56 protein-coding genes and 5 pseudogenes (2 of these 61 only partly in view) are annotated in these 56003 nt (G+C 56.5%); 20 read left to right on the top strand and 41 right to left on the bottom strand.

What is annotated here, in order from left to right; translation table 11 throughout:
* Positions 1-216: the start of a LacI family DNA-binding transcriptional regulator gene (locus ASF29_RS17095; protein ID WP_062451864.1), read on the bottom strand. The gene continues 840 nt to the left of window position 1, outside the view; 216 of the gene's 1056 nt are visible here — the first part of the coding sequence; its start codon is at positions 214-216; its stop codon lies off the left edge, out of view.
* 471 nt (positions 217-687) lie between these two features.
* On the opposite strand from ASF29_RS17095, the gene ASF29_RS17090 reads away from it, so the two are divergent.
* Positions 688-1275 (top strand): DUF6088 family protein, encoded by a 588-nt coding sequence (locus tag ASF29_RS17090; RefSeq protein WP_062451863.1) that lies wholly within the window; start codon positions 688-690, stop codon positions 1273-1275.
* On the top strand, positions 1265-2209 hold the full coding sequence (locus tag ASF29_RS17085) for a nucleotidyl transferase AbiEii/AbiGii toxin family protein (protein WP_062451862.1): 945 nt from the start codon (positions 1265-1267) through the stop codon (positions 2207-2209). The genes ASF29_RS17090 and ASF29_RS17085 overlap by 11 nt, the downstream gene beginning before the upstream one ends.
* A 373-nt stretch (positions 2210-2582) precedes the next feature.
* On the opposite strand, the gene ASF29_RS17080 is transcribed toward ASF29_RS17085, so the two are convergent.
* From ASF29_RS17080 to ASF29_RS17040, 9 genes are all read right to left on the bottom strand, one after another.
* Positions 2583-3344, bottom strand: a complete 762-nt coding sequence (locus ASF29_RS17080; protein WP_062451861.1) for an SDR family oxidoreductase — start codon at positions 3342-3344, stop codon at positions 2583-2585.
* Positions 3345-3348: 4 nt separating this feature from the next.
* Positions 3349-5031: an SMP-30/gluconolactonase/LRE family protein gene (locus ASF29_RS17075; RefSeq protein ID WP_062451860.1), complete on the bottom strand. Its 1683-nt coding sequence runs from the start codon at positions 5029-5031 to the stop codon at positions 3349-3351.
* The gene (locus ASF29_RS17070; protein WP_062451859.1) at positions 5028-6011 is read right to left on the bottom strand and encodes an NAD(P)-dependent oxidoreductase; all 984 of its coding nucleotides are present in this window, start codon (positions 6009-6011) and stop codon (positions 5028-5030) included. Before ASF29_RS17070 ends, ASF29_RS17075 begins: the two co-directional genes overlap by 4 nt.
* The gene (gene ugpC, locus ASF29_RS17065; protein ID WP_062451858.1) at positions 6008-7090 is read right to left on the bottom strand and encodes a sn-glycerol-3-phosphate ABC transporter ATP-binding protein UgpC; all 1083 of its coding nucleotides are present in this window, start codon (positions 7088-7090) and stop codon (positions 6008-6010) included. Before ugpC (ASF29_RS17065) ends, ASF29_RS17070 begins: the two co-directional genes overlap by 4 nt.
* A 2-nt stretch (positions 7091-7092) precedes the next feature.
* Positions 7093-7923 (bottom strand): carbohydrate ABC transporter permease, encoded by an 831-nt coding sequence (locus ASF29_RS17060; RefSeq protein WP_062451857.1) that lies wholly within the window; start codon positions 7921-7923, stop codon positions 7093-7095.
* Positions 7924-7933: 10 nt separating this feature from the next.
* The gene (locus ASF29_RS17055; protein WP_062451856.1) at positions 7934-8860 is read right to left on the bottom strand and encodes a sugar ABC transporter permease; all 927 of its coding nucleotides are present in this window, start codon (positions 8858-8860) and stop codon (positions 7934-7936) included.
* Between the two features lie 69 nt (positions 8861-8929).
* Positions 8930-10201, bottom strand: a complete 1272-nt coding sequence (locus tag ASF29_RS17050) for a sugar ABC transporter substrate-binding protein (RefSeq protein WP_062451855.1) — start codon at positions 10199-10201, stop codon at positions 8930-8932.
* A 24-nt stretch (positions 10202-10225) separates the two neighbouring features.
* The gene (locus ASF29_RS17045) at positions 10226-11392 is read right to left on the bottom strand and encodes a mandelate racemase/muconate lactonizing enzyme family protein (RefSeq protein WP_062451854.1); all 1167 of its coding nucleotides are present in this window, start codon (positions 11390-11392) and stop codon (positions 10226-10228) included.
* Positions 11389-12297, bottom strand: coding sequence for a dihydrodipicolinate synthase family protein (locus tag ASF29_RS17040; RefSeq protein ID WP_062451853.1), 909 nt, complete (start codon positions 12295-12297; stop codon positions 11389-11391). The genes ASF29_RS17045 and ASF29_RS17040 overlap by 4 nt, the downstream gene beginning before the upstream one ends.
* 113 nt (positions 12298-12410) lie before the next feature.
* On the opposite strand from ASF29_RS17040, the gene ASF29_RS17035 reads away from it, so the two are divergent.
* Positions 12411-13322 (top strand): 2-dehydro-3-deoxygalactonokinase, encoded by a 912-nt coding sequence (locus ASF29_RS17035; RefSeq protein ID WP_062451852.1) that lies wholly within the window; start codon positions 12411-12413, stop codon positions 13320-13322.
* A 66-nt stretch (positions 13323-13388) separates the two neighbouring features.
* Complete coding sequence (locus tag ASF29_RS17030) at positions 13389-14015, top strand: GDSL-type esterase/lipase family protein (protein WP_062451851.1); 627 nt, start codon at positions 13389-13391, stop codon at positions 14013-14015.
* Positions 14016-14166: 151 nt separating this feature from the next.
* Here the strand turns inward: ASF29_RS17030 and ASF29_RS17025 are convergent, their stop codons facing one another.
* From ASF29_RS17025 to ASF29_RS16980, 10 genes are all read right to left on the bottom strand, one after another.
* Entirely contained in the window at positions 14167-15198 is a 1032-nt protein-coding gene (locus ASF29_RS17025) for an L-idonate 5-dehydrogenase (protein WP_062451850.1), read from the bottom strand.
* A 10-nt stretch (positions 15199-15208) separates the two neighbouring features.
* Entirely contained in the window at positions 15209-16156 is a 948-nt protein-coding gene (locus tag ASF29_RS17020; RefSeq protein WP_062451938.1) for a 2-hydroxyacid dehydrogenase, read from the bottom strand.
* Entirely contained in the window at positions 16153-16677 is a 525-nt protein-coding gene (locus ASF29_RS17015) for a gluconokinase (protein ID WP_156462720.1), read from the bottom strand. Before ASF29_RS17015 ends, ASF29_RS17020 begins: the two co-directional genes overlap by 4 nt.
* Positions 16678-16708: 31 nt before the next feature.
* Positions 16709-17479: an SDR family oxidoreductase gene (locus ASF29_RS17010; protein ID WP_062451848.1), complete on the bottom strand. Its 771-nt coding sequence runs from the start codon at positions 17477-17479 to the stop codon at positions 16709-16711.
* A 114-nt stretch (positions 17480-17593) separates the two neighbouring features.
* Positions 17594-18268 (bottom strand): 4-carboxy-4-hydroxy-2-oxoadipate aldolase/oxaloacetate decarboxylase, encoded by a 675-nt coding sequence (locus ASF29_RS17005; protein WP_062451847.1) that lies wholly within the window; start codon positions 18266-18268, stop codon positions 17594-17596.
* A 101-nt stretch (positions 18269-18369) separates the two neighbouring features.
* Positions 18370-19206 (bottom strand): ABC transporter substrate-binding protein, encoded by an 837-nt coding sequence (locus ASF29_RS17000; RefSeq protein WP_062451846.1) that lies wholly within the window; start codon positions 19204-19206, stop codon positions 18370-18372.
* A gap of 32 nt (positions 19207-19238) precedes the next feature.
* Complete coding sequence (locus ASF29_RS16995) at positions 19239-19994, bottom strand: amino acid ABC transporter ATP-binding protein (RefSeq protein ID WP_062451845.1); 756 nt, start codon at positions 19992-19994, stop codon at positions 19239-19241.
* Entirely contained in the window at positions 19991-20749 is a 759-nt protein-coding gene (locus tag ASF29_RS16990) for an amino acid ABC transporter permease (protein ID WP_045232805.1), read from the bottom strand. The genes ASF29_RS16995 and ASF29_RS16990 overlap by 4 nt, the downstream gene beginning before the upstream one ends.
* Positions 20746-21453 carry an amino acid ABC transporter permease gene (locus ASF29_RS16985; protein WP_062451844.1) on the bottom strand — a complete coding sequence of 236 codons (708 nt, stop codon included), beginning with the start codon at positions 21451-21453 and terminating at the stop codon, positions 20746-20748. Before ASF29_RS16985 ends, ASF29_RS16990 begins: the two co-directional genes overlap by 4 nt.
* Positions 21450-22229 carry an SDR family oxidoreductase gene (locus tag ASF29_RS16980; protein WP_062451843.1) on the bottom strand — a complete coding sequence of 260 codons (780 nt, stop codon included), beginning with the start codon at positions 22227-22229 and terminating at the stop codon, positions 21450-21452. Before ASF29_RS16980 ends, ASF29_RS16985 begins: the two co-directional genes overlap by 4 nt.
* 226 nt (positions 22230-22455) lie before the next feature.
* On the opposite strand from ASF29_RS16980, the gene nac reads away from it, so the two are divergent.
* Positions 22456-23361: a nitrogen assimilation transcriptional regulator NAC gene (gene nac / locus ASF29_RS16975; protein WP_062451842.1), complete on the top strand. Its 906-nt coding sequence runs from the start codon at positions 22456-22458 to the stop codon at positions 23359-23361.
* Positions 23362-23403: 42 nt separating this feature from the next.
* On the opposite strand, the gene ASF29_RS16970 is transcribed toward nac, so the two are convergent.
* From ASF29_RS16970 to ASF29_RS16940, 7 genes are read right to left on the bottom strand one after another with little or no spacing between them, the layout of a single operon-like run.
* On the bottom strand, positions 23404-24609 hold the full coding sequence (locus ASF29_RS16970; RefSeq protein WP_062451841.1) for a pyridoxal phosphate-dependent aminotransferase: 1206 nt from the start codon (positions 24607-24609) through the stop codon (positions 23404-23406).
* A gap of 47 nt (positions 24610-24656) precedes the next feature.
* Positions 24657-25424 carry a 5-oxoprolinase subunit PxpA gene (locus tag ASF29_RS16965; protein WP_062451840.1) on the bottom strand — a complete coding sequence of 256 codons (768 nt, stop codon included), beginning with the start codon at positions 25422-25424 and terminating at the stop codon, positions 24657-24659.
* Positions 25425-25442: 18 nt separating this feature from the next.
* Positions 25443-26438, bottom strand: coding sequence for a biotin-dependent carboxyltransferase family protein (locus ASF29_RS16960; protein ID WP_062451839.1), 996 nt, complete (start codon positions 26436-26438; stop codon positions 25443-25445).
* Positions 26435-27142: a 5-oxoprolinase subunit PxpB gene (pxpB, locus tag ASF29_RS16955; RefSeq protein WP_062451838.1), complete on the bottom strand. Its 708-nt coding sequence runs from the start codon at positions 27140-27142 to the stop codon at positions 26435-26437. Before pxpB ends, ASF29_RS16960 begins: the two co-directional genes overlap by 4 nt.
* Positions 27139-27558 (bottom strand): acetyl-CoA carboxylase, encoded by a 420-nt coding sequence (locus ASF29_RS16950; protein ID WP_156462710.1) that lies wholly within the window; start codon positions 27556-27558, stop codon positions 27139-27141. The genes pxpB and ASF29_RS16950 overlap by 4 nt, the downstream gene beginning before the upstream one ends.
* Positions 27555-28940: an acetyl-CoA carboxylase biotin carboxylase subunit gene (locus ASF29_RS16945; RefSeq protein WP_062451836.1), complete on the bottom strand. Its 1386-nt coding sequence runs from the start codon at positions 28938-28940 to the stop codon at positions 27555-27557. Before ASF29_RS16945 ends, ASF29_RS16950 begins: the two co-directional genes overlap by 4 nt.
* On the bottom strand, positions 28937-29359 hold the full coding sequence (locus ASF29_RS16940) for an acetyl-CoA carboxylase biotin carboxyl carrier protein subunit (protein ID WP_062451835.1): 423 nt from the start codon (positions 29357-29359) through the stop codon (positions 28937-28939). The genes ASF29_RS16945 and ASF29_RS16940 overlap by 4 nt, the downstream gene beginning before the upstream one ends.
* Positions 29360-29488: 129 nt before the next feature.
* Here ASF29_RS16940 and ASF29_RS16935 point away from each other — a divergent pair, with 129 nt between their 5' ends.
* The 3 genes and pseudogenes from ASF29_RS16935 to ASF29_RS16925 form a co-directional block, all read left to right on the top strand.
* Positions 29489-29788 carry a hypothetical protein gene (locus ASF29_RS16935; RefSeq protein WP_062451834.1) on the top strand — a complete coding sequence of 100 codons (300 nt, stop codon included), beginning with the start codon at positions 29489-29491 and terminating at the stop codon, positions 29786-29788.
* Positions 29789-29997: 209 nt separating this feature from the next.
* Positions 29998-31008 (top strand): annotated as a pseudogene (locus ASF29_RS16930) (cytochrome ubiquinol oxidase subunit I); the annotation flags it as partial.
* Positions 31008-31211: pseudogene (locus ASF29_RS16925) on the top strand (aquaporin); the annotation flags it as partial. The pseudogenes ASF29_RS16930 and ASF29_RS16925, both read left to right, overlap by 1 nt.
* Before the next feature lie 171 nt (positions 31212-31382).
* On the opposite strand, the gene ASF29_RS16920 reads toward ASF29_RS16925, so the two are convergent.
* Complete coding sequence (locus tag ASF29_RS16920) at positions 31383-32588, bottom strand: diguanylate cyclase (protein WP_162237911.1); 1206 nt, start codon at positions 32586-32588, stop codon at positions 31383-31385.
* A gap of 109 nt (positions 32589-32697) precedes the next feature.
* Positions 32698-32985, bottom strand: a pseudogene (locus ASF29_RS16915) (DDE-type integrase/transposase/recombinase); the annotation flags it as partial.
* Between the two features lie 147 nt (positions 32986-33132).
* On the opposite strand from ASF29_RS16915, the pseudogene ASF29_RS16910 reads away from it, so the two are divergent.
* A pseudogene (locus ASF29_RS16910) lies at positions 33133-33867 on the top strand (NADP-dependent oxidoreductase); the annotation flags it as partial.
* 379 nt (positions 33868-34246) lie between these two features.
* Here ASF29_RS16910 and ASF29_RS16905 read toward each other — a convergent pair.
* The 3 genes from ASF29_RS16905 to ASF29_RS16895 form a co-directional block, all read right to left on the bottom strand.
* Positions 34247-35035 (bottom strand): ABC transporter permease subunit, encoded by a 789-nt coding sequence (locus tag ASF29_RS16905; protein ID WP_062451831.1) that lies wholly within the window; start codon positions 35033-35035, stop codon positions 34247-34249.
* Positions 35032-35811, bottom strand: a complete 780-nt coding sequence (locus ASF29_RS16900) for an ABC transporter permease subunit (RefSeq protein WP_244473581.1) — start codon at positions 35809-35811, stop codon at positions 35032-35034. Before ASF29_RS16900 ends, ASF29_RS16905 begins: the two co-directional genes overlap by 4 nt.
* Positions 35812-35968: 157 nt before the next feature.
* Positions 35969-36985: an ABC transporter substrate-binding protein gene (locus ASF29_RS16895; protein ID WP_244473580.1), complete on the bottom strand. Its 1017-nt coding sequence runs from the start codon at positions 36983-36985 to the stop codon at positions 35969-35971.
* A gap of 437 nt (positions 36986-37422) precedes the next feature.
* Between ASF29_RS16895 and ASF29_RS16890 the strand changes: the two genes are divergently transcribed.
* The 3 genes from ASF29_RS16890 to ASF29_RS24465 all read left to right on the top strand — a co-directional run bounded on the left by ASF29_RS16890 (position 37423) and on the right by ASF29_RS24465 (position 40345).
* Positions 37423-38214 (top strand): DeoR/GlpR family DNA-binding transcription regulator, encoded by a 792-nt coding sequence (locus ASF29_RS16890; protein ID WP_062451829.1) that lies wholly within the window; start codon positions 37423-37425, stop codon positions 38212-38214.
* On the top strand, positions 38204-39691 hold the full coding sequence (locus ASF29_RS16885) for an alkaline phosphatase family protein (protein WP_062451828.1): 1488 nt from the start codon (positions 38204-38206) through the stop codon (positions 39689-39691). The genes ASF29_RS16890 and ASF29_RS16885 overlap by 11 nt, the downstream gene beginning before the upstream one ends.
* A 342-nt stretch (positions 39692-40033) precedes the next feature.
* Entirely contained in the window at positions 40034-40345 is a 312-nt protein-coding gene (locus tag ASF29_RS24465) for a hypothetical protein (RefSeq protein ID WP_156462709.1), read from the top strand.
* 185 nt (positions 40346-40530) lie between these two features.
* On the opposite strand, the gene ASF29_RS16880 is transcribed toward ASF29_RS24465, so the two are convergent.
* From ASF29_RS16880 to ASF29_RS16850, 7 genes and pseudogenes are all read right to left on the bottom strand, one after another.
* The gene (locus ASF29_RS16880; RefSeq protein ID WP_062451827.1) at positions 40531-41328 is read right to left on the bottom strand and encodes a transporter substrate-binding domain-containing protein; all 798 of its coding nucleotides are present in this window, start codon (positions 41326-41328) and stop codon (positions 40531-40533) included.
* 59 nt (positions 41329-41387) lie between these two features.
* Positions 41388-42116, bottom strand: a complete 729-nt coding sequence (locus ASF29_RS16875) for an amino acid ABC transporter ATP-binding protein (protein ID WP_062451826.1) — start codon at positions 42114-42116, stop codon at positions 41388-41390.
* Positions 42100-42753, bottom strand: a complete 654-nt coding sequence (locus ASF29_RS16870) for an amino acid ABC transporter permease (protein ID WP_062451825.1) — start codon at positions 42751-42753, stop codon at positions 42100-42102. Before ASF29_RS16870 ends, ASF29_RS16875 begins: the two co-directional genes overlap by 17 nt.
* Positions 42754-42760: 7 nt before the next feature.
* The gene (locus ASF29_RS16865) at positions 42761-43444 is read right to left on the bottom strand and encodes an amino acid ABC transporter permease (RefSeq protein ID WP_062451824.1); all 684 of its coding nucleotides are present in this window, start codon (positions 43442-43444) and stop codon (positions 42761-42763) included.
* Positions 43445-43573: 129 nt separating this feature from the next.
* The gene (gene kduI / locus ASF29_RS16860; protein WP_062451823.1) at positions 43574-44410 is read right to left on the bottom strand and encodes a 5-dehydro-4-deoxy-D-glucuronate isomerase; all 837 of its coding nucleotides are present in this window, start codon (positions 44408-44410) and stop codon (positions 43574-43576) included.
* Complete coding sequence (locus ASF29_RS16855; RefSeq protein ID WP_062451822.1) at positions 44407-45177, bottom strand: GntR family transcriptional regulator; 771 nt, start codon at positions 45175-45177, stop codon at positions 44407-44409. Before ASF29_RS16855 ends, kduI begins: the two co-directional genes overlap by 4 nt.
* Positions 45178-45386: 209 nt before the next feature.
* A pseudogene (locus tag ASF29_RS16850) lies at positions 45387-46415 on the bottom strand (Tn3 family transposase); the annotation flags it as partial.
* Between ASF29_RS16850 and ugpC (ASF29_RS16845) the strand changes: the two are divergent.
* On the top strand, positions 46416-47480 hold the full coding sequence (gene ugpC, locus ASF29_RS16845) for a sn-glycerol-3-phosphate ABC transporter ATP-binding protein UgpC (protein WP_062451936.1): 1065 nt from the start codon (positions 46416-46418) through the stop codon (positions 47478-47480).
* 235 nt (positions 47481-47715) lie between these two features.
* Here the strand turns inward: ugpC (ASF29_RS16845) and ASF29_RS16840 are convergent, their stop codons facing one another.
* Positions 47716-48150 (bottom strand): hypothetical protein, encoded by a 435-nt coding sequence (locus ASF29_RS16840; protein ID WP_062451821.1) that lies wholly within the window; start codon positions 48148-48150, stop codon positions 47716-47718.
* Here ASF29_RS16840 and ASF29_RS16835 point away from each other — a divergent pair.
* The 6 genes from ASF29_RS16835 (at position 48149) to ASF29_RS16810 (ending at position 52506) form a co-directional block, all read left to right on the top strand.
* A complete protein-coding gene (locus ASF29_RS16835; RefSeq protein WP_081308676.1) occupies positions 48149-49135 on the top strand; it encodes an alpha/beta hydrolase in 987 nt (328 codons plus the stop codon). The genes ASF29_RS16840 and ASF29_RS16835 overlap by 2 nt on opposite strands.
* A gap of 358 nt (positions 49136-49493) precedes the next feature.
* Entirely contained in the window at positions 49494-50126 is a 633-nt protein-coding gene (locus tag ASF29_RS16830; protein WP_062451820.1) for a pyridoxamine 5'-phosphate oxidase family protein, read from the top strand.
* A 261-nt stretch (positions 50127-50387) separates the two neighbouring features.
* On the top strand, positions 50388-50969 hold the full coding sequence (locus tag ASF29_RS16825; protein WP_062451819.1) for an NAD(P)H-dependent oxidoreductase: 582 nt from the start codon (positions 50388-50390) through the stop codon (positions 50967-50969).
* Positions 50970-51097: 128 nt separating this feature from the next.
* Positions 51098-51517 (top strand): DUF983 domain-containing protein, encoded by a 420-nt coding sequence (locus tag ASF29_RS16820; protein ID WP_062451818.1) that lies wholly within the window; start codon positions 51098-51100, stop codon positions 51515-51517.
* Between the two features lie 288 nt (positions 51518-51805).
* On the top strand, positions 51806-52000 hold the full coding sequence (locus tag ASF29_RS16815; RefSeq protein ID WP_143238636.1) for a hypothetical protein: 195 nt from the start codon (positions 51806-51808) through the stop codon (positions 51998-52000).
* 50 nt (positions 52001-52050) lie between these two features.
* Positions 52051-52506, top strand: coding sequence for an SRPBCC family protein (locus ASF29_RS16810; protein WP_062451816.1), 456 nt, complete (start codon positions 52051-52053; stop codon positions 52504-52506).
* Positions 52507-53022: 516 nt separating this feature from the next.
* Here the strand turns inward: ASF29_RS16810 and ASF29_RS16805 are convergent.
* Entirely contained in the window at positions 53023-55326 is a 2304-nt protein-coding gene (locus tag ASF29_RS16805) for an FdhF/YdeP family oxidoreductase (RefSeq protein ID WP_062451815.1), read from the bottom strand.
* Positions 55327-55610: 284 nt separating this feature from the next.
* Here ASF29_RS16805 and ASF29_RS16800 point away from each other — a divergent pair, with 284 nt between their 5' ends.
* Positions 55611-56003: the 5' portion of an isochorismatase family protein gene (locus ASF29_RS16800; RefSeq protein WP_062451814.1), read on the top strand. The gene runs 228 nt beyond the window's last position; the window shows 393 of its 621 coding nt (coding positions 1-393); it begins with the start codon at positions 55611-55613; the stop codon falls past the right edge of the window.

Below are 56003 nucleotides of genomic sequence, written 5' to 3'. Positions count from 1 at the left end.
GCCAAGGATGCGGTTCAGGCCCTTGGCCATCCGCCGTGCAATAGGGTCTGCGACATAACCGGTGGTCCGGATGACCTTCTGGACCCGCTCGCGGGTTTCCGCCGGGATGCGGGCCACAGCCGTTGGCGCACCATTCAGGACAAGCGAAACGGTGGCCTGGCTGACGCCGGCGAGCTTCGCGATGTCGATCTGTGTCAGTCGCTTGGTTGCTGCCACGTTCTTGCTTCCATAAGCCGATAATTTGCTAATACGTATTAGCTGCTAATGCGTATTAGCAATTTTCGCACATTGTCTGTCAAGAGAAAAAATGAACGACGCGGCCAAGTTCGGCAACGACCAACCGCAGCTTGGAGTGAGAGGACGCTTTGAAGTGCGATAGAGATGCGCTGGGAAAGGCCTGCTTTGCAACGCGTCTGACGCTCCAGTCGCGGAAAGCCGCGAGAGCACGACGTTGACACGTCGAATTGCTTGGCAAGCAGACCGTCGACGGTCACTCGCAATCTTACGGAGGGCAAGTCAGTTTCGGGATTTTCGATATTCAAATAGTGGAGGTTGCCGGAAAGTTCCCTTATATAATTCCATGATTTCAGTAAGCTGGATGTTGAGTCGTCGCGAAAATTTGCATGAAATTTGGAAAAAATTGCATTCACGACCATATGTCTCTATAGTGAGTGCAGGAGCTAACCCATGACGAAGTTACAGGAATTGAAAAAGCATCTGCGGTCCGGCAAGGTCTACCGTCGGGAGGATCTCACCCAATGGTCGTCGTCTGTCGATCGGCATCTTCAGCAGCTGCTGGCAGAAGGATACCTGACCAAGCTATCGACCGGCGTCTATCACCGGCCGAAGCAGACCGCGTTCGGCAAAGCCCCCGCCGAGGATGACACGCTCGTCGAGGCTTTCCTAAAGGATGACCGTTACCTCGTCACCTCGCCCAATGCCTATAACAGCCTGGGTGTCGGCGCGACGCAGCTCTATAACAAGACCGTCGTCTATAACCATAAGCGCCACGGCAACTTCATGCTGGGCGGCCGAGAGTTCGAGTTCCGCAGAAAGCCAGCCTTCCCCAAAACCCTGACCAAAGAATTCCTGCTGGTCGACCTGGTCAACAATCTCGACCAGCTGGCCGAGGACCGCGATCAGGTGCTGGCCCGCGTGAAGGAACGTGCCCTGCAGGGCAATCGCACCGCCCTCACCCGTGCCGCCAAGGAATACGGCATGGTGCGCACGCGTAAATTCTTCAACACCCTCGCCGCCGACACGCATGCCAGCTGATTTCCTCCATAAGCACAAGGATTTTGCGTCCCTGCTGCGCATCGTCGCTGACCAGATGAAAGTGCAGCCGGTGCTGGTCGAAAAAGACTACTGGATCATGCATTGCCTGTACGGCCTGCAGCAGCTTGAGATGGCGTTCGAGCTGAAGGGAGGCACCTCGCTATCGAAAGGATACCGCATCATCAACCGCTTTTCGGAGGATATCGATATCCGTATCGAACCGCCGAAGGCAATGGAGGTAAAAACCGGCCCCAATCACGATAGGGCAGCGCATCGTGAAAGTCGCAAGGGCTTCTATGACTGGCTGGCGGAGACGATCACGATCGACGGCATCCAGAAGATTGAGCGCGATACCGAATTTGACAACGAGACGTATCGCAGCGGCGGCATCCGCCTCTACTACCCCGAGACGACCGGCACGAAATCGGATCTCAAGGACGGCGTGTTGCTCGAAGCCGGCTTTGACACGGTGGCTCCCAATATCAATAAGGATATCAGCTCCTGGGCCTATGATTACGCGGCATCGCGCGTCGAGCTGATCGATAATCGCGCACTTGCTGTTCCATGCTACGAGCCCGGCTACACGCTGGTCGAGAAGCTCCAGACCATCTCCACTAAATATCGCAAGCAGCGGGAATCCGGCCAGTTCCCCGCCAATTTTCTTCGGCATTATTACGACGTCTACTGCCTACTGGACCAGCCGGAAGTGCAAGACTTCATCGGTACGGAAGCCTATCTCGAGCACAAGGACCGACGTTTCCCAAAGGCTGACGATCAAAACATAAGCAGCAACCCCGCTTTCAGCCTTTCGGACCCCGGGACGTTCGGGCTTTACGAGCGCGCATATGAGCGGACCTCGGCTCTCTATTATCATGGCCGGCCCAGCCTGAAAGAAATCCTTGCCCGCATCACCATCTACGCGGAGCGTCTCTAACGAGTTCATGCCCCGGGTCCGCCGGCGAACGCAGTTTACAAACCAGGATCGACAACTTCGCAAATCGACTATCTTACCTCGCCTTGATGTGAATCGAACCGTCGACGACCACAAAACAACCTCTGCAAGCTTAGATCACTGATTGTTTGGCAGGATTTGACTCACTGGTGGTCCAAGTTATCGTCCGCACCCCCACTTTGCCAATCGCGCTGAACCGCGTAAAGCAGCTCAAGCTATTGGTCCGATGAATTACAATGTCGCGCCGAGATAATGATAAGAGCTGCGGCATTTACTATTCAGGCAATCAAGGCTGGAGCGTCAGCACCCCAATTCCAATAAAACCTCGTGCTTGCTAAGCGTTCGCAGCAACCCTTCAATATCCACCGGTCAAGAGAATGTTCTCTCCTGTCATGAAACTGCACGCCTGAGATGAAAGGAAGATGGCGGCCCCCACCATTTCTTCCGGCTGCCCGGCACGGCCCATCCAGTTTAGCGTACGGACGTAGTTGTCCCAGCCCTCGGGATCCTCGTCACGACGGTGGGCGTTGCGGTCGGTGTCTATGAGGCCGGGAGCGAGCGTATTGAGCAAGACATTGTCACGCGCATAATCCCGCGCCTGGCTCTGAATCAGATTATGCTGGGCAGCCTTGGTCGCGGCATAGGCGGTGACGATGCCCTTCGGTCGCAACTGATTGACCGAGCCGATAGAAACCACCCTGCCCCACTTGCGGGCCGCCATGCGCGGAAGAGCCGCTTGAAGCATATCCACGGTCGAGCCAAGATTGACCGCCAGCTGAAACGCCAGATCGTTCGGCGTCAGTTCTGACAGCACAGCGTTGATCTGTGCGCTGGCATTGATGACAAGAATATCGACCGGGGCAATTGTCTCGGCGCGCTCGATGAGATCGCGGCCGGCACCGGGCTCTGAAAGATCGCCCGCCAGTTCTTGCACTTTGCCACCGCTTGCGACGATCTGGCGCTGAACGGCTGCAGCGGCTCCAGGCTTCACGCCATGCAGAATAACACGGGCCCCTGCGCCCGCTAGCCCCTGCGCGATGGCGGCACCTATGCCGCGGCTGGAACCTGTGACGAGCGCAGTGCGGCCCGTCAGTCCAAACACACTTTCGAGACGCATGCGTTTATCCTTCAAACACAGAAATCCGCGCCCCGGCGGTTCCGGGACGGCAGGAAAACAGGCCGCCCGAGAGCGGCGCCTCGGCAAGCGTGGACGCCGGCAGGCGCGTCCGGGCGCTGGTGATGAACAGCGTCGAAAGATCCGGCCCGCCAAAGGCAATGCTGGACGGGCGCGGCACCGGCATGTCGATGACCTGGTCTAGCTTGCCGTCCGGAAGATAACGGCGCACGCACCAGCCGTCCCAGATTGCACACCAGACCCCTCCCTCCACATCCACGGCTAGGCCATCAGGCCGACCGTCAGCGACGGGAATGCGTGCGAACTCGCGCCGATTGGACAGCGTTCCATTGACAGTGTTGCAATCATAGGCGTGGATGAGACCAGGAACCGTGTCAACGAAGTAGAATGTTTTCCCATCGGGGCTCCAGCCGAGTCCATTGGAAACGATGATGCCACCCTCCTTGCGCTCGAAAGCGCCATTGGCATTGATCCGATAAAGCGCGCCTGTTGGCTTGGATGCATCAATTCTCATCGATCCAACCCATATCGCCCCGTCGGGCCCACATTTGGCATCGTTAAGGCGATTATCGGCGATGCCTGCCTCCGGGCTCACAAAGGGGGTGAGGCGTCCGGACGAAAAATCAAGCCATTCGATCCCATCCTGAGACGCGACGAGCAGACGTCCACCGCGAACCGGAATGACCGCACTGACCAACTTGCCGGTCTCGCAGGTCTCGTTACGCCCTGTCGCCGGATCAAAGCGATGAACGGCGGGGTGAAGGATGTCCACCCAGTAGAGAGCGTTCTCGCCGTCATGCCACACGGGGCTCTCGCCGAGCTGTGCACCCCATGGAAGGATACACGTCAAATCGGCGCTTGGTCGGCCCGTTGCCGATCGCGGCCTTGGTCTGGAGCTGATAGCGACGGCCCCGGCGGCACCAGTGATGCGACGCGCGGCGGCAATCAGTTCACGTCCGGCAGGATGAATGATGGAGGTATCAAGCCGTGATGAGGGTCCAAGCGCGACCAGCACGCCCATCGGCGTATTATCACGGCCTATTACAGGGGCCGCAACCGAATTCACGCCCGGCAGATGCTCCTCATAAGATATCGAATAACCACGCGCTCGCGTCAATGTAAGGTCAGCCTGGAGCGCATCGAGCGTCGTGATGGTTTTGGCTGTCTGCGGGTCGAGCGGCAGGCGATCCAGCAGGGCCCGACCGACGGCCGGGTCCTGAAAGGCGAGCAGCGCCTTGCCAGGTGCCGTGCAATGCAGGGGGACGCGGCGCCCTACCTCGACGCGCACGGAAAGACCATTCGGCGAACGCTCGGCCAGATATTGCGTCATCGTGCCGTCAAGCCGACACAGCGCAACTGTCTCGCCCAGCTCGGCCGCCAGCCGCTCGAGCTCCGGGGTCGCCGCCGAGAGGAGATCAAAACTCTCCCAGACCTTGTGGGACATTTCCAGAAAACGCTGGCCAAGAACATAAGTGCCACGGGCCGCATCCTGCCGGACAAGGCCGTAGGCGATAAGGGTGCGCAGGATGCGTGCAAAGGTCGGCTTCGGCAGTCCGGAAGCGCGCAATAACTCAGCAAAACGTGGCGGTTCGGGCGCATCGGCAACCATGTCGAGCAGGGTTAGCCCCTTGGCCAGCGCCGCCGTGCCGCCAGGCGTCTCAGGCTTCATCGCCTCTGCTCCTTCGCGCACCGCCCCCGCCTTGCGGCCGCCGCGTCGTTCAGCATCCGGTCCATCGTCCATTCTGCTTCAAACCCCAATTTGTTTCTGATCCGCTCGTTGGACGTATGGTAATAAACGCCATCGCCGGGAAAATCGACCGTGACGATGGGAAGGCCGGTCAGCGCTGCAATCTTCGGCAGAAGTGCGGCGAAATCGACTGGTTCGTCGGCACCTAGATTGAAGGTACCTCCAGCCGCCTCGGGGTGATCGAGAGCGAGCAGAATGCCTGCCACCATGTCGCGCGTATCGGTGATGTGCATACGGAACGGTCGGCCGTTTTCATTGCGCGCCAGAATGTGCGAGGGCTCATCAATGTCTTTGGACTGAAGCAGTTCGGCGATAGCCGTGTTTCCGAAATTCTGCTGCTGGCGAATGCGCGGCCGTAGGAAAAAGCGAGGACCGGAAAAGAAACTGTCTTCATCCAGAAGTTCCGCCGCATCCTGCGTATGTGAGAACCTCAGGATCACCGTTTCCATGGAGCTAGTCCGTTGATAAAATCCTACCAGCTCTTCGCCCAGCAGCTTCGTCAAACCATAGGGCGAATTGGGACGAAGCGGATGGTCTTCGGTGACCGGCAGGAACTCCGGGCGGTTTTCAGGATACACTTCACCAGAAGATGCAAAGACGAACCGGCGAACTCCAGCCGCCGAGGCCGCGTCCAAAAGCCGACGCGTGCCCTCGACATTGGCAGCGAACATGCGGTCGCGATCAGCGGGTACCCAGGACATGAAGGCTCCCAGATGCAGGACCGCACTCACGCCGACCATGGCTTTGGAAATGGCCTGGGCATCCTCCAGCGACCCGACAGTTTCCTCGCCACCGGTTCCTGACGGCTTCAGATCGAGGCCACGAACGGTGCGGCCACCAGCGCGCAACGCGGCAACCACGGCGCGGCCGACACGGCCTGCCGATCCGGTGACCAGGATCATAGCCGTGCTCCGGTCTTTGCATCAAAGAGATAGAGCTGAGCTGGATCGAAACCGAGCCGCAGCGCCTCATCGCCAGCAAGGCTGCCGGTATGGGAGACGCGGGCGATCAGCCCCTTGGACTTGCCCTCTTCGCCATCGGCCACCCTTGCGCCGCCATCATCGAAATAGACGTATTTCTCCGATCCCAGACTTTCCACCAGCGTCGGACGGACGTTGAACATCACGGGCGCATCGCCCAGCGTCAGATGCTCCGGTCGCAGGCCGACAACGAAATTTCCTTCATGGGCTCGGGCTTTAGGCATCGTTACCGTTTGGCCAAACAGTGTCAGCGCACCGTTGCGCAGTTCCGCATTGAGGAAATTCATGCCCGGCGAGCCGATGAAACCAGCAACGAAAAGATTGGCCGGATTATTGAAGAGCTCGTCCGGTGCAGCGATTTGCTGGATGACGCCACCCTGCATGATAACCACCCGGTCCGCCATGGTCATGGCTTCCACCTGGTCATGCGTTACATAAACGGTGGTGACACCGATACGTTTGTGCAGGGCGCCGATTTCGGCGCGCATATGGACACGCAGCTTGGCGTCGAGGTTGGAAAGCGGCTCATCCATCAGGAAGGCCTGCGGCTGGCGCACGATGGCGCGGCCCAGCGCGACGCGCTGCCGCTGGCCGCCCGACAGATCCTTGGGCTTGCGGTCGAGATAGGGTGTCACTTCTAGGATGCGCGCCGCATCGTTGACCCGGCGGTCGAGCTCGGCCTTGTCGGTGCCGCGCATCTTTAGGCCGAAGCCGATATTCTGGCGAACGGTCAGGTGCGGATAAAGCGCATAGTTCTGGAAGACCATGGCGATGTCGCGGTCACCCGGTGCCAGATCCGTGACCTCATTGTCGCCGATGAATATCTGCCCGTCGCTTGCCGGTTCGAGACCGGCAAGGATTTTCAACATCGTCGACTTGCCGCAGCCGGAAGGCCCGACCAGAACCACGAACTCGCCGTTCTCGATCTCAAGCGAAAAGGGCCTGAGTACATTGAGCGCGCCATAAGATTTGCTGACATTGCGAATGGATATATTGGCCATGCTTATTTCTCCGCGCCAGCGGTGAGGCCGCCGACCAAATAACGTTCCAGGAACAGGTAGATTGCGATGATCGGCAGCGCGATGAACACCGATGCGGCGGATATGTCATTCCAGTAGGTGACGTATTCGCCCTGCATCGTGGTGATGCCGAGATTGGCCGTCCAATTGTCCGGCGAGTTGACGAGGAAGGTGCGCGCATAGGCATAATCTGCCCAGCTGAGCACAAAGGCATAAAGGGCTGTGGCTGCAAGACCGGGTGTGGCGATCGGAAGCACGACGCGCACCATCGCGCCGATCGGCGAGCAACCGTCCACCATGGCGGCCTGTTCCAGTTCTTTGGGAATGGTGTCGAAATAGCCCTTTAGCATCCACGTGGCGAACGGAATGATCATCGTCGAATGCGCCAGCACCAGCGTCCACAGGCTGCCGATCAGGCCGAAGCTGGAAAAGATGGAAAACAGTGGAATGACCAGCAGCGTCGCAGGCAGCATCTTCGCCGTCAGTACGAAGAGACCCATGGTCGCGCCGCCCCTCATGGAGTAGCGCGAGAGCGCATAACCGGCGCTGACCGAAACCAGCATCGACAGCGCCACAGAACCGATGGCCGCCAGCATCGAATTCCAGAGCCAGAGCAGGATCGGTTTTGCCGCCCAGACGCGGGCGAAAATATCCCACTGCGCGTCTTCCGGCCAGAAGGTCGGCGGCAGCCGGTACAGCTCATCGGTGGTGGAAAGTGCTGTGACAAGAAGCCAGTAAACCGGGAAGAGGATCATCACCAGCGTGAAGATGACGGTCGCGTAAAGAGCAAGGCTCTGCAAAAATGTTCGCTTCATCAAAGCCTCCTCAATAGATCGATTTAGAACGCCGGCCGAGCATCAACAGGCTCGCGACGATGCAGATCGCCAGTGTCAGCACGCCGACGGCGGCGGCACGGCCGAAATTGTGGTACTGGAAGGCCTGGTCATAGGTCATGATCGACAATGTCTGGGTCGAACGCAGCGGCCCGCCGCCGGTCAAAACCTTGATGATCGAAAAGTCGCGGAACACCCAAAGCAGCGTCAGCACCAGCGTCACGCCCAGAACCGGCATCAACAGCGGCATAGTGATCCAGCGGAAACGCTGCCAGACACTTGCGCCATCCACCTTTGCGGCCGCGTAATAATCGGCGGGAATGGACTGCAGGCCGGCGAGACACATGATCGACACGAATGGAAAGCCCTTCCACACCATGGTGATGGCAACGGCCCAGAAGGCGGCCGTGGAACTGCTGACCCAGGGTATCATCTGGTCAGTGAAACCGAGCTGGATCGCCAGCCAGCCGAACAGGCCAAAGGAGGTGTCAAACATCCATGCAAAAATGACGACCGCGATGATTTCCGGGACAGCCCAGGGCAGCGCCATTCCCAGCCGCGCGACGGTGCGGCCCTTAAAGCGGTTGTTGGCGAGAAGCGCCGTGCTCAGACCAACGGCAACACTGCCGACGGTGACAACTATAACCAGCTTCAACGTCACCCAGCAGGCCAGCCAGAATTCCGGTGACGAAAACAGCCAGTTGTAATTGGCCAATGAGAATGGTCGGCTGGCGCCACCGAGCCTTGGAATCTTAACCTGCTGGAACGACAGGTCGATGGCCAAAACGAGCGGCCAGACGATGATGGCGGCAACCATCAGGACCGCGGGTGCGATCAGAATATAGCCGAGAAGATGTTGCCGGCTGGGACGCGCAAGATCGAAAAACTTGCGACGCCCAGCCCGAACGGATTCGGTCATGGATAGTCCTCCTGCCGGATGCGGATGATGGCCATGGCCCTTTAAGAGGGCCATGGCGAGACATTGGGATTAACCCTTGATGGCTTCCGCCTTTGCCTGCATGGTCTTCGCCACCTCTGCCGGATCGAGATCCTGTATGATCATCCGCTGGCTTTCTTCCATCACCATCTTGCTGAACTCATTGTAGAAGAGCTCAAGTCCGGTCGGAACGCGGTCGATACCCGCCTCGGATGCCGCCTTCATCGTGGCGATGAGTACGGGAAAATGCGGGATGGTCTTTTCGACACCCGAGACGTCGGCCTTCGGGCTTGGCGGAGTGTTGCCGCCAAGGGTGGCATAGCTGCGCTGGAATTCCGGCGACATCGTCAGCTTGATGAAATCCCAGACCAATGCCTTCTGGTCGTCGGGAATATCAGCCGGCATGGCCAGCACGTTGGACGATCCACCGAGCGGCGGATGAAACGGCGGTGCTGCGTAAACAATGTCATTCTTGGCCGAACCCTTTTCGGTTGTGCCGTACAGCCAGGGCCCATCGAAGCGCATCGCCATTTTGCCGTCGGCAAAGAGCTTGCGTACGTCGCTGGCGCTCATGTCAACCGGGCTGATGCCGCTTTTCATGACGGTTTTCCACCGGCTCAAGCCTTCCGCCATCTGCGGCGTATCGATGGTGATGTTGCCGTCCTTGTCGGTCCAGTAGGCGCCTGCATCAAGGATGTAGTTCAGCATTTCCGTCAGATATTGCCCCGGACCGCCTTTGGTTTCATGGCCGGTGCCAAACTGGTCGATGATGCCATCACCATTGAGATCCTTGGTCGTCGCCTTTGCTGCGGCCAAAAACTCGTCGTAGGTCTTCGGAACCGCGACGCCCGCTTCTTCCAAAATCTTCTTGTTATAGGCCATGACGAAGCCGAAATAGTTGGTCATGATGCAGACAGTTTCGCCGTTCCACTCGCATTTCTGCTGGCCGGCCCAACCGGTCATGTCGATGGTGTCTTTCTTGAGCCACGGGTCGAGAGGTTCGAGCCAGCCGCTATCTGCAAACATCTGAAATTCGAATGACGCCAAATGCACGATCTGCGGCGGCTGGTTGGCCGCGAAAAGCGTTGTCATCGTGTCGGCATAGGAACTACGCTCCGCTTTGGTGAATTCGATTTTCACGCCCGGATGCTGTTTTTCAAAGGTAGCAATGGCAGAGCGCCACCATTCGCCCGTGCCGGCATCGTCCGTTTGCCAGGAGATGAACTTCAGCACAGTATCGGCCATGGCGGGAGCAAATCCGCCCAGCGTCATCAACAATGCGGTCGCTGTGCCAAGCGCCAGAGTTCTCATTCTTTTGGTCATGGGTTCCTCCTCCAAAAAACCAATTCAGATACGTTCAAGAAGGGCGAGCGCCGCCTCCGACGGCTTGACGCCAAGTCCCGGGCCGGCCGGCAGGTAATATCTTCCTTCCCGGCAATCCATGTCACCGGTAAGCAGGCGACGGTTGGGCTCGAAAATCGAGTGCTGGAACTCGTGGCTGTTTAAAGTCGGCAATGTCGATGATGCCTGCAGGCTGGCGGCAAGGAAGATGCCGGCACCGACTGTCGCGTGCGGAATGACGTCAATGCCATGCTCGGCAGCAAGAACGCCGATGCGGATAAAATTGGTGATGCCTTTGTGCCCCATTTCCGGCTGCACGATCGCGATGCGGCAGCGCTCGACGCGGGCGCGCATGTCCCAATGGGTGCGCCATTCCTCGCCAACGGCGATCGGTATATCTGTTCCTTTCGATACCTTTTCCAATCCGGCAATATCCTCCGTCCAGACCGGCGCCTCAGCGAACCACGGATCGAACAATTTCATCTCGGCAATCAGTTCCAGCGCGCGTTCCGGCGTCTGGTTCCAGTGCATGTCGGCGGCAATTTTTGCCTGTGGGCCAAGGACGTGCCGAAGATTGGCGATTTCCGCCGCCGGGCCATCGTCAGCCACCGGCGTTGCGAATTTGAAGGCGTTGAAACCACGGTCCTGCCAGTATTTAGCCAACTCCCCCCGCTCTCTCAACGTCTTTTCCGGCAGCCCGGAAACATAGGCCGAGAAGCTGTCCAGGCCGCCGCCGAGAAGGTCGCGAACCGATTTTCCGGCTTCCTGGCCGGCGATATCCCAGAGCGCAATATCGAGTGCGGCGAGCGCATCAACGTAAAAGCCCCCGGTGTAACCGCGCACGCGCATCATGTCGTAAAGATCGTCATAGATCGCAGAGGGATCGGAGGCGTCGCGGCCGATCACGAACCCGGCCAGCAGATCGTTGATGATTGCCGCCACCGCACCGGGCGCGACGATACCATAGGTCTCGCCCCAGCCGACAACGCCGGCCTTGGTCGTCATCCGCACCAGCACGCTGCGGTCAAAGGTAGGATAGACCGTTCGATTGCCCTTGCGCACGATATAACCGTTTGGATTGACGACCTCGCCTTCCCTGAGTGCGCCAAGATACGGAACCTTACGTGGCTGTGTCAGCGTAAAGACCTCGACGGTTGCGACAGGGCTGTTCATGCGGCCTCCGGGGCCGCAAGGCCCAGCTCAACCAGATTGGCGTCGATATCGGCAATGGCCGCCGCATCAAGCTCGGGTGTCGGCGCTCGCACACTCACGCCTTCGATTACGCCACGACGCGCCAGCACATATTTGGTCAACCGCATGCGATAAACCGCCTGTAACACCAGAAGCGGCAAGGTGCGGACATAGATCTTGCGAGCCTCCTCCCGTCGCCCCGCGACAAGTGCCCGGTCGATGGCCACATGTTGCTCAGCGATCTCCAGCGCCGGCATGGCCGCCGTGGCACCACGTGCATATTCGTCGAGAATGTAGCGCGCGCCACCACCGCCGATGACGCCCTTCAGCGTCGCGGGCGCTTGGGCAATGATGTGGCTGATGGCGGGGCCAGCGGGGAGCGTCTCTTCCTTTACATAGGTGACCTTAGGCAAGGCACGCACGATCTCCACGATCGCCTGCGGCGAGAGGTCGGAGCCGCGCGGCGCAGGCGCGTTCTGCAGGATGATTTCAACTTCGGGAAGTGCTTCGACAACCCTGCCAAGGAATTCGGTCAGCGCCGGTACATCCGTGCCGACCGATTTGGGCGGCTGGACCATCAGGTGATGAATGCCAAGCGCCGATGCCGCCCGTCCATGCTCGACCACGTCACGCCAGTCGGCAGCACTGGCGCCGGCGACGACCGGCACCCGCCCAGCCGCAGCATCCACGACGATCTTCAGCAGGGTTGCGCGCTCGGCGGCGCTCAAAGTCTCCACTTCGCTAGCGAAACCGGGAAAGACGATTCCATCCACGCCCTTGTCGAGCGCAAAGACCACAAGCCGCTTCATGCCTGCTTCGTCAATGCCGCCATCAGCCAGAAACGGCGTGGGCAGAACGGGCAAAATCCCCCTGAGGTCAACCACCATCTTATCCTCCCAAATTAGTATCATATATTGACACCTTGAATTCACTAATTGACACTATCTAGTCTTCCGACTTATGACAAGCCCACAAATGAAATGAATGAGGAGGTCAAGACATGGCAGCACTGCCGACATCGATCATCGTTGACTGGGGTACGACATCACTACGAGCGACGCTGGCTGGTGAAGGCGGCGAAGAGCTCGATCATCTTGAAACTGCCGACGGCATTACAAGCCTTGATAAGGGTAAGCATGAGGCGGCGCTGATGGCTGCGCTTGCACCCTGGTTCTCACTTCACGGGGCCTTGCCCGTTGCCGCACTCGGTATGATCACTAGCCGCAATGGCTGGGTCGAGGTCGCTTATGTTCCGTGCCCGGCAGGCCCTGCAGAACTTGCCGCCGGCACGGTGCGAGGCTTGCTGCCGAACGGGTCCGATCTCGTTTTCCTGCCCGGTTTGAACGACCCCGCGCGCCAGCCCTTCCCGGACGTGATGCGCGGTGAGGAAACCCAGATCGTTGGCCACGGCCTTGGCGGAGACGCCACCCTTATCGTCCCCGGCACCCACAGCAAGTGGGCGCGCATTAAGGGGGGACGAATCGATGGCTTTCAGACATTCGTGACTGGTGAAATTTTCAACCTTCTCATCAATCACTCCTTCATTGCGCGAGGTTCCGCGCAGCCGCCGGTCGATGATCCGGAAGCCTATCGCTGGGGTTTGAGAGAGGCAAAGCAATCTGCCGCCATGCTGTCGCTGCTGTTTTCATCGCGAACCGGCGGCCTTGTCGGCCACCTATCGTCGGAGCAGCTGCGTTCCTATGTGCGGGGACTGGTCATCGGGCAGGAGTTTCGGCAAGCCCGAGAAGCCGGATGGTATGCTGAAGGAGAAGACGCAGCTATCGTCGGTAATGACGGGCTCAACGATCTCTACGTGGTTGCCGCAGATATATTCGGTCTCAAGACATCCGTGGCTGTGGATGACACCCTGACGAAAGGGGCGCTGGCTATCCTTAAGCAAACACTATCTTAACCTCGATTTTCCGCCGAGCCCCAGATTGCGTCATTCGTCTTTCAAGCCAGATGTTTCAGGACTGCCATGCACGACTTCCCAGCTAATATCGGCACCAGTCGACACGAAAACGATATCATTGCCATTCTTGCCCGCCTTCAGCGCATCGGTCTTCCAGACAACCCGATCGCCTTGTATGGATCCTCCTCATTTCGGATCTGGAGCTCAGTCGCCGAGGATCTTGGCTCGCTGGATATCGTCAATCTCGGATTTGGCGGCGGCACGTACCTTTCTGCCAGCCACTACCTGCACCAAGTCCTTGTTCCACTGAAGCCAGCCAAAGTGCTGCTTTATTTCGGTGAGAACGATATTGCTAGCGACGGCCTCAAGGCTGAAACAACCCTTCGGCACCTGCAGGATTTGCGTGATCGCATCTCTCAAGCGTTACCACGCGCGGATGTGGTTGTTCTGGCGATCAAGCAAAGTCCAGCGCGCTGGATTTACCGCCATGAATTCGATCTCTTTAACCAAGAGGCGCGCGACTGGTGTAACAGTTGCGAACACACGACGTGGTTTGACCCGAACGTCGGCCTCATCGGGGAAAACGGACTGCCCATGTTCCGTTATTATTTGCCAGATCTGGTTCATCTAAATGGAGCAGGATATGCGGTTTGGTCGGAAGCGCTCAGAACAACCTCGGGTCTGCTGAACTGAGGCAAGCGGCAAACCTCTTGTAGCTCTTGAGCGGAATTGAACTGCTGGCCACGCAGATAAAAATGTTTACCAATCTCGAGTTTGACGTTACAGCCCTCTATTTTTGCGCGTTCTACTCAGCAGTACCCGCTGGAGATCTGGATGATCGTGACTAAAAATCAATTTGCACTTTCATCGAGCGGTTTCTGTCACCTGCAACTTCGAATGCTGTTACGGCATCATTGAGAGGAAAGGTTCCGGTGAGCAATGGTTTGAGATCGACGCGACGTTTGCCGATGAGATCAACGGCCAGACCGAATTCTTCATGAAAGCGGAATGTGCCCTTCATTTCGATTTCTTTAGCGACAACCATATTTTGCGGGATAGACACGTCGCCTCCGAGGCCCAGTTGGACAACTGTCGATCGCGGTCGCAAAACCTCTAGCCCCGAACGTACTGCACGCTCATTTCCGGATGCCTCGAACTGGACATCGAAATATCCTTTATTCGCTGAATAGGCAGAAAGATCTTCTGGGTTCTCCGCGACATTGATGACTCGATCTGCCCCGACCTCCAAAGCCTTCTTCAAGACTGCATCCATGACATCCGTCGCCACGATTTCCCGAGCCCCATGGGCACGTGCGGCGATGATGGCGAGCGCACCGATCGGACCGCATCCCGTTACTAGAACCCGCTTGTCAGCGAGACTGCCGACCCGATTGACCGCATGAAGTGTCACCGCGAATGGCTCGGCCATGGCGGCTTCATTGATAGATACGCCATCCGCCACCTTGTGGCATTGCCAGGCCTCAGCCACCAGCCTTTCACGGAACGCGCCCTGAATGTGCGGCATCGGCATGGCCGATCCATAAAAGCGCATGTTCAAGCAATGATTCTGCTGACCCTTCAGGCAATATTCACAGGCATTGCAGGGGCGGCTGGGCGATACCGCGACCCGGTCACCGACGGCGAGGTTTGAAACGCCTGCTCCCAGTGCCCGGATTGTTCCAGCGACCTCATGTCCCAGGATCATTGGCTCACGAAGGCGAACGGTACCGAAACCGCCATGATTGTAGTAATGCAGATCGGAGCCGCAGATGCCACCGGCTTCGATCGCAACCTCCACCTGCCCTGCAGCGAGGCTTTCGGCTTCCCGTTCTTCGATCCGCAGGTCTTTGGCTGAATGAATGACGACGGCTTTCATGGAGCTATCCTTACAGTACAGGTGTTGGCAGGACCACGCCCTCGAAATGGGCGGCGAGATTGTCTCGCACCAGCTTGCCCATGGCTTTGCGGGTCTCGATCGTGCCGGAGGCGTGATGTGGCTGGACAAGCACGTTGTGGAGATTAAGAAAACGTGGATTGAGTTTCGGCTCACCCTCGAACACATCGAGTGCCGCCGAGCCCACCGCGCCGGTTTCCAACGCTGTCAGCAATGCTTCCTCATCGATGTTGGATGCACGCGAGATGTTGATCAGCATGCCCTCGGGTCCCAATGCCTCGATGACGTCTTTGGAAACGATATGTTTCGTGGCAGCCGACGCGGCGAGCGTGACAAATAGGAAATCCGCGTGACGCGCTAGCTCGATGGGATTGGCGATGAACGTCATACCATCTGCATATGGCTTGGCATCGACGTCGCTGTAGGCGATATCCATATCAAAACCTTTGAGGCGCTTTGCGACTTCAAAACCGATGCGACCGAGACCAATCACGCCGGCTTTCCGGCCCCATACCCTACGCTTCAGGGGATAGAGACCCTTCTCTCGCCAGCTCCCATCCTTCACCCATGTTTCTGCGCCAATGATCCCGCGCGACTGGGCGAGCATCATGCCGATGCCGAGATCGGCAACGTCATTGGTCAGCACGTCCGGGGTGTTCGTCACGCGAATGCCACGCTCGCGGCAGGCCTTAAGATCGACCGCGTCGTAGCCGACCCCATAAATTGAGACAATTTCGAGCTTCGGAAGCTTATTGATCAGCTCAGCGGACGCGCCGAGTTCACCACGGGTCGCGATTGCACGAATTTGAGGGCCATGCGTTTCAAGAAATACATCCTTTTCCGCAGCCTCATAAAGCTTGCGAACGTTGTATTGCACTTCCAGTTCGACAAGGTCCCATTCCGGATACGGACCGACGAGCAGAATTTCCGGTTTCATCACCGTTTCCTCCATGACAATCTTATTAATTTTTTCTGTTGCTGCCGCAAAGTCGATCCAGCGATGCGAGCAATTGCTTCTGAAACTATTCTTTCGACAGGCTGCTCGATCTCAACAGTGACGACATCCGGCTCTCCGACAGGAATTTCCAGCGTTGCCAACTGGCTTTCAAGCAACGACAGCGGCATATAGTGACCGTCCCTCGCCGCCATCCTTGAGACCAGCGTAGAACGCGAGCCATTCAAGAAAACGAATATCAGCGACCGCCCTGCTTTTGCTCGCAAGAGATCACGATAGGATCGCTTGAGAGACGAGCAGGATATTACCGTGTTTCCTTCTTGGCTCAGTTCGGCACCAAGCGCTTCAAGCCAAGGCCACCGATCTGCATCGACCAGCGCGATGCCGTTGCGCATCTTTTCCACATTTTCGGTTGGATGACGGCTATCGCCTTCAATGAAACGATAGCCGAGAATGGAGGCCAACTGCTGGCCAACGGACGACTTGCCGCATCCCGAGACACCCATCACCACAATGGGTCCCCGAGCTCCATTCAGCTTAGAGGGAAACTGTAATGCCACCGTCGACATAGAGCGTATGACCGTTCACGAAAGAGGAAGCTTTGCCGGACAGGAAGACAGCAGCGCCGACAAGTTCATCGACATTGCCCCATCGGGCAGCAGGCGTGCGCTTCTCAAGCCAGGATGAAAACTCTTCGCTATCAACGAGCGCCTGATTGAGCGGCGTTTTGAAATAACCAGGAGCGATCGCATTCACTTGAAGGCCGTATTTTGCCCAGTCGGTGCACATGCCCCTCGTCAGGTTCTTCACCGCACCCTTGGTCGCGGTATAGGGTGCGATACCCGGACGGGCGAGTTCGCTTTGCACGGATGCAACATTGATGATCTTGCCGCGCCCTCGCTTAATCATATGCCTCGCAACTGCCTTGCCAACGTAAAAGACGCTCGAAATATTGGTTTTCAGTAGTTGCTCCCAGCGATCCGCTGGAAAATCTTCAAGTGCGGTACGAAACTGCATGCCGGCGTTGTTGATGAGAATGTCGATAGGGCCTGCATTTTGCTCGATGGATGCGACACCGCGGTTAACGGCTTCCTCATTGGTCACGTCGAAATCTGCGGTTTCGACAGAAACGCCTGTTTCCGTTTTCAGAGCTGCCGCTGCATCGGCGAGTTTGACCGTGTCGCGACCATTCAGAACCACCGACGCGCCGTGGTCGATCAATCCTTTGGCGAGCGCCAGCCCGATCCCCTGCGAAGAACCCGTGATCAGGACACGTGAACCGGAAAGGTCAAAAAGTGGAAAAGTCATCGGAACCTCGTTCCCTCAACAACGGACTGCATGAGCAAAACGGCGTAAAGAGCGTTACGCCGTTCAGGTGGGAGAGCACGAAACGCCTCATGCATTTCGTGCAGTTCTTGAAGATCAGATATCTATAACGAGACCTTTTGCCTTCAAAACAGGCTCCAGATTGCTAACTTCGATAACCGATTTGCCCTGCTTGTAGGCTTCGATATAACCTGCTTCGGCGTCTTCACGGATTTGAGAAAGTCTAGCCGACTCTTGCGCATCTTCCCGACGCACGACCACGAGCCCATCTGCGTCCCCGACGATGATGTCCCCGGGATTAATGATCTCACCACCAACGATGATGCTGTCGTTGACCGCCGCGATCGTTTCCTTGACCGTACCCTTGATGCAGACGCTGAGCGAAAACACAGGGAAACCGAGGTCTCTCAATTGTAGCGTGTCACGTACGCCTGTGTCTGTGACCAGACCGCCGATGCCCTTGGCGAGGCAAGCATTGGCCAGCACGTCACCGAAGGAGCCAGCTTCCTCGTACTCACCGGCGGAAACGACGATGATGTCACCGGGCTTGGCGTAGTTGATCGCCAGTTGCAGCATAATGTTGTCGCGCGGCGCGCACTTGACCGTGAATGCAGGGCCACACAGTTTCATCCGGTAATCAACCGGCTTAAGACGGGAGGAAAGTGCACCTTTACGGCCCTGTGCCTCGTGAATGGTGGCTGGCGAAAACTTCGAAAGCGCGTCGATGTCTGCCTTGCTCGGCCGTTCTGCGATATCTTTAATGTGGATCATAAAAACCTCCCGTGGTAAGGACGGCGGCGGGAGCGTCCCGCCGCTTTTATTAAGTTTAAGTGCTGTGGTTCAGATTGTGGCCGTGGCTTTGCCCGGCAGCATCAGGGAATCGGGTCGAACTTCAGCTCGGACAGCGGAACGACCTTGTCGGTTCGGGACATCTTGTACTCGGTGTTCGGTCCGAGCCACTTGTCCCAAATCTTGTTGATCTCGCCGTCAGAATCCAGCTTGCGAAGGACTTCGTTGATCTTTGCCGTCAGCTTGGGATTATCCTTTGCCATGCCGATGCCGATTGGCTGATACAGCATCGGCTCCTCGATCATCCGCATTGGTTTACCTTTGGTCTTGGATTCGTTGACGAACTTCGTCGTCGTCATCGTGTTGGCGACCATGCCGCGCGCCTTGCCCTGTTGGACGGCGAGGTAAGCGGAAGCTGTATCCTGGAATGTCAACGGATCGGACTTGTTGAGCTTGATCGACATTTCAGATGTAGAGCCTTTGGTCGAGGCCACACGCTGGCCTTCATAATCGGCCTTCTTCTTGCCCGCATCATCCACAGGAACGATCAGCATTTCCTTAGCCAGATAATAGGGGTCGGAGAACTGGATCTGCTCGGCCCGGCTTTGTGTGTAAGCGAGGTTGGCAACGGTGATATCGACACGACCGAGCTTTACCTCTGGTACACGGGCTTCGACCGAAACCGGCTTGACTTCGGCCTTCACGCCCAGTTCCTTGGCGATGGCGTTGCACAGATCGACGTCGAAGCCAGCCATTTCGCGGGTTTTCGGATCGGGTGCGGCAAAGGGAACGACATCCGCGAAGGTCGCGCAACGCAGTACATTGTTGTTCATGATGGTGTCCAGCTGATCGGCAGCCGCTGGCGAGGCAAGCACTGTAGAGGCAAGGATCGCCGTCAGTGTCAGGGATTTCCAGTTCATTTCTTGTTCTCCTCTTATGATTTTGCTTGGTATCAGTGGCGCAGATCGGACAGGAACCGCTGCGCGCGCGGATGGCGGGGGGTGTTGAAAAACTCTTCTGGCGTCGCTTTTTCAAGAATTTCACCGGCGTCGATGAACCAGATGCGATCGGCAACTTCACGGGCGAAGCCCATTTCATGTGTAACGCACAGCATGGTCATGCCTTCTGAGGCCAGCCCCTTCATGACGGCCAGAACTTCGCCGACCATTTCGGGGTCGAGCGCGCTCGTCGGCTCATCGAACAGCATGACGGGTGGCTCCATGGCAAGCGCGCGTGCAATCGCGACTCGCTGCTGCTGACCACCAGACAACTGACCCGGATAGGCGCCCGCCTTGTCAGACAGCCCCACCCGGTCGAGCAGCTTTGTTGCCTTTTCCTGCGCCGCCGCCGGTGAAACGCCTTTGACACGGATTGGCGAGATCGTGACGTTCTCTAAAACCGATAGATGCGGGAACAGATTGAAACTCTGAAAGACGAAACCGACGCGGCTGCGCAGAAGGTTGAGTTCCCTCGTCTTCGTCGCTGCGTGAATGTCCTGACCGTCAAGCGTGATGGACCCGCTGTTAATCTCCTCAAGCCGGTTGACAGTGCGGATGAGCGTGGATTTGCCTGAGCCGGAGGGCCCGCAAATGACGACCACCTCTCCGCGCGCGACTTCCGCGTCCACATTCTTCAAAACCTGATAGTCGCCATAGCTCTTGCAGACATTCGAAATACGGATTGTCTGTTCTGTCGAAGATACTGTCATGGCTGCTCCGTTAAGATTTTTGCCTGCGCCAAGGCCGCCTGCTGCGGGCGAGCGACCACGCCTGCGCGACGCTTGGCAATGCGGCGCTCGACTGTGTTGGCGAGATAGGTCAGGCTCCAGCAGATGGCGTAATAGACGATGGCCAGAATGAGGAAGACCTGGAAGGGCTGCGTCAGAAGCTGGTTGTTGACCTGGCTGGCCGCAAAGGTCAGGTCCGGCACATTGATAACATAGCCGAGCGTGGTGTCCTTGATCGTGGCGACGAAAGTCGAAATCATGCTGGGGATCATATTGTAGAGGGCCTGCGGCAGTATGATGAAGCGCATTGCACCCAGATAGCTGTGACCAAGTGCCCTTGCGGCATCCATCTGACCGGCACCGAGGGCAACGATACCGCCTCTGACGACTTCACTGAGAAACGCGCCCTGATAGACCACCAGCGTTGCCAGCATGATGGCGAAACTCGGTACATCCGCACCTGTCCAGAGCGGGATCAGGAAATAGGCCCACAAGATGAGCATGAGCAGTGGCACACCGCGCGTGACATAAACCAACACGGTCGCTGGCAAGCGCAAGACCCGCCACTTGGATAAGCGCGCCAGCGCCATGAGAATGCTGACTGGGAAAGCCAGCAGGATGGCAAGCGCTGAAAGAATGATGGTGTTCGCCAGACCGCCAAGCGGGCCGTTTGGATACTGGCCGATCAACAGCAGCAGCCAGTTGTCCTGAACGATGGTGATCATCTCGCCGATCATGCGCGCGCCCTCCATACCGGATCGAGGCGCATCGACAGATAGGAACCGGCCCCCATGATCAGCAGGGAGAAGAACAGGTAGAGGACGGTGCCGACCAGATAGATCTCAAAGGTCTGGAAGCTGAGATTTTCGATTTCCTTGATCGCATGCGTCAGTTCGGACGCGCCAATGACGAGAGCCAGACTGCTGTTCTTGAACAGGGACACACTGTGATTAATGAGTGGTGGAAGGGCATTGCGCACGCCTTGCGGCATGATGATGAAACGCATGGCCGAGATGTATCCGTGACCCAGGGCCTTGGCGGCTTCCATCTGACCCGAGCCAACCGAGCGGAGACCGGAGCGTAAATCTTCACTGAAATAGGCAGCTTGGCAAAGGCCCAGCCCCACAACGGCGAAAATGGCTTCGGCATTGTGGTCGGTCAGCCAATTGGTCAAGCCAGAGGGCAGCAGCGTAAAGATGCCGAAATACCAGAGCATCAATTGCACCAACGTCGGCACATTGCGATGGTAGGAGACGTATGCAGCGACAAGGCGGTCTCCGAAGCGGAAGGGTGAAAACCGGATGCCGAGCAAGATGAGTGCCAGCGACATCGCCAGCGACCACGACCCGAGGAAGATGACGAATGTCATCTCGATGCCGTGGATAAGCATCCCAATGTATTCCTGATTGCTCAAGATCGCCCAGAGGTCGAAGCCCTTCACGGCTTTAGCTCCTGCAATGCACCAGCATCGCCTGCAGCCTGCGGTCTGGCCGTTTGCAGACCACCCATCACCTGAAGCGTCGGGGTGATTTCCATATGTCCGATATTGACCGCAACCGGTGCGGCAATGGCAAAAGCGATGACATCGGCAATATCTTCGGCCGTCGGCAATTCGAAGCCATCGATAAAGCGCTCACGTATGCTTGGATCATTGCCGTGAACATGGTTGAAAATATCCGTCGCCACACGACCCGGGCAGATTTCCGTGACGCGAACACGCTTGCCGAATGCATCCAGCCGCAGCTGGTTCGACAGCATGGCAACGCCAGCCTTGACGGCATGGTACGTGGAGTTTCCGCCGAAATTGTAATTCCCGGCAATGGAGGAGATGTTGATGACGTGTCCGCGGTCGCGCTCCACCATGCCCGGCACGATAAGACGGCAAATGTGGAGGACGGCGCGCAGGTTTACATCGACGAGGAGATCAATGTCATCTGCATCTGCCTGCAGGAATTTCTTCGGGCGATCCACACCGGCATTGTTGACGAGAATATCGAACTGCACCTGGTTTGCGAGATCAGCGATGGCTGCCCGATCCGTGACATCGATGACATGGGCGATACAGCCTGTGCGCTGGGCCAATTGCTTCAATGCCTCGGCACTGCGGGCAATCGCGTGGACTTCAATGTTTTCGCGGCGGAACCGCTCAACGATGGCGGCGCCGATACCGGACGATGCGCCGGTGACCAATGCGGTCTTGTAATCGGAGAATGGCATTGTGATCCCCTTATTGTTGCCATGGAGCTTAGCGAAGCTTTTCTCGCTTGCCTAAGACCGATTACTTTTGAGGTAATAAGGAAGTTTTATGGAGCTTCAAAAGCTGTGTTTCAGCGCTCTCATTCAGCCTTGAAATTACGTAAGCGCATGCGGCTAAACGACGATGCCGATTGCAAAACGATCGCGAACGGATAAGCTCCGCCCATCACAAAGCAGTTTTACTGGCATGGACATCAGGCGTTTTAAATCATTTACAGTCATCGTGGACAGTGGCAGCATTACCAGGGCCGCTGACATTTTGCATCTGGCACAGCCAGCACTCAGCCAGCAACTTGCCGCACTCGAAGAGCATTTCGGGCAAAAGCTTTTGATACGCAGCCAACAGGGCGTGACGATGACGGATGCGGGCCATGCGGTTTACAGGCACGCGCAGATAATTCTTCGGCAAATGGAGCAAGCGCAGGCAGACGCATCGGCAGCCGGAAACTCTATCGCAGGACGCGTTTCCGTTGGTCTGGTGCCGTTCAGCAGTGCTGCGACACTTTCGGTCGATCTTCTCGCCGAGACGCGAAAGCGTCACCCGGGTATTCTAATCCATTTGACGGAAAGCGTCGGGCAGACCTATAGCCAAATGATCATGAACGGCCGCCTTGAATTGGCGCTGATCCACGGCGTCGGTCCAATCAAGGGTGTGCGTTTCGAGCCTTTGCTCAGTGAGGAATTCTATCTGGTCGCACATCGAGATTTCGCCATTGAGGCTGATGTAAAACCGGTGCCGATCGCTGCCCTTGATGGTCTCCCGATGCTGATGCCACCAGCTTATAACTTCGTTCGCCGGGCAGTCGATACGGCGTTCACCCGAAGCCGCATCAATCTTAAAGTCGTCGCGGAAGTGGAAATCGTCAGAACGCTTGCCCGCGCAGTTGCGAATGGCCTTGGCGCAACCATTATGCCAAAGGCGATTGCTAACCGCATCGTCTCCGAGAGCAAGGAACCCTTGATCTGCCGGCTCCTCTCTCCCCGTATCGAAGAGACTTTATCACTCTGTACCTCTGACCAGAACTCGTTGTCGGAGCCTGCGTTTGCGGTCAAAGACATTCTGATCGAGCTGACTGAAAAGCTGAAGCTTTAAGGGTTAACGGCCCGACGGAGCGGGCCATGCACCGGATAGAAATCAACGCATATCGTGGCAGTACTGAGCGATACGTGCGCAGCCTTCGCCCAGCATCTCCATGCTTGTCGCGTAAGAAATGCGGAAATACGGGCTCATCCCATAAGCGGCACCCTGTACGGTCGCGACGTGGTGCTCCTCGACCAGTCCCATCACGAAATCCACGTCATTTTCGATCTTCCGACCACCTTTCGTGGTCTTCCCGATCAGGCCTGACATGTTGGGATACAGATAGAAGGCGCCTTCCGGCTTATGGCACCGAATGCCATCGATTCCCTTCAGTTTATCAAGGACGAAATCACGCCGCTCGCGGTAAATGTCAGCTCGCTCCTTGAGCAAATCCTGGGGACCATCCAAAGCTGCAATCGCGGCGGCTTGAGAAACGGTAGCGATGCCGCCGCTGTTCTGGCCATTGACGTTGCTGATGGCAGCAATCAGTTCCTTCGAGCCGCTGGCGCAGTAGCCCAGCCGCCAGCCGGTCATCGCATATGCTTTTGATACTCCATTCATGGTCAGTACGCGATCGTAAAGCCGGGGCTCGACATCGGCAATCGTACCGAACTCGAAACCGTCGTAAACGAGATGCTCGTAGATATCGTCAGTCAGGATCCAGACATGCGGATGACGTAACATGACTTCCGCAATCGCCGCCATCTCGACCCTAGAGCATGCTGCGCCTGTCGGATTATTCGGAAAATTCAGGAAAAGCCACTTTGTCCGCGGCGTGATCGCCGCTTCCAGATCTTCCGGGCGAAGCTTGAAACCCGTCTGCTCGAAACAGGGAACAGCGACGGGAACACCACCAGCAAATTTAACGATGTCGGCATAGCTGACCCATGACGGTGTGGGAATGACCACCTCATCACCCGGATTACAGGTCGCCAGCATTGCGTTGAAGATTACCTGCTTGCCGCCACCGGATACAATGATCTGGCTGGCGTCGTAGGTCAGATTGTTGTCTCGCTTGAATTTTTGCGCGATAGCGGCCTTGAGGTCTGGCGTCCCGTCCATAGGCGGATACTTGGTTTGTCCGCCAAGAGCAGCTTCGTATGCGGCCTCGATGGCATGGCTTGGTGTTGGAAAATCAGGTTCGCCAGATGACAGGCTCACCACTTTAATCCCTTGGGCGGCGAGCTCTCTGGCGCGCTGCGTCATGGCGGCAGACGCGGAAATAGAGACATTCTTCAATCGATCGGCTGTTGAGGGCATCGACGTGATCCTTCAGTAAGACAGAAAAGCGGGGCGCATAAGGCCCGTTAAGATGCGAGTTCCGAGGCGTTCGTAAGTGTCGCCCCTGAATTGATGATTTCACTGCGCACAACACCGGCAAGCTCCAGCGAGCCAGGGGTATCGCTGTGAACCAGAATGGATCGGGCTGCCATGGGAATAATGGTACCGTCGATAGCCTCGACAGTGCCATCGGTCAGGAAGCGGCGGACACGCGCGCGCACCGAGACCTCGTCCTTGACCAGCGCACCCGGAAGGCCCCGCGCGACGAGGCTGCCCTTGGCGTCATAGGCCCGGTCGGCCAGAAACAGGGCCAGCGTCTTCAGCTTGGCCCGTTTTGCCGCCCGTTCGATTTCGCTTTCCGGCGTAACGAATACTACAAGCTCCGGGTCTACCATTGAGATGGCATTCATCATCATTTCAGCCAGAGCAGGGTCGCGATTGACCATGTTGCCCATCGCCGCATGAAAGCTGATATGCCCCACATTCACGCCTTCGCATCTGGCGATAGCGATCAATGCGCCGAGCTGGTAGAGCATCTGTTGGCGTAGCTCATCCGCCTGAAACGGCAATTCGCGACGACCAAAACCTGCACGATCCGGCAGACCAGGATGCGCGCCGATGCCGACGCCGTTCTGCTTCGCAAGCCGAACCATCCGCGCCATCGTATCAGGATCGCCTCCATGAAATCCGCAGGCGATATTGGCCGAAGAAATGAGCTTCATCATCGCTTCGTCATCGCATAGCCTGTAGGGGCCAAAACCTTCGCCCATGTCAGAGTTGAGATCGATCCTCATAAAGTCCTCCCCTCTTCCTCAAGTCAGCGCGTTGAGCGCGCGTTTGACCATCGGTACGGTTTGTCTGATATCCTCGAAGTAGCGCGCAACTGTCTGCTCTATCCGGCGCGCCTCCTCATGACTGGAGCGGACAAACCTGATCTTGCCTCCGGCACGTGCCTGTCCCAACCGCCAGAGATCGGCCTCGATCACACCGGCAATTTTCGGATAACCACCAGCCGTGTTCGCGTCGCTCATCTGGATGATAGGCTCCCCGCCCGGCGGAACCTGTACGACGCCGGGGACGACACCATGCGAGCGCATCTCAACGACTTCGGTCGGCTTGATAGGATCGCCGGAAAGGCGGTAGCCAGTGCGGTCACTGCGCGAGGATATGCGCCAGATTTGGCTCCAGAATGCTTCCGCATCATCGGCAAACAGATGATGTTCACCAGCGGGAATGGCCCGGATCTGTAACACTCCATCGACAATTGGCTGGAAAGCATCCGCCATTGCCTGCGATGGCTGGATGACCGCAAGCCCGCTCTCAGGCAAAGGCAAGTGATTGACCTGCGTTCCTGTGGAAAGCCTGTCATTTTTCTGGAGCGGTCGTCCTTCCACACCACCGAAATTACCACGCAAGGCCGTGCTGCGAGACCCCATCAAGACAGGCACATCCACCCCGCCAGCCACGGCGAAATAAGCACGGGCAAGACGAGGTGGAGAGCTCAGCTCCAAAACATCACCCTCGTTTGCAAGGTTGGCACACCAGGGTAAAAGCTCCCGGCCATTCAGCAATGGGCGACCATCTGCTCCAGTCACCGCAAACATGGATGGCCCCAGAAACCGAAGCTTGAATGGAAATGTCTGCACCTCGACGGCGGCGAGGTTATCGGCGTTTCCGACAAGAATATTGGCGATTTGCAGGGCCAGCGGATCCATCGCGCCACCAGCCGTAACTCCGATGTTACGGTAGCCCGGACGACCCAAATCCTGAACAGTGTTGAATGGGCCTGTTTCGATGATCTCGATCACAACTCAATCCTTGCTGGAACAAAGTGAACCGTGTCACCCGGCGCAAGAAGCGCAGGAGTAGCGGCGGAGGGATCAAACATTTGCAGATCCGCATAACCGATCGAGTTCCAGCCGTTGGGACCTGTCAGCATGGCGACGCCTGTCTGCATGCCACCGATTGTCACACACCCTCTTTCCATCTTGATCGATGGCACAGTTTTTCGTGGCATGTATATGCGTGCATCCAAGCCGTGCAGATAGCCGAAACCCGGCGCACTGCCGAGTGCGAACACACGATAGGTTGCTTCATGATGAATACGTACTACATCCCGGTCGCTCAGACCCGAAAAGTCACACAGCGCGGCAAGATCCGTGGCGTATTCCCCGCCATAATGAACGGGTATCTCGACCGTCTTTCCTGCCAGATCCACGCTGGAAGCGTTGTCCCACGCGTTCAGCAGACGATCCGCCACTGCCTCAGGGCTTTCCGGAGTTTCTTTGAAAATGGTCAGCAGGTTGGTCATTCCGGGAATGACCTCTGCAACATCCGGCCAGGCACCCGCTATCTGAGACAGAGCCCAGATCCAGCGTTGTGCAGCTAGATCGAACTTACCCGGCGCTTCCAGAAGGATGGATCGCGATCCGATAAACGATACGCGCGCCTGTCCTTTGGCTGGGTGGACCTGCAGGGCCTGCGTGGTGAGGATGCTTGAAGTCGCAATCATCGTTGAAGCTCGATTTCGAAGAGAGGATCACCGTAGCCGACAAGATCGTCCTGCTTTACAAGCGGATTGAGCAGCAATCCTGCGCACTTGGCGATCACAGGGACGAGAACAAGCCCTATTCGAACAGAACCAACGACCTCATTCGAGGCCACTTGCCTCGGGAATGGCCTGTCGTCGATTGTGTTTGAGGTCTGGAACTGGCCAGCCGTCGGCGCTTTCACCATGGCTTTACGGGCACTTCCTGTCCCCACTTTTGCGTCTACAGCGGATGATGCTCCCATCTTGCCGGAAGTTGGAATGAAAAGCCGAAGCTGCTTGTCAGCTGTTTTGATCTCCAGTCCTTCTACGCCAGCCGCCGTCAGCATGTCGGTCAGCACTGCAAGGGTGGCTGTGTCCGTGAGGTCAAGCTTGCTCATGGCGCGCTCCACGATTTGAGCCATTGCTCCAGAAAGTGGATATCGGTCTCGCCCTCAACGAAGGCAGCCTCCTCAAAGAGCGCACGCAAAAGTGGGAGGTTCGTGGAGATGCCTTCCAGACGGGTCTCCGCAAGCGCTACCCTCATTTTGGCAATTGCCTCGGCTCTTGTCGGTGCATGCACGATCAACTTGGCGATCAGCGAGTCGTAGTAGGGAGAAACTTTGTATCCCTCATAAATATGAGTATCGACCCGCACACCATCACTATGCGGCCAGACGATATCCGCGACGACCCCGGCAGAAGGCAGGAATGTGTATGGATCTTCTGCATTGATGCGACACTCAAAAGAATGTCCTTCACACAGGACCGCGTCCTGATCGAATGCCAGTTTCTGCCCCAAGGCGACTTTGATCTGCGATTGAACAATGTCGACACCGCTGGTCATTTCCGTAACCGGGTGTTCAACCTGCAATCTCGTGTTCATTTCGATGAAGTAGAAATTCCCTTCCTCGAACAGAAATTCGAATGTGCCGACACCGCGATATCCGATTTGTTTGCAGGCGTTTACGCATGCCAGACCGACCGGACCGATCACGTCCAGAGAAATTCCGGGCGCCGGAGCCTCTTCTACGACCTTCTGATGGCGTCTTTGCATGGAACAATCGCGATGGCCAAGCCAGACGGCGTCACCATGTGTGTCGCACAAGATCTGAATTTCAACGTGCCGCGGATGTTGAAGAAACTTCTCGATGTAAAGCTCAGCGTTGCCGAAGGCCTGACGCGCCTCTTCTCGCGTCAGCGCGGCGGCTTCACGTACGTCGGCCCGGTCATGAATGACCCTCATGCCGCGCCCGCCGCCGCCGCCGGCAGCTTTGATGATCACAGGGAAGCCGATCTCATCGGCAATTCGTGTGATTTCGTCGGCATCTTCAGGCAGCGCGGTATCAGGACCCGGCACACAGGGCACACCAGCGGCGATCATCGCACGTTTCGCCGCGATTTTATCGCCCATTGTCGAGATAGACTGGGCGCTCGGCCCGATGAAGGCTAGCCCGGCCCGTTCAACTGCGGCTGCAAACGCAGAATTCTCGGACAAGAAGCCGTATCCGGGATGAACCGCGCCGGCACCGGTCAGCCTGGCAGCAAGCAAAAGCGCATCCTGATTGAGATAGCTCTTTCCAGCATTTGCGGGTCCGACGCATAGAAACGTGTCGACGGCATCACCATAAGATGCTGCCTTATCTGCTTCAGAGCAGATACCGACAGTCCGCAGTCCCAGGTCATGACAGGCGCGCTGGATGCGCGCGGCGATTTCACCGCGGTTTGCTATCAAAACCGTATCGAAACCCGGCGCGGAACGGTCGAATTTCGTTTCCATCATCCAATCTCCGCAAGAAGATCGTTGGCGTCCACTTCGCCGCCATCGACGTCCGTAAGAAACAAAATCCGACCAGCGCAGGGCGCAGAAACCTTGTTGAATACCTTCATTGCTTCGATGATGAAAAGCGTTTGCCCTTCCTGAACCAGATCGCCCAGCTTGACGAAGGGCTCAGCGCCCGGTGCAGAAGCGCGATGTAGAACACCGAAGATGGGCGAATGCACTTTCGCTGCCGAAGAGCTGACGGATTTTGCCTGTTCTTCAGGCTGGACAGCTTCATTCACGGGCAACCGATGGTCCTGGGAAGGCTGATTGACTGACTTAATGATTCGAACCGTTACGTCCTTTTCCGTCACCGAAAGTTCGGTCACGTTGGAACGCGCTACGAAATCGATCAGCGTTTTTATCTTCGGCAAGTCCATAAGAATACCTGACAATGTGCAAGCCGCTAACGAGACATGTAGAAGAAGGCATGACGCGTTCGGCACGCCGTTTAGTAGCATGAGCGCTATCACAATGGGGTCAGAAGAACTTTTGATGGCCGTAAAGGGATGGCTCTAAAAATTTTCACGTTGCCGCGAAAAAAGCGATCGTACTTAAGCTCTTTCACCGGCCATCTGCCGTCGAAAGCCGTTTTGGAAAGTGCAGCGTTTAAGGCCCTGCCGCATCGCGACACGGTGCCGGCTATCGCAACGCTGGGTACGCCGCTGCCTCCGACGGTGCAGCGCCAGTTCGCGATCCAAAACAATGTCGGCGAGGAAATGTACGCCGCTATGATCGGCCAAAAGGACGTCGACGCGGCGCTTGCCGATATAGAATCGCGAACCAACGACCTGCTCGCCAATCTCTGAAGGTCCATTCTCCCAGACCTTCAACGCCACGGCCCGCTGCTATCCATTGAGCTGCGGGCCGTGTGCTTTAATCTGTGCCAGGTGGGAGGAGATGTGAAAGCGTCACAATGCCGCGTGTAATGTTTTGGCACGCGGTAATTTGGCACGCAGCCGTCCAGCACAAGCACGAATAGAACGACAAGCAATCTCGTGCCTTGATGGAGGTCAAATTGTTTGATGGTTTCAGTGCGGAGCTTCTGGCGCGCATACAGTTTGCGTTTACGGTATCCTTCCACTTTATCTTCCCAGCCTTCTCAATCGGCACCGCCAGCTATCTTGCTGTTCTTATTGCTTTGTGGCTGTGGAAGCGTGATACGATCTATCTCAAGCTCTTCGAATACTGGAAACCGATCTTTGCCATCACCTTCGGCATGGGTATCGTGATGAGTTACCAGTTCGGTACGAACTGGGCTGTGTTTTCCGACAAGGTCGGGCCGGTGATTGGCCCGCTCATGGGCTATGAGGTTCTGACCGCGTTTTTCCTTGAGGCTGGATTTCTGGGCATTGCCCTGTTCGGGCGCAAACGCGTGGGCGATAGCCTGCATATGTTTGCCGTTGCCATGGTGGCTGTTGGCACGCTCATTTTCGCCACTTGGATATTGTCGGCCAACAGCTGGATGCAGACACCGCAGGGTTTCACCATTGGTGAAAACGGGCAGTTTCTGCCTGCGGACTGGTGGGAGATCATCTTCAATCCGTCGTTTCCCTATCGCCTCGTTCACACCGTGCTGGCCGCATTCTTGACAACGGCTTTTGGCGTTGGTGCTGTCGGTGCCTATCACCTGTTGTGAGACAAGAGCAATCGGCAGGCGCGGGTCATGTTTTCCATGGCGATGTGGATGGCAGCATTCGTCACGCCAATCCAGATTTTCGTTGGCGATTTGCACGGCATCAACACGCTGGAGCATCAGCCAGCCAAGATCGCAGCGATGGAGGGGCATTACGAAACGCATCGTGACGCGCCGCTCATTCTCTTCGGTATTCCGGACGATGAGGCGGAGGAAACGAAATACGCAGTCGAAATACCGAGGCTGGGATCACTGATCCTGACCCATACGCTGGATGGCGAAATCAAGGGTCTCAAAGAGTGGAATAAAGACGACCGCCCCAGGGCGCTGATCCCGTTCATCACCTTCCGCGTCATGGTCGGGCTTGGCGTGCTGATGCTGCTTGTTGGCCTTTGATCAGCATCGACGCGACCAACACGTCGGTCAATCCCGCTCGAAGCACTGCCGTTGCGATATTTGCCGGACGATGGGCTCAGCAGCAATTGCGGCTGTTCTGGATAGAGCCGATCGCTGGCGGTATTGTTGGTGGCGTAACCTACCGCTGGCTGAGCTCAGAACCCAGCGGCCAAATCGTTGGTTCTGCGCCAGCCGAGTGACTGCTGAAATTGCCTCTTCGGTGCGTCTCTGCTGTCGTATAGACCGTCAACTGGACAGGTAGGGCCCGACCGCTGTGCCGCCCCTCCTCCAATTCGGTGAGAGGCTGTTCTCTTGCTCCAGGGGGCAGGGTTCAAACCGTATTTGCCGTCAAATAGACCAGTCGGCATCCCCTAGGTCCTGGCGGCGGAACCGGTAGATGAAAAGTCGCCAAGGCGGACGATATTGCTGGCGGGTTCGAGAGGTGCGGCAAAGAGGCTGTACCCATCCCGGCCTCGCCGTTTCGTCTCGTAGAGCGCACAGTCTGCGCTCTCCATAAGGGTCTCCGGGCTAATCATGCTCCCTTTCGACGAGGCAATCCCGATGCTCACTGTGAGGCCCAACTCAAGGCTTCCCCACGAAAAAGTCGTGGCTTTGACTGCGCTCACGATGCGCTTGGCGATAGCGGTCGCCTCCGCTACTGTTGTCGTGGGCAGAAGCAGGCCGAACTCATCTCCGCCGAGCCGGGCGAACACATCGCCTGGCCGCAACTGTTTCTTGATAACAGCGGCCGCGTACTTTAGTGCCGCGTCCCCTGCCGCGTGGCCATGCTTGTCGTTAATCGCCTTGAACCGATCGAGGTCGAAGAGTAGCATGCTGAAATTGACGCCCTCCCGTTTCTTACAAATCTCGGTCAGGCGGTTCATGAACATCCGGCGATTGGCGATCCCTGTCAGCTCATCCTCATTTGCCAACTGCTCGATTTCCGTTTGCAACCGGTCAACAGTGCAAATGAGAAACCCGAAATTCCAGATGATCGCGGCAAATAAGAACACCAGAAGATCGATCGATGCGGCCTGATAAAGCTGGAGGTCAGGTCTCAAGCCGGTGACGATGAGCATGTTGCCGCCGGCGATGATCCAATGCGACAATCCGCCTACGACCATGGCTGTGCTGGCAATAACCGCGCCCAAGTCCCGTCGACAGGGCCGCATTAGGTAAAGTGCCGTCAACGCGAGCGGGAGTGACTGAGCCAATGTGTAAACCGGATTACGGCCGTACCAGGGGTGAAACGTCGCCAACATCACAAGAATGCTGCCACCGAGAAGGTATGAGACATGGGTCCATTCCACCTTGTCGCCGTGCAGGCTACGTGCGCCACACCAGTTCAGATAAAAGCCAAGGATGATGAAGCCGTTGCCTGCTACCGTGTTGAGCAAGAGGCCGTTCTCCCCCTGAACAGAAAGGGCAATTCCGCCGACGACGCATGCACCGCTACCAGCCAGCCAAAATCGTGCAGCTCGCAGATCCCTGTATCTATAGGCGATCAAGCCCCAGATCAGGCAGTGCGAAAGATTGAGAAGCAGGACAACGAGGTAGAGCGTAAAGAAATCTGGCACGCGGCTTCCCTTTCGCAAATCATCGCAATGGCTATCCGCACTAAATAAAAACGGCATGAACATTTTAAGATGTATTTGAGCGAAGTGTCACCTTTTTTTGCTACCGATTGCCGTTCGACTGGGGGCGTGCTACGGACATGAAGTAGGGTGTGAAATTGAGTTCCTGGATAAATATTCTCGAGTCCTTCGCGGTATAAGCCGAGCCATCGTCAGAGAGATGCTCGGTGGCTTGCCGGGCTCGAGTTGTGCAGAAGCGATCTTCGACTGCCTCCAGCATCATGTCGCACACGTCAGAGCCGGAGATGCGTGCATTGGCGACTGCCGTCCAAGCGATGATCTCGTGGTCGAAGACGTCGATGATGAAGGCGAGACGAATGACCTCTTCATTCCAGCGGGTTGTTGATTTCCAGCTGGTTTTAAACCGTTTTTCCAATTCGCGTCAGCCACCGCATCCGGTGTAGTGAGTTGCGCAATAATACTTTTTTCCACGCAAGTGGATAACTGCGAAACGGAAAAATGGACTAAACTGATACGTAAACAAACGGTCTACGCTATAGTGCGGTTCCGTCAAGAACTGATGAAAGGTAGCGATGCCCACGCAGAATATGTCCGCGTGGCTGCATCAGAATTGGCCATAAAGCCTCCGAGGATCGATCACGTCCAGGCCGCTGGCGCGTCTATGTCGTTACTGACGGCGTGGCAGTTTTTGGTCGAGCTGGGCCATCGCGCACCAAGCCCTTTTCAATCGTTTGATCGCGAGCCAATTTCACTCAGTGGTAAAACAGTTTTGGTCAACGGAGCCGGAGGCGGCGTTGGGCATCTGGCGGTTCAGGCGGCAAGGTGGAGAGGAGCGCATGTGATTGCTGTCGCCTCCAGCAAGCACGAGGCGCTTCTGCGCAACTTGAGCGCGGAGCAATTCCTTCACTACACTACGACTTCTGTTGAGGCGGCGGCAAGGGATGTGGATCTTGTGACCGATGCCGTCGGCGGTCCGCACATCGAGCGCTTTTTAAGCGTTATTAAGCCTTGGCGGAGCGCTCTTTCTTGTCAATCCGCTCGGTTTCTCAGGTCGCGGCGAGGCATCTGAACGCGGGATAACAGTATCGTCGATACAGGAACGCGCGAGCGGCGCGCAACTGGCTAAGGCCGGCCACCTCCTTAAGACAGCACCATCCGCGTCGTTATCGACAGCGTCTATCCATTGGCGAAAGCGTCCGCCGCACACCAACGCGCCTCCCGAGGGAGCATCCAAGGCAAAGTCGTGCTGTCGGTCGTGTGAGACATCGATAACGATCGCCAAAGTTAAATCAGTCGGCAGTCATGGGCTGCTAAATTTGGAAGGAACGCTTCATGCTGTTGATTGTCGGATACGTGCACGTTGATCCAACTGACGTACCGCAATTTATGCCAATCTGAAGAAGCTTGCGGTCTCCACACGAAAGCGTGCCGGAAACTTTGCCTATGATGCGGAGATAGAGCATCTAGCTGCTGGACGGCGGCTCATATCAGAACGATGGGCAGACCAGCAGGCGCTCACCGCTCATCTGAATGCTGCCGATACCGCGTCAGAAACCGAATAATTGCTTGATATCTGGTTTACCTACCACCACGGTTCGTAGCGAAAAAGCTTGGTGATAGCATGATCGATCCTCTTCTTTTTATCGTCCATGCCTCTGAGGTGCAAAGCGTGCTAGTAACTGGATCATGCCCATCGCGCCCCATGTGATGGCGAACGACAGAATGACGAGTGCGGCAGGCTCATAGGCTTGTGCGACACCGACTTTCTGGATGTATGTCCCGAAGGCCGGGCGTGTAAGGAGGCTCGCCATCACGAATTCGCTGATGACGACGGCAAAGGTCAGGAACGCTCCCGACAGCACCGAAACAAGGATGTTGGGCAGGATGACCAGCCGGATCACGGTGATCGGACTGGCCCCCAAGATCGTGGCTGCATCCGTCAGCGTCCGCGCATCGATCGCTTGCAGCCCGCTATCGACCGCGCGATAGAAGTAGGGCAGCGACAGGGTCATGTAACCGCAAACGAGAAGTACATTTGAACCCATTTCCGTACTCGTCAACGGCAGGACCGACGACGACGAGAAGAGCCTCAGGTAGCCGAAGACAAGTACGATCGGCGGTACGACCAGTGGGAGCATCACGACGAGCTCAATCACCGGCTTCAACCAAGGCAATCGTAAACGGACGAAGTAGGCCATGGGAACGACCAGGACGACACCGAAGATGATGGTGCATATGGCGATTACTGCCGAGTACCCCAAAGTCGCGAAGAATTCTGGATCGGAAAAGACGGAGCGGTAGGCGTCCAGCGAGTAGCCGTCTCGCCGGATGCTTAACGAGAATTCAGCAGTGCTGATCAGCGGCAGCAGGAAATAGATTCCGGCTACAGCGATCGCCGCCCAAAGTAGAAGACGTAGGACGGTCTTCATCGCATCCACCTTTCCGCACGTGCGCGCAAGACAAGATAGGCCGTGATAGCAAGTGCAACCACCAAGACCATGCACAGCGCGAGGGCGGCCCCCAGCTGTTCGTTGTGCAGCACGTCGCCGCGAATTTGCGCGTAGAGCAGGATCGGAACAATGTTCACCGCGTAGCCCGTCAATGCGTACGCGGTCGCAATGGCACCAAAGGCGTTGGCGAACAGAAGAGCAAGCGTTCCGAGCAGCGTCGGCCACAGCACCGGCAGGCCGATGTGCAGCCAATACTGCCAGGCTGTGGCACCGAGCATCTCGGCCGCTTCCCTGCACTCCCGAGGGAGCCTGTCGACGGCGGGCATCATGATGGTGAGGGCAATGGGGACTTGAAAAAACAGGTAAGTGAGCACCAATCCAGAAAAGCTGGCAAGGTCAAAGCCGGACGCGTAGAGGTTGATGCCAAATACCTGTCTCAGTACTACAGTCACCAAACCCAGTCTGCCAAAGGTGGCGATAAACGCGAAGGCCAGCGGAACCCCCGAGAAATTCGACGCAACGCCGCAAAAAGTCATGATGATCGTTCTAGCCTTCCGGTTGCCGATACCGCGGCCCACGATCAAGGCGAGGCTCAGGCCAAGGAGCGCCCCGAGCACAGCTGTCGCCGCCGAAATTTCGATCGAAGTCAGGAAAGCGTTTGCGATTTCGGAGGTCGCGAGGTCTGCGAAGTTGGCCAGCGTGATACGGCCCTGCCGATCGACAAATGCATTGGCGAGCAATGCTACAGTCGGCATGATAATCATAACCGCCGCAAACACCAAGAAAGGCAGCGTGCCGACCAGCGCTGGCCAATCTGGACGGGGTATACGTGGTATTCGTCGTCGCTCTGACGGCTTTCCGGAGCGGGAGTGTCCCGCACCGGAGGTGATCTTATTCGACGTCTGGTCCAAGTTACTTGCTTCCTGCACCAACGGTCGCGGTCCATTCCTTAGCGATCACGTCGCTTGCCTCCACAAGATGCCCCAGCTCCGGGAAGACCAAGTTTGATCCAGTTTGTGGCAGCTTCGCCATCATCTCATCGGTGATTTTGCCCGATTCGCGCATCGCGTCAAAGCGGATCGGGTGGCATAGACCCTTGAGGAAGCCGCTTTGCCCCTCGTCAGAATACAAATACTCCATCCAGAGTTTGGCGGCGTTCGGGTGCGGCGCATATTTGCTGATGGCTTGCGCATAGACGCCGGCGACTGTTACGCCTTTCGGCACGATTGTGTCGAGGGGCGGGTTACCCTTAAAGTTCTGGTTATAGGTGATGCCGTTGAAGTCCCATCGCGTCGTGATCGGAGTTTCGCCTTTGGCGATCGACGACGCCGTCCCAAAGCCGGCAACAAGATTGCCAGCGTCCTTCAACTTACGATAGAACGCCAGACCGGCTCTAGCGGCTTCCGCCCCGGGCTGGGCACCGGTTGCCAGACCGGCAGCGTAGATGCTCAGGATCGCATTGTTGGCCGTGCGGGGATCGGCGGGGATCGATACGCTTTTCCGATAGGCGGGATCGAGAAGATCGGACCAGTCGCCAGGAGATTTTGTAACGATGTCCTTGTTGATGATGAAGGCCAGCACTCCATAGTAGTCGCCGTACCAATAGCCGTCAGGGTCTTTGACAACGTCTGGAATTTCGTCCCAGGTCTGCACTTTGTAAGGTTGCAGGAGGTTATCCTGTTTTGCGGTGGGGCCAAAGACGAGGCCAATGTCGATGACATCTGGGGCCTGCGGACCTTTATTGTCCATGTTGGCCTTGATCGTTGCCAACTCTTCACCTGAACCAGCGTTCGGATTGAGTTCGTTCACGGTGAGGCCGTACTTGTCCTTGAAGCCCTGGATCAGTGCGCCGTAGCCGCACCAATCATGGGAAACGGCGATCACGGTAAGCTGACCTTCGGCCTTTGCCGCCGCGACGAGTTCATCCATGCCTGCCGGTTGTGCGATGGAGGGCAGCCCGATCAGGGACGCTACTCCACAATATGCCAGTCTCTTCCAGTTCATTTAAATTCCTTTCTTGAAACGCGGCGCGTTACTCCACCAGCAAGGCGTCGATCGCAAATCGGTATAGGCATGGCTGTTAACGGAAATGTGACATTACGAGGCTAAATTTGGTTTTAATTGATATTCCGACATCGTGCTAGTCATTGCCCGGTCGGAACAATCGCTGAACCAACCCATTAGCTTTTGCTGGATACAGCGTCCCGCATCAAAAATCCTATTGATTTCAGCGGTGCGACACATGTTTAAAGTCGATGCTGCCGTAGTGGATTGACAGGCAGCTTAGTCTCGATTAATCCACAAAACATCACACTATGAACACCCAGCGATACTTACACTCGGATTGTTTGGGAATGGGAGGGCCCGTGGCGAGAATACCGGCAGCAAGTCGCATTAAAGCCATTGCAGACCTTCTGGAAGCAGAAGATGGTGTCAGTATCGCTGCGATGGCCGAGCGGTACTCGGTCTCCATGGAGACCATTCGCCGTGATCTCGCGAGCTTGGAAAAGAACGGGCTTCTCACCCGCGTCCATGGTGGCGCAATACCGACGGCGCGGGCCGCGCCTATCTCGATGCGCGTCAACAGCCTGAGTAGCCAAAAGGCCTCAATCGGGGAATTGGCGGCAAAGCTGGTCGGACGAGACGGGTGGATCTTCATGACGCACGGCAGTACGACCCTATCCGTCGCCAAAGCCCTGGACGAGGGCAGTCCGATGTCGGTTATGACCAACATGCCTGCTATCGCGGAGGCCTTGCATGGCGGTGTGCAACATCGTGTCACGCTGACGGGCGGAGAATACGACTACGCCGACGGGGCGCTTACTGGCCAACAGGTGCTGGACGCGATTTCTGAATGTGTTTTCGATACCGTGATCATCGCCGCATATGGCATCCATCCAGTGCATGGTTTGGTTGAGTCGGGAAAATACCTGCAGTACATGAAGCGCTTGCTCTTCCAGCGCAGCCACCGCCGTATTGTCGTCGCGGACCACAGCAAGTTCGGAGCGCCCGGCTCCTATATCTCGGCACCACTTTCCGAAATCGGGACGATCGTCACCGATGAGCCACCCCCGCCGGTTTTCGACGAAGCCTTCAACGAGGCTGGCGTTCGGGTGATCTATCCCGCAACCGTTAAGGATTACAACAATGCCCAATGAGGTACGCCACGTCGTGGTCATGGGGATCGACGGACTGCGACCAGATCTGGTCGATGACATAACGATGCCCAACCTTGTCGACTTGGCGCGGGCCGGCACGTGGAGCACCCATCATAAGACGGTGTTTCCGAGCGAGACTCGCGGTGCGCTAACCGCCCTAGCAACAGGCTCTGCCGCTGAGATCAACGGGATCGCCGGAAATCAGTTCTATGTACGTGACGGGTTCCCTGAGCAAATATTCACCGAGACGACGCATGATTGGTACGCGGCCGATGAGCGGCTTGAAGGAAAGCTGGTTGAAGCGATTTCACTGTCGGAAACGCTCCGCCGCGTTGGCAGACCCTTCGCGGTCATCGCGTCGAGCGGGCCCGGCGTCTTGCCCGCCCTGAACTGGAGAGGTGCCAAGCGCGATCAAGTCGGGTTTAATGTCCGCCATCCTCAGACGGCCCATCCGCATGCGTTTGCAGCGCGTGTCCACCGCTCGCTGAAGATTCCAGCAGGGGGCGTGTCCGCAGATGGCCCGAAGGCTGCTCTGAAGGTCTTCGAGCAGGAAGTATGGCCTTACAGCAAACCGGCAGTCAACATCCTGTGGTGCACTGAAGTGGATAGCGCGGCGCATCTCTACGGACTGGGATCCGATCAGCTGCGCGAGAAGATGCAGCATTGCGATGAAGTCGTCGGCGCACTTATGGCTTGGCGCGAGGCGCAGCCCGAACGCGACAGCATTGCGCTTTTGGTGGTCTCCGACCATGGTCACGTCACGATCGGCGGTCTGGTTTCCGTCGCGGATTCTTTATGTGCAGCCGGGTTCAAGGCGGCTGCTTCATTCGCAGACCCGGCGACCGACATGCTGGTGCGACCAGGGCGTGCCGCCGGCATCTGGCTGAGGAAAGACGATCCCATCTTGTTGCAAGAGGTGGCGAGCTTCATGACGGAGCAGGAATGGTTCGGTGGAGCCTTCAGCTGCGCGGGAGCGCCTGCGAGCAACCACGGTCGTGTCGAGGGAAGCTTGGCTTTGGAGCTACTCGGTGCCGGCGGTGCCCGTGCTCCCGATCTGTTCGTCCATCTCGGGAATACGGTGGACGATGACGTGGCCGGCGATATGGGTTCGGTGTATTACGATGCTGGAGACTATAATCTGCGCCCGGGCGGCGGCACCCACGGCGGTCTACATCGGGGCGAACTGTCTGCAGTTCTGGCCGGATACGGGGCAGGACTGGGACGAGGAAGGGTTTCCACGACGCCAAGTGCCATCACCGACATCGCGCCAACCATCCTGTCGCTGCTCGGTATTCCACAGCCGCGGACAATGACAGGCCGCGTGTTGCGGGAATTGACAATGGATGCGCCGGTCAAGATCGAGCCGGTGTCTGAAGAGTTCCGGTCCATCGGGACGCGGAAGGTGACAGCCTTATCTGGGATGAGGGTCATGGGGCACCTCTACATGAGCGAAGGCCGGATTGCTCGTGGCACTTAATGCTGTTTTTACTGCTCGTAGTGGTAGGAACGCAGCCTTTGCCAAAGGGATGCACGAGCTGGAGCGATAAGTAACAATCTTGATCTGCATTTTACCACCCTCAAAAAGTCAGAGGAGAGCCTTGCATCTCGATTTCCGTCGAGGACTAATCCGATAGAGCAAAGAAGGGACTCGGACGAAAACTTGGACCACCAGGAGGTCTGCGCATTGGTTGGATGGCTCGCGCACCGAGGTTTTAAGAGCCCCAGAAACAGGCGGCGCTTGAGCGCTGCCGCACTTATCACCGCTATATCTCAACGACGATAAGACGCTGGCTTAGCCAGGTCGTTGGACTTTAAATGCATGGGTTCGAGAATCTTTACCGGAAACGAGGACTTCAATGGTCGGTCGATCCTGCCGTCCGGACTATCCGATTGGTTGAAGCAAGTCGCGGTCCTTGCTCTTTGCGGTGGAGAGGAATTGCCCACGAAGTATCCGATCGGCTACGTCTATGCCACCCGACGTTATACAGCTGGCGGAATGAGCCGCTCGGTCATGAGTGCTGCCCCATCCATGAAACACCGCAACACCTTTGCGCCAGCGTCCGAGCGCGAATACATGAACTACCTCCTGGGTGGTCCAAGTTTCCGTCCGAATCTAGTTCTGTGCGCCTAACCAGCTTAGTTCCGTATGGTATCCTGGTCCTTCCACATGTGGAGGCATCTTACAATCAATGGACGTGAATAGTCGCAGGCTCCTTCGCTATCTTGCTCACCGGCATTACGGACGGTGTCGAGTATGCAGATAGTTTATCACCCCCGAAAGTCGCTGAGGCCCTTCGACCCCAGCGCTTCACTTCATCACTGGCGCGATGTCAGATCGTCGGGCAACTCGGCATTGTGGTAGTTGCGATAGATGTCGCGCAACACCTTATTGTCGAAATTGGTTTTGACCCATCCGTCGAGCCAGCCTTTCAGCGCGGTTTCACCCTTCGGAATCCCGATGCCAAGATTGGTTTCCTTCTGAGTGAACTTCACCTGCAAAAGATTACTCGTCATCTTCTTGTTGATCCCGTTGATGACCGCCGACTGGCTGGACAAGATATTGACTTGGCCGGAGACGACAGAAGTGATCAGTGTCGCGTCGTCCTCGAAGCGGACGACATCGGCACCCTTTGCCTTTGCCGTGATGTCCTGGTCGTTGGTCGTCGCGCGGGTCACACCGACGCGCTTACCGTCGAGATCTGCATAATCCTTGATCGCGACGTCGGCCGGGCCAGCAACGACGAGAGCGAGCGTCGCGTAAGGGACCGAATAATCGATCGCCTTCTTGCGTTCCTCTGTGATGCCGAGCGAAGAAACCACCATGTCAGCCTTGCCCGTCTGTACCGAGGGAACGCGCGCAGCATTTGTGATTTCCACCAGTTCGAGCTCGACGCCCAGATCTTTGGCTATCAGCTTGGCGGTTTCGACGTCAGAGCCTGTCGGCTTCAGGTTTTCATCAACGAAGGAATATTCGGGGGTGCCCATCGCCACTGCGATTCGCACCTTGCCCGCCTTCTTGATATTATCAAGCACGTCGGCATTGGCGGCGGATGCAAAGGCCAGCAGGCCAGCTCCAGCGATAAGTGCCAGTTTCGAAATTATTCTTGTCGGCATATGAGACTCCTCTCTCGTTTACCTAATCCCGCGCTTGGCGCAGGCACTCCTCCATGGATTCAGAGCTCTTCGGCCATGAATTCCTTTAATTCCGGCGTCTGCGGATTTGAGAGGATATCAGCCCCTCCCGTCTCCCAAACTTTTCCGGTATGCATGTAGATGACGCGGTTGGCTGCCCGCTTGGCAAAGCCCATCTCGTGAGTGACGACGATCATCGTCATGCCACCCCGCGCAAGATCTTCCATAACGCGCAGCACCTCGCCCGTTAGCTTCGGATCAAGCGCCGAGGTCACTTCATCGAACAGCATCACCTTCGGCTGCATGGCGAGCGAGCGGGCGATCGCCACGCGCTGCTGTTGGCCACCCGAAAGCTGCTCGGGATAATTATCGATCTTCTCCGACAAGCCAACTTTGGCGAGAACCTCCCTCGCGATCTGGAACGCCTCGTCCTTATGCATCGACTTGACACGACGCGGTGCCAACATAATGTTTTCGGCAACCGTCATGTGCGGGAAGAGATTGTAGCTCTGGAACACCATGCCGATGTCGCGGCGCAGCTCCCTCAAATCTAGCTCCGGATCTTGTACGTGATGGCCGCAGACCTCTATCGTTCCGTCCTGGATCGTCTCCAACCGGTTGATGCAGCGAAGGGCCGTGCTCTTGCCAGAACCGGACTGGCCGATCAGCGCAACCACTTCGCCGGTGTTGATCTCGAACGAGACGCCTTTCAGCACCTCCAGGACACCGAAGCGCTTGACGACATTGGTGAGTTTAACGACGGCCGGCATTGAGTTTCCTCTCGAGCGAACGGCTCCAGACCGACAGCGGAAAACAGACGCAGAAGTAGAAAAGCGCTGCAATGCCGAAGACCAGAAACGGCTGAAACATGGAGTTGTTGATGACCTGCGCTGCACGCGTCAGCTCCAAGAAGCCGACGACGGATGCGAGGGAGGTGTTCTTGACGAGCTGCACAAGGAAACCGACTGTCGGTGGCGTGGCGATTTTCAGCGCCTGTGGCAGGATGACGTCCCGCAGTGCCTGCCATCGCGAGAGCCCAAGGCATTCGGCAGCTTCAAATTGGGTCTTGGCGATGGATTCCACCGAGCCGCGCCAGATCTCGCCGAGATAGGAGCTCGAATAGACCATCATTCCGAGACCGGCGGCGACCAGCGGCGGCACCGAGACGCCGAACACGCCAAGCCCAAAATATAGCAGGAACATCTGGATCAGCAGCGGTGTGCCTTGGACGATCTGAATATAGATGAGCGCCGTGCGCCGTAGCCAGCGGAAGCGCGATATCCGGGCCAGCATGACGAAAAAGCCGGCAAGGCCGCCAAGAATGAAGGCGAGCGCGGAGAGCACGACCGTCCAGAGCAGGCCGTCGAGCAGGTAGAAAAGGTGATTGGTCGAGAAAGCGCCGAGCATCATCACCTCACACGCCGAGCCCGAGCCGGCGGCGGCGCGGGAATGCGATGAGGCCAAGCCCGAAAAAGGCAGCACGCATCAGATAGGTGATCGCGATGTAGAGAAGCGCCACGACGAAATAGGTTTCCAGCGAGCGGAAGGTGTTCGACTGGATGTTGTTAGCAATGCCCGTCAACTCCTCAGCCGAGATCTGCGAGCAGATCGAGGTTGACAGCATCATCAGAATGAACTGGCTCGAGAGTGCGGGATAGACGCGCTCGATCGCCGGCAGAAGGATGATGTCGCGGTAGATTTGGAGCTTCGAAAGACCTAGCGCTTCTGCGGCCTCGATTTGGCTAGGATGGATAGAATCCATGCCGGCGCGAACGATCTCGGCGGTATAGGCCCCGACATTGATGACCATCGCGAATACTGAGGCCGCGATGATTGGCAACCGGAAACCGATCGACGACAGGCCGAAGAAGATGAAGAATATCTGGACGATGAACGGCGTGTTGCGAACCGTCTCGATATAGATGCTGACAATGCTTCGCAGGATGGCTGAGTTCGAACGGCGGCCAATAGCGCAGGCTACACCGATCGCCATGCCGATGATAACCGTAAACACCGTGATCTCGATTGTCGTCAGAGCACCGGATAGAAAGTCCTGCCAGTAGGGCAACAGTGCCCCGAAATCGAACTGATAATTCATAATTCCTCCCTGCGCTCCGGGTTTTTCCGGTGCCAATGTTTTATTATGTGAGCCAGACGTCATCGACGGGGATGACGGTACCGTGAACGTCGTTCGATGCTTCCCGTGTTAGGAACAGGGCAGCCCGTCTTACCTCAGATCCGCGATGGCGATGTGGTCCATGTCGGTGAAGCTCTTGTTGTCACCGGCCATCGCCCAGATGAAGCTGTAATTCTTGGTGCCGACACCCGAGTGGATAGACCAGGACGGAGAGAGGACTGCCTGCTCGTTGGCGATCAGCATGTGGCGGGTCTGCTGCGGCTCGCCCATGAAGTGAAAGATGCGCTGATCGGCTTCCAGGTCGAAATAGAGATATGCTTCCATGCGCCGGTCATGGGTGTGCGATGGCATTGTGTTCCAGACGCTACCCTGCTCGATCATGGTGAAGCCCATGGTCAGCTGGCAGGACTGGCAGACTCCCGGGTGAATGAACTGGTAGATCGAGCGCTTGTTGGCGGTCGCCGCCTCGCCTGTGACCAGATGGCGGGCGTTGTCGCGGGTCAGGAGAACCGTCGGATGCGCCTGATGCGCCGGCGCAGAGACAAGGTAGAATTTTGCCGGGGTGCCAGCGTTGTCACTCTCGAAGAGGACATCCTTGGCACCCTTTCCAACATAGAGGCAAGCATATTTCGCCAGCGCATGGCTCTTGCCATCGACAATGATTCGGCCTGCGCCACCGACGTTCAGCGCGCCTAGTTCCCGCTCCGCCAGGAAGGTCTCCTGACCGATTTGGTTCGGTGCGCCAAGCGTCAGGCTTTCGCCGAGCGGCGTCACGCCACCAATGACCATTCGGTCATAATGCGAATAGGTGAGCCGAATCTCGCCGCCTGAGAAAATCGTCTCAACTAGAAAATGGCGGCGTAGCGTTTGAGTGTCGTAGTCGCGAACGGCCTCTGGATGGGACGCATGACGGACATCAATCGTCATTGATTTTTCTCCTTCTCTTTTTTGGATGCCAGCGGAGAATTTGCATCCTCGATGTAATAGTTCGGATCCCAGAACACGGCCTTCTCGACTTCGCCGAGCAACTTGCCGAGGTGAAAGCCCATGGCGGCGGCTGCACCGGCCTTGTCGCCGGCCTTCATACAGTCGATTACTCCCGAATGCTCCTCGATGACGCGCGCAAGACGCCCTTCCTGCGGCAGTGTCAGCAGGCGGTAGCGATCGGAATGAACCTTCACCTGCTGGATGATCGCCCACATACCAGGGAAGCCGGCGATATCACTGATCAGCTTATGAAAATCGTTGTCAACAACGTGGAAGGAGTCGAAATTACCGTCACGCACGCAGGCTCTGAGATCATCTAGATTGCGCTCCAGTGAGCGAATGCCGGCCGGCGTTATCTTCTCGGTGGCGATAGAGACGATCGTATCCTCCAGTGCCTTGCGCACTAGGATCGCCTCATAAAGTGCCCTGCGTGGAATTCGTGAAACAAAGGTCCCTGCTTGCGGAAAGACGTCAACGAGCCCATCGTCGGAAAGGCGCAGGATCGCCTCGCGGATTGGTGTGCGACTGACGCCGAACTGTGCCTGCAGTTCTTTCTCATTGAGAAGGTCCATCGGCTTGAGACGCAGTGAAATGATGTCGTTGCGTAGCGTGTCGTAAATCAGAGTTGCAGCGCGTGGGGCGGCTGCGCGCTCATAGGCGGGGTAAGTGACACCGGCGATCGAGCGCTTCTTGCGGGCTTCGCTCATCGCGTCATCCTGCGCATGTCAGCGATCATGTGGCCTAAGTTATACTTCACCCTTAGCCCCTCCCGTTGGCTCACAGGAAGTAGTATATTAATATCCAAGTGAGCGCAAGCCGATCGAACCAACGATCATGAAAGTAGCCTTCCAGGGGTCGGTTCCGGTTGGGGGCTCATCTGGTCTAAGCTGTTGCGGCGTTGGGCCAGAGATATTCGCCGGTCAGTAATATATGTGAGACCGGGTTCATTTCCATATTTGGCGTTGACCATGTTCATGGCCTCGCCCTGCCGGGCTGAAGGGAAGAACTGGCCATCGCTCGATGCGGTCGTCCCCATGCCCCAGAACCGGGACATAGGCAGCTTTGCCTGCGCAGCCACCACCATCGCCAGCGCCTGGTCCATTCCCTCGCTTTCGACATGCCACCGGGCAAGGCGCGAGAGCTGCCAGTAATCATGCGTGTTCGTGGCTTCCGCCATCTTGCGTAGTCCCAGATTCAGCCCTTCCGCGAGCAGGACGTTGAGCAGACCGATCTGGTCGCTGCACGGAACCCCGGTTCGCAGATGGGTGAAAGCCTCGGAAAAACCGACCGCAGCATCGACTTCGAGCAAGATGTCGGTGATCCGAACTGGCGGCATCCGGCGATAGAGGTCAAGTATCAATTCCTCGGCACTGTCCGGAACATCAGCCGTCAGCCGGTCGATCCGCAAGGTTCCGTCCTCAATGCTGCCACGAGGGATTGTTCCGTCACGCGCTGCGCGTGCCAGCCTCTTCAGACCATCGGCGAGCCGAGCCTTGCGATCTGTCAGCCAAAGCTGCGGATCGAGGGGAACGGCGAGTCTGGTGTTCGTCTGTGCTGTGGTCAATGGCACCAGGACCTGCTTGAGATCGCCATATCGGCGCGAATGATCGAGCCAGATGTCACCGGATCGGAAAGCATCCCGCAGGTGAAACAGGACCGCCACTTCCCAAAGACGGTTGTCGCCCTGGTTTGGGGCTCGAAGATGCCGGTGCCATTTCGAATTCGGCCGCAGGAAAGTTTCGGCTGTCGATGGGGACGCTCGCATTTCGCCGATGGCTTTCGCTGCCACCACCAAGGGCTGAGCCACAGACGCCGCCTTGAGTTTCAGGCACCGCAACATGCGCGGCGCATAGCGGCGGAAGCGGTGATATCCCTGTCCAACATAGGCCAGAGGCTCATCTGCAAGCGTATTGCTGAGCTGAACGCCGGTCGCAACCAGTTGTTCATGGCAAGCGTCACAATCGACAAGGTTGCAAAGCGTTTCGGCAGTGCCGAGGTTATCCATGGCATCGACGCGGCGATCGGCGACGGCGAATTCGTCGTTCTGGTCGGGCCGTCGGGCTGCGGCAAGTCCACCCTGCTGCGGATGATCGCCGGGCTGGAGGACATTTCCGGCGGTACGATCTCGATCGGCGGAAAGGTGGTCAACACACTGCCGCCGAAGAGCCGGGACATCTCCATGGTCTTCCAGAACTATGCGCTCTATCCGCATATGACCGTCGAGGAAAACATGGCCTTCTCGATGACGCTCGCTGGCGCCAGCAAGGCCGAGAAGGAAAAGAAGGTGCGCGAGGCCGCCGAGATCCTCGGTCTGGAAAGCCTGCTGCAAGGCAAGCCGAAGGCGCTCTCCGGTGGCCAACGACAGCGCGTCGCCATGGGTCGCTCGATCGTCCGCAATCCGCAGGTGTTCCTCTTCGACGAACCGCTCTCCAATCTCGACGCAAAATTGCGTGTCCAGATGCGCGGCGAGATCAAGAGCCTGCACCGGCGCTTGGGAACGACGATGGTATATGTGACGCATGACCAGGTCGAGGCGATGACCATGGCGGACCGCATCGTCGTCATGCAGGCAGGCCGCATCGAGCAGATCGGCACTCCGCTCGAGCTTTACGACCGGCCGTTCAACGCCTTCGTCGCCCAGTTCATCGGCTCGCCCGCGATGAACCTGTTTCCGGCGACCGTATCCGCCGGCCAGCTCGTGCTGGAGGGCGGTCAGGCCTCCGGTCTCACCGCACCGGGAGGGGCGAGAGAAGGCCAGAAGCTGCTCATCGGCAAGCGCCCTGAAGAAATCGCCCTCGGCCCGGAAGGGTCACTCGAAGCTACCGTCGAGAATATCGAGCCGACCGGTTCGGAAACCTTTCTCGAACTGAAGCTCGGCAGCCAACTGGTCTCGGCGGTTCTGCGCGAGCGGCCATGGTTCGAGGTCGGCTCTTTCCAAAGGATATCTCTTGGTCAGGGCGCGGTACATTTATTCGATGCGGGTGACCGGCGGCAACGTCTTTTTCCCTAAGCTTTGCAATTGAACGTTAGCCAAACGCATCGTTCGGATTTCTGGAGTGGCCAACTGTTGAGTCGACAACAAACAAGACTGTGTGCTCAGACAAACGCGGTTAGCCATCTGCGGCGAAAAGAGATGAGTGCTCCTCGGCGAAGGAGCGGTCACGAGTCGTTCGACCGGGCTTGGCCTCCCTACGGTGCAAGCTCTTTTGGAACCTTGCCTTTCGTTTCACGGCAAAGAGCATCGTTCAGGGAACCACATCGCCCACATTTAAAACGTCCGCTTCAAGTAAATGTACTAGAGTAGCTACCTTCGGTTCAGGCAGGCGTCGAACGGGAGTCTCCACGATGCGCGGCGCGGGCACCGCTTTGCCAAACACTCGCGCATCTCCTCCTTGCGGGAGACAATGAGAGTCTGCCTCGTCATAACGATCATTCCATTCCCGATCAGGGCATACAGGATGCAGCGAACGATCCACGGGCCGGATATTCATTTTTAGCATTTGCCCGTTGCCGCGAGTAAAAAGTCTAAGAATGCCTTTATACCGAGGCAAGAAGGCCTTTCGGCGCAAAGCCACTATTTCATTGGAAGAAACAATCCATTGTGAAATGAGGCGGTTCTCGCTTCCACGAAGATGGATGATTATCACCTCGACAACAAATTTGGTGAGGATCCGAACCATGAACAACGAGCCGTTTAAAGCAGCTCAAACGCCTCAAAAACTCGCATCATTGACGAGCGCAATCACCTTGGCAGTGATTCTCGCGACCCCGGTCGCTAACGCTGCCGATGTCAGCGCCCCCGCACCCGAGATGACCTATCGTACGATCGAGATTGACGGGTCGAAGATCGCCTACCGGGAAATAGGCTCCCACGATAAACCGGCAATCCTTCTGCTACACGGCGTGCCAAGCTCATCGCGGATGTACGAAGATTTGATGAAAAGGCTCGGGAACGAATATCATCTCGTCGCTCCTGACTATCCAGGGTTCGGCAACAGCGACGCCCCTTCACCGCAAGATTATACGTACACGTTCGATCACCTGGCTAAAACAATCATCAAGCTGACCGACACTCTTAAGCTCGATCGATATGTGCTCTTCATGCAGGATTATGGTGCTCCGGTCGGAATGCGCGTTGCTATGGCGCGGCCCCAATCTGTGATGGGGACAATCTTTCAAAATGGCAACGTCTACGAAGAGGGACTCGGCCCCATGTGGGAGAAGAGAAAGGCATTCTGGAACAACCGCGACGACTTTCAAGCTGAGGTCGTCAAACAACAGCAGTCGCTCGCTGTAACGCGGGCGCGCCACCTTGGTACAGATCCCAACATCGAGGCCTATAATCCGGATCTGTGGATGGACGAACACGCATATCTCAACAGACCCGGGCAGGAACAAATCCAGTCCGACCTGATTTTCGACTACCAGAACAACATCGCGGCGTACCCGATTTGGCAAAGCTGGTTGCGAGCGCACACACCATCAACTCTTGTCATGTGGGGAAAGTATGATCCAGCATTTACGGTCGCTGGCGCCGATGCCTTCAAAAAGGATTTGCCGGAAGCAGACATTCATATTTTGGATGCGGGTCATTTTGCGATGGACACGAAGCTGGACGAAGTGGCGAGCTTCACCCGAGCATATATGGCTAGGCTTCCCCGATGAATCTAGCCGAGGCCGGTTCAACAAGCGGCGCGCATTTGAGATTTCGCCCCCCCCAGGACCCGCATTAAGACAATGCCTGATGAAATCGCTACCTTCCAGCGATGATACGTCCCTGTCGGGATTTTGCTTATGAAGCACTTCGATCTATGTGACCTCACGACTGCTCTGATCCGTATAAAATCGCCGCAACTACAACACAAGCCGGCGCATCTCGGAACACTTAGCCAATCGGCTCTGGCTCGTGTGACCTCAGATTTCCGAAAGAGAGTATTGCACAAAACAGCGATGGTCGCCGCGGTTACTTGATTTTAATCTCGATCCCGATCACGCGCTTTTCGCGCGAATAAAGGCGTAGCTTATGACAGAAAGAGATATTCAATACGCGAGCGATGTCGCCTTTACGCCGGCCGTTAAAGACATTCAAGTCAGGAAAGGGTCACGGCGCGGTTACGAGCGGATGGAAACCGGCGGTTCTTGGCAGACCGAGATAACGGACGATCTAGCAGCTTTCATCGAAAGCAGAACGACCGTCTATCTAGCGACCGTTAACTCTGACGATCAGCCGTACGTCCAGCATCGGGGTGGTCCGCCTGGCTTTCTCAAGGTTCTAAACAACAGAACGATTGGCTTCGCCGATTTCTCAGGCAACCGTCAGTACATTACCCAAGGAAATCTTGTCGACAATCCAAAGGCTTTTTTGTTTTTGATGGACTACACCTACCGCCAGCGTGTCAAGATTTGGGGTGAAGCGAAAGTAATTGAAAACGACCCGGATCTCGAGGCTCGTCTCAAGCCTGCAGATTACGATGCCCGCGTAGAGCAGGCGATCGTTTTCACGGTGACGGCATGGGATGCGAACTGTCCGCAACATATCCCCCGAATGATAGACGAGAGCGTCGTCAAACAGCTGCTGTCGGAAAAGGAACGAAAAATATCAGAACTCGAGGGAAAAATCGCGCTGCTCGAGGCACATACTGGTCCATCAAAGTAACTATCATCGCAGCGGCCTGCCGCCGGCTGCTCGCCAGGCATCATCGATGCGTTATCAAGTCAGTTGGCTACGAAGCGTCTGATGGTGAATTTCTGCTTGTCGAGAATTAGAAATCTGCTCTCGTTCTAGATCGCCTCCGCGCGTTCTATACAGAGCCTGCTGATCCCAGCCTCATGCGCTACTAAGGAGCACCCGCGAAACATATCGACTTGATTTGCTCCGCGTAGCGCGACTGACCCTCAACAATCTAAGGAACGAGCCATGAGTGAATTGAAAATTGCCGTCATTGTTGGAAGTACCCGGATGGGTCGGTTTGCGGACCACCCCGCGAGATGGGTTCACGAAATTGCGGATCGACGCCCCGATTTGAAGGTCGAGATCCTCGATCTGTTGGACTTTCCCATGCATTTTTTCGGTGAAGAGCGAGCGACAACGGTAGAAAGTGAGACTGCGGAGCGATGGAAGAGGACACTCCGCGAGTTTGACGGCTTCATTTTCACCGTAGCAGAATATAACCATGCGCCGACGGCTGTGCTTAAGAATGCAATTGACCTTGGAGAGTTCATCCATAAGCCCGTTGCTTTCGTCGGTTACGGCGGCGTTGGCGGAGCTCGCGCCGTTGAGCAACTCCGGTTGATCTTCGTTGAGATGAGTGCTGTCTCTGTCAAGACTGGTGTTCACATATCCTTCCCCGAATACTTATCGGTGGTGAAAGACGGCAAAACCCTAGGTGATTACCCTCATTTGGGTGAGGCCGCACAAAATCTCCTCGATCAGCTTACCTGGTGGGGACGCGCCCTTAAGGCTGCCAGGGTGTCTGCGCAGACCTCTCACTCTGCCTAGATGCAGACCGACGCGTCAAAAAAATAGCAAGTCTCGGATTGCTTAACTAAGGCTGGGAGCGGAGCGAAGCGTTGCGCCTCCAGCGCTCTGGCCGCATCCCACTACCATGGAAATTTGGAGGAACCTCAATGACCACTGATTGGCCGCCACTATCACCTTATCAAACTGGCATAAAGGGGCTATGTCCCCGCTGTGGACGAGGCCACTTGTTCCAAGGTTTCCTCACTCTGAAACCCAGTTGTGAGGTTTGCGGCCTGGACTACACGTTTGCCGACCCGGCGGACGGCCCAGCTTTTTTTGCGATCTGTTTTACCAGCGTGCCAGCTGTCGGCATAGCGTGTTGGTTAGAAGTCGCCTACCAGCCGCCTTTGTGGGTCCACCTTTTCACGTCTCTACCACTCGTTATGCTAGCATCTATCTTACCACTCAGGCCCTTGAAAGGTTGGCTGGTGAACAGCCAGTATTTTTTCAAAGCTGAGGAAGGAAGAATTGACCGCGGCACCCAAGGACAGTCCGACTCGAAAGACAAAGCGACGGTCGACCGCTGATAGTTATTTTTTTAGATGCAGCGCAGCTTGAGAGGACACTCCGGCGAGCACGTAAGATCGTTGGATCCAATGATGCATAGCTCAGAGCGTCGCGCTCCGTTCCTGACCGCCGCACAGTGGGCAAGGGTCAGGCTAGACGTACGAGAGGATCAGGCTCCCTCGGCTTACGCAGCCTGACACTCGCAATCATTACATTCATCAAGCGAAACAATGTCTTCTTCGGCGCAAGGCTTCAAAGTCTCGTTCGCGAGCCGCATTATGTTGGCTACCAAAGCGAGAGGCTGCAAAATGTACGAAGACATCATTATTGCGCGTTGGCTTGAAGAAGCCATGACATCCAACAGACGCTCCCCGAGCGGCTTCGACGGAGCGATACCTTCTGAACTGGAGAAGCATGAAGCGCATGCTATCTCCCAGCTTGGAGCCGAGAGGTTTGGCTATTTGCGGGACTATTATGAGCAAATGATAGCACGCCCATTTTGACGAACCCTCGCGATCACTCATGAAAACTTGGTTTGAAAGGAAAGTCTTAAATGAAAACCGTTTCATATACACTTGAAGTAAATCCTGAAGGCGTTGAGCCTGTGCTGACGGCAGAGCACATTTGGACGGGTCTCGAGATGAAGGCGAACAACGCACTTCCGTTTGTGCCTGGGATGTCACGTTGCGACGTCATCAGTCGTTCGGATAATGGCCTGTTGCGTCAGATCAGTCTGCCGACTGGCGATTATGAAGAACGAATAACCTTTTTCCCACCCGTTCAGGTTCAATTCGAAAGGGTCGGGAGTGATGGCTTCATTCAAAATACGATCAGCGAAAGCGAAAAGGGGCTTTGGCTGACTTTCACTTTCAGCGTGCCGTTTGCGGGAGCTGTAGAAGGTTCTGATGAAGAACGCGTTCAGGTGAACGAGATGCGTGGCAACTACATCGCCGCCGTCGTGTCGACGTTGAAGAAAGTCCGAGAGCTTGTGAGTGATGGAGAGCTTTAAAGTCGAACCAGTTCGGTCTCGCCGCCGTCTTTGGCCATGCTGCGCAAATTCAATCCTCATGGCTTAAGGATACTTATTTTCGTGCTGTCCCATCTTCCCAGGCCCTGTTCAATACTGCTGCTGCAGAAGATGTTTTATATAGCCGTGAACGGCCGTTTCCCCGCCGCTCAACTGCGGTCCTCGCCGCAGGCGCCTGCCCATCGCAGGCTTTGCTGCCTTCGGTACCGCCACCGAAGGCAGCTTTTTTTTTGAAGCTTCAATTTCGGTGCAGACGTTCCTGAGAGGAACTTTCACTCAATCGATTGCGGACGACCAAGGTAATAAGGACGAGGTGTTATCCCAGTCCCCTTCAAGCCGCAACCTTCGCTCGCGTCAGATGAGCTCCAATTCCGTGAGATGCGTAGCTAGATTCGCCTGTCCGAATGGTAGAAGCCAGCGAAGTAGGACCGCGGCCAGGGATAATCTACTCAAGGGATCGCAGAGTTCGGAAGTGTCGAACGCGAATATCTGCCTAAGTCACTGTGACGGGCTCCACTTGGAGATCGTCACAGGCGCCCCCTTGTAAGCCGGAGTTCCTGATCTCGGGTCGAAATCGGATAGCGCCATCACCTTATTGAGTTCTGGATAATAGCCTGCGACCGAACCTTGCGGAATGTTGTATTCAACCGCTATGAAACCAGTCAGAACACGTGATTTCAAAGGTTGGCCGATGTCCATTCCAGCGACCTGAACTTGCTCCCCTTCGGTGATACCGCGTAGGTCCATATCGGCTTTGTTCATAAGAATCACGTCCCGTCTGCCAAAAATGCCCCGATAACGGTCATCCATATTATAGATGGTCGTGTTGTACTGACCGTGGGCGCGGATGGTCGTCAGAACAAGGCACTTGGGGTCGACCAATCGCGGATCGTCCTCAAGCCCTGCCGCAACCAGAAAATTGGCTTTCCGGTTTGGCGTATGCCACTCACGTCTCGATGCAGGGATATCCAGACGGAAACCGCCTGGCTTGCGAACTCTGAGATTGAAGTCGAAGAACTCAGGAAAGACGATCTCGATTCTGTCTCGGATGCGGTCATAGTCTTCCACCATCTCGTCCCATGGTATCTGGTAGCGTTCCCCAATTGTGGCTTTGGCAATCCCGGCAATGATCGCTGGCTCTGACAGAAGTTGTTCGCTCGGAGGTTTGAGGAAACCCTTCGAGGCGTGAACCATCGACATCGAGTCCTCGACTGTCACGGATTGTAGCCCGGTGCCTTGCTGATCTTGGTCGGTTCTGCCGAGGACAGGCAGCAAGATCGATGTTTCCGCCGTCAGCAGATGAGATCGATTGGGCTTTGTAGCGATATGAACGGCCAGCTCAAGTTGCCGCATGCCCTCGAACACAGCATCGGGGTCCGGCATAGCGACAGCAAGATTTCCTCCGAGGCAAATCAGTGCTTTGGATTTCCTTGAAATAATCGCTTTTAGGCTCTCGACAGCGTTATGGCCTTTCTCCGCCGGTGGTCTGAAGCCAAAAGCTTTCTCGATGCCGTCCAGAAGTGCGGCGCTCGGCATTTCTGTGATCCCGACAGTTCGATCCCCCTGTACGTTGGAGTGCCCGCGCAACGGGCACAGGCCGGCCCCCGGCTTTCCGATATTTCCGCGAAGCATGAGGAGGTTCGCCAATTGCTGGACGATTTCGGTTCCAGCGAAGTGTTGTGTCACACCCATCCCATAGCAAATAATAACCCGATCGGCCTTTACATATGTGTTCAGTGCGCTCTCGAAATCCTCACGTCCTAGGCCAGAAGTCCGGTAAATCTGGTCCCATGTTGTTCCCTCAACGTCGGTCTTGATTTCATCAAGTCCAAAGGTATGTTTATCGATGAATTCGCGGTCGAGAAGGCCGGCGCCACCATCCTCGATTTCCAGTAGATCCCGCTCGAAAAGCAGTTTTATCAGTCCTTTCAATAGCGCAATGTCGCCTCCCGTTTTGATTTGATGGTAGGAGGATGCAATAGGTGTCGAGGAAAGAGTAATCATCTCGACAGGATTTTGCGGAGCCGCAAAACGTTCCAGCGCTCGCTCACGCAGCGGATTGAATACCATGATCGGGACCCCTCTTTTGGAGGCGTCGTGCAACGTGGTCATCATTCTCGGATGATTGGTTCCAGGGTTGTGACCGATGCTGATGATAAGGTCACATTTGTCGAAATCAACCAACTCCACAGTTCCCTTGCCAACTCCGATCGACTGGGGAAGCCCGACCGACGTCGCCTCGTGACACATGTTAGAGCAATCGGGAAAATTGTTCGTGCCAAAGGCGCGAACAAACAACTGGTAGAGGAACGCGGCTTCGTTTGAGGCGCGGCCAGACGTGTAAAACTCGGCCTGATTTGGATCTGACAACTCGCTCAACCGTTGCCCAATCGTATCAAATGCCTGCTGCCAGGATATCGCTTTAAAGCGATCGCTTGCTGCATCATATACCATCGGTGAAGTGAGGCGCCCGGAATCTTCGATGCGATGGTCACTCCAGTCCCACATTTCAGATACGGTATGGAGCGAGAAAAACTCGGGATCCGCCCTTTTTCGGGTGGCCTCCCATGTAATCGCCTTTGCTCCGTTTTCGCAGAACTCAAATGCGGAGGTATGGTCGGGATCTGGCCACGCGCAGCCCGGACAATCAAACCCGTCCGGCTGATTTGCTTTGAGTAACGCGTTAACGCCGGTCAAAGAGAGTTGCTGTTCTTTAAGGGTCCTGGCAACTGCTTTTAAAGCACCCCACCCTCCCGCCGGCGCGCGGTAGTCTTCAACACCCTCTAGCTTGTCTTCCGTCATGCTAGCCTCCGATCGGTTACACAACAGAGATGGAAGCCGTATCTTTCGTCGATGTCTTGATCATCACGGTTACGATTTGTACGGGAGCACATAGCCTCAAAAGGGCGAGCCTCTCAACAGCTAGCCGCTTGCGGCATCTGCGATGCCAGTCTCATCCATACGCTGTTCCGATTTCAGCAACTATGAGTTCCGGCCGTTGCCGCTAGTGGATGGGCTCTTCGAATGACACCTTTAGAGCAGTCGAGTGATCAACCACCGACCTCATCAATCAAAGGAGAACGACAATGTCATACGACAGGATTACAGCCCAGAATTCCGCAGTACTTTTCGTCGATCACCAAACAGGCCTAGCCAACGGCGTGCAGACCCAAAGCCCGCCGGAGTTCAATAACAACGTCAAAGCATTTGCCACTCTTGCTAAGATCTACAAGCTGCCGACAATCATTACGACCAGCGCTTCTGATGGTCCAAACGGACCTATCATGCCGATCGTGACAAACCTTCTTCCAGACGCGACCATCGTCCACCGCCCGGGCGAAATCAATGCTTGGGATAACAAGGACTTTGTTACCGCAGTTAAGAACACCGGGCGCAAGAAGCTGCTGATCGCTGGCATCTCGACAGAGGTTTGCCTCGCTTTTGCAGCGTTATCAGCGAAAGAAGATGGTTATGACGTC

Origin of the sequence: Rhizobium sp. Leaf262 (genome assembly GCF_001422245.1) — a bacterium.
Taxonomy (GTDB): domain Bacteria; phylum Pseudomonadota; class Alphaproteobacteria; order Rhizobiales; family Rhizobiaceae; genus Agrobacterium.
Note: the sequence above shows the minus strand (reverse complement) of the source record. Positions and strands in the feature narration are given on the sequence as shown.

Coding starts and splice junctions, on each gene's coding strand:
- ASF29_RS17090 (WP_062451863.1), top strand. CDS start 688: ATGACGAAGTTACAGGAATTGAAAAAGCATCTGCGGTCCGGCAAGGTC.
- ASF29_RS17085 (WP_062451862.1), top strand. CDS start 1,265: ATGCCAGCTGATTTCCTCCATAAGCACAAGGATTTTGCGTCCCTGCTG.
- ASF29_RS17080 (WP_062451861.1), bottom strand. CDS start 3,344: ATGCGTCTCGAAAGTGTGTTTGGACTGACGGGCCGCACTGCGCTCGTC.
- ASF29_RS17075 (WP_062451860.1), bottom strand. CDS start 5,031: ATGAAGCCTGAGACGCCTGGCGGCACGGCGGCGCTGGCCAAGGGGCTA.
- ASF29_RS17070 (WP_062451859.1), bottom strand. CDS start 6,011: ATGATCCTGGTCACCGGATCGGCAGGCCGTGTCGGCCGCGCCGTGGTT.
- ugpC (WP_062451858.1), bottom strand. CDS start 7,090: ATGGCCAATATATCCATTCGCAATGTCAGCAAATCTTATGGCGCGCTC.
- ASF29_RS17060 (WP_062451857.1), bottom strand. CDS start 7,923: ATGAAGCGAACATTTTTGCAGAGCCTTGCTCTTTACGCGACCGTCATC.
- ASF29_RS17055 (WP_062451856.1), bottom strand. CDS start 8,860: ATGACCGAATCCGTTCGGGCTGGGCGTCGCAAGTTTTTCGATCTTGCG.
- ASF29_RS17050 (WP_062451855.1), bottom strand. CDS start 10,201: ATGACCAAAAGAATGAGAACTCTGGCGCTTGGCACAGCGACCGCATTG.
- ASF29_RS17045 (WP_062451854.1), bottom strand. CDS start 11,392: ATGAACAGCCCTGTCGCAACCGTCGAGGTCTTTACGCTGACACAGCCA.
- ASF29_RS17040 (WP_062451853.1), bottom strand. CDS start 12,297: ATGGTGGTTGACCTCAGGGGGATTTTGCCCGTTCTGCCCACGCCGTTT.
- ASF29_RS17035 (WP_062451852.1), top strand. CDS start 12,411: ATGGCAGCACTGCCGACATCGATCATCGTTGACTGGGGTACGACATCA.
- ASF29_RS17030 (WP_062451851.1), top strand. CDS start 13,389: ATGCACGACTTCCCAGCTAATATCGGCACCAGTCGACACGAAAACGAT.
- ASF29_RS17025 (WP_062451850.1), bottom strand. CDS start 15,198: ATGAAAGCCGTCGTCATTCATTCAGCCAAAGACCTGCGGATCGAAGAA.
- ASF29_RS17015 (WP_156462720.1), bottom strand. CDS start 16,677: ATGGGTGTCTCGGGATGCGGCAAGTCGTCCGTTGGCCAGCAGTTGGCC.
- ASF29_RS17010 (WP_062451848.1), bottom strand. CDS start 17,479: ATGACTTTTCCACTTTTTGACCTTTCCGGTTCACGTGTCCTGATCACG.
- ASF29_RS17005 (WP_062451847.1), bottom strand. CDS start 18,268: ATGATCCACATTAAAGATATCGCAGAACGGCCGAGCAAGGCAGACATC.
- ASF29_RS17000 (WP_062451846.1), bottom strand. CDS start 19,206: ATGAACTGGAAATCCCTGACACTGACGGCGATCCTTGCCTCTACAGTG.
- ASF29_RS16995 (WP_062451845.1), bottom strand. CDS start 19,994: ATGACAGTATCTTCGACAGAACAGACAATCCGTATTTCGAATGTCTGC.
- ASF29_RS16990 (WP_045232805.1), bottom strand. CDS start 20,749: ATGATCGGCGAGATGATCACCATCGTTCAGGACAACTGGCTGCTGCTG.
- ASF29_RS16980 (WP_062451843.1), bottom strand. CDS start 22,229: ATGCCATTCTCCGATTACAAGACCGCATTGGTCACCGGCGCATCGTCC.
- nac (WP_062451842.1), top strand. CDS start 22,456: ATGGACATCAGGCGTTTTAAATCATTTACAGTCATCGTGGACAGTGGC.
- ASF29_RS16970 (WP_062451841.1), bottom strand. CDS start 24,609: ATGCCCTCAACAGCCGATCGATTGAAGAATGTCTCTATTTCCGCGTCT.
- ASF29_RS16965 (WP_062451840.1), bottom strand. CDS start 25,424: ATGAGGATCGATCTCAACTCTGACATGGGCGAAGGTTTTGGCCCCTAC.
- pxpB (WP_062451838.1), bottom strand. CDS start 27,142: ATGATTGCGACTTCAAGCATCCTCACCACGCAGGCCCTGCAGGTCCAC.
- ASF29_RS16950 (WP_156462710.1), bottom strand. CDS start 27,558: ATGAGCAAGCTTGACCTCACGGACACAGCCACCCTTGCAGTGCTGACC.
- ASF29_RS16945 (WP_062451836.1), bottom strand. CDS start 28,940: ATGATGGAAACGAAATTCGACCGTTCCGCGCCGGGTTTCGATACGGTT.
- ASF29_RS16940 (WP_062451835.1), bottom strand. CDS start 29,359: ATGGACTTGCCGAAGATAAAAACGCTGATCGATTTCGTAGCGCGTTCC.
- ASF29_RS16935 (WP_062451834.1), top strand. CDS start 29,489: ATGGCTCTAAAAATTTTCACGTTGCCGCGAAAAAAGCGATCGTACTTA.
- ASF29_RS16905 (WP_062451831.1), bottom strand. CDS start 35,035: ATGAAGACCGTCCTACGTCTTCTACTTTGGGCGGCGATCGCTGTAGCC.
- ASF29_RS16900 (WP_244473581.1), bottom strand. CDS start 35,811: ATGCCGACTGTAGCATTGCTCGCCAATGCATTTGTCGATCGGCAGGGC.
- ASF29_RS16895 (WP_244473580.1), bottom strand. CDS start 36,985: ATGGATGAACTCGTCGCGGCGGCAAAGGCCGAAGGTCAGCTTACCGTG.
- ASF29_RS16885 (WP_062451828.1), top strand. CDS start 38,204: ATGCCCAATGAGGTACGCCACGTCGTGGTCATGGGGATCGACGGACTG.
- ASF29_RS24465 (WP_156462709.1), top strand. CDS start 40,034: ATGGGTTCGAGAATCTTTACCGGAAACGAGGACTTCAATGGTCGGTCG.
- ASF29_RS16880 (WP_062451827.1), bottom strand. CDS start 41,328: ATGCCGACAAGAATAATTTCGAAACTGGCACTTATCGCTGGAGCTGGC.
- ASF29_RS16875 (WP_062451826.1), bottom strand. CDS start 42,116: ATGCCGGCCGTCGTTAAACTCACCAATGTCGTCAAGCGCTTCGGTGTC.
- ASF29_RS16870 (WP_062451825.1), bottom strand. CDS start 42,753: ATGCTCGGCGCTTTCTCGACCAATCACCTTTTCTACCTGCTCGACGGC.
- ASF29_RS16865 (WP_062451824.1), bottom strand. CDS start 43,444: ATGAATTATCAGTTCGATTTCGGGGCACTGTTGCCCTACTGGCAGGAC.
- kduI (WP_062451823.1), bottom strand. CDS start 44,410: ATGACGATTGATGTCCGTCATGCGTCCCATCCAGAGGCCGTTCGCGAC.
- ASF29_RS16855 (WP_062451822.1), bottom strand. CDS start 45,177: ATGAGCGAAGCCCGCAAGAAGCGCTCGATCGCCGGTGTCACTTACCCC.
- ugpC (WP_062451936.1), top strand. CDS start 46,416: ATGGCAAGCGTCACAATCGACAAGGTTGCAAAGCGTTTCGGCAGTGCC.
- ASF29_RS16835 (WP_081308676.1), top strand. CDS start 48,149: ATGAACAACGAGCCGTTTAAAGCAGCTCAAACGCCTCAAAAACTCGCA.
- ASF29_RS16840 (WP_062451821.1), bottom strand. CDS start 48,150: ATGGTTCGGATCCTCACCAAATTTGTTGTCGAGGTGATAATCATCCAT.
- ASF29_RS16830 (WP_062451820.1), top strand. CDS start 49,494: ATGACAGAAAGAGATATTCAATACGCGAGCGATGTCGCCTTTACGCCG.
- ASF29_RS16825 (WP_062451819.1), top strand. CDS start 50,388: ATGAGTGAATTGAAAATTGCCGTCATTGTTGGAAGTACCCGGATGGGT.
- ASF29_RS16820 (WP_062451818.1), top strand. CDS start 51,098: ATGACCACTGATTGGCCGCCACTATCACCTTATCAAACTGGCATAAAG.
- ASF29_RS16815 (WP_143238636.1), top strand. CDS start 51,806: ATGTACGAAGACATCATTATTGCGCGTTGGCTTGAAGAAGCCATGACA.
- ASF29_RS16810 (WP_062451816.1), top strand. CDS start 52,051: ATGAAAACCGTTTCATATACACTTGAAGTAAATCCTGAAGGCGTTGAG.
- ASF29_RS16805 (WP_062451815.1), bottom strand. CDS start 55,326: ATGACGGAAGACAAGCTAGAGGGTGTTGAAGACTACCGCGCGCCGGCG.